We start from the raw sequence: 46,952 nt of genomic DNA, 5'->3' as shown, positions 1-46,952 counted from the left end.
GGGGTCTGGGGGCGGCAGCCCCCAGCGACGGCCACCACGGCTCCAGCCACCGATTTTCGGCGCCGCGCCGCAGGCAATTGGCACTCCGCTTGACCGAGTGCTAATCGCGGTCATAGTCTCGGCTCTGGCACTCGGCAGATGAGAGTGCCAACAACGCGACGGGCAGATCCGGCACCCGCGACGACGGATCGACCTGGTCGCCACCTCAGACAGTTAACCCCGTGAGATCTCCGAAGGGGGAGGTCGGATCGTGACGACCGCCAGCTCCAAGGTTGCCATCAAGCCGCTTGAGGACCGCATCGTGGTCCAGCCGCTCGACGCCGAGCAGACCACGGCCTCCGGCCTGGTCATCCCGGACACCGCGAAGGAGAAGCCCCAGGAGGGCGCCGTCCTCGCCGTGGGTCCGGGCCGTTTCGAGAACGGCGAGCGCCTGCCGCTCGACGTGAAGGTCGGCGATGTCGTGCTGTACAGCAAGTACGGCGGCACCGAGGTGAAGTACAACGGCGACGAGTACCTCGTCCTCTCGGCTCGCGACGTGCTCGCGATCATCGAGAAGTAATTCACCTCAAGCACATTCTGCTGTGAGCTGCGCCCCTGGCCCCCGCGATCTCATGAAGCCGGGCGTCGGGGGCGCGGTTCGTTTCACCCACGCTTTCCGAGAGGGCTGAACCGCTCCCATGGCGAAGATCCTGAAGTTCGACGAGGACGCCCGTCGCGCCCTTGAGCGCGGCGTCAACAAGCTTGCCGACACGGTGAAGGTGACGATCGGCCCCAAGGGCCGCAACGTCGTCATCGACAAGAAGTTCGGCGCCCCCACCATCACCAACGACGGTGTCACCATCGCCCGCGAGGTCGAGCTCGACGACCCGTACGAGAACCTCGGCGCCCAGCTGGTGAAGGAGGTGGCGACCAAGACCAACGACATCGCGGGTGACGGTACGACCACCGCCACCGTGCTGGCCCAGGCGCTCGTCCGCGAGGGCCTGAGGAACGTCGCCGCCGGTGCCTCCCCGGCCGCCCTGAAGAAGGGCATCGACGCCGCCGTGGCCGCCGTCTCCGACGAGCTGCTCGCTTCGGCCCGCCCGATCGACGAGAAGTCCGACATCGCCGCCGTCGCCGGGCTGTCCGCCCAGGACACGCAGGTCGGCGAGCTCATCGCCGAGGCGATGGACAAGGTCGGCAAGGACGGTGTCATCACCGTCGAGGAGTCCAACACCTTCGGCCTGGAGCTGGACTTCACCGAGGGCATGGCCTTCGACAAGGGCTACCTGTCGCCGTACTTCGTGACGGACCAGGAGCGCATGGAGGCCGTCCTGGAGGACTCCTACATCCTCATCAACCAGGGCAAGATCTCCTCCATCGCCGACCTGCTCCCGCTGCTGGAGAAGGTCATCCAGGCGGGTGCCTCCAAGCCGCTGCTGATCATCGCCGAGGACGTCGAGGGTGAGGCCCTCTCCACCCTGGTCGTCAACAAGATCCGCGGCACCTTCAACGCGGTCGCGGTCAAGGCCCCCGGCTTCGGCGACCGCCGCAAGGCGATGCTGGAGGACCTGGCGATCCTCACCGGCGGCACGGTCATCTCCGAGGAGGTCGGCCTCAAGCTCGACCAGGTCGGCCTGGACGTGCTGGGCTCCGCCCGCCGGGTCACGGTCACCAAGGACGACACCACGGTCGTCGACGGTGCCGGCGACTCCTCGGCCGTCACCGGCCGCGTCGCCCAGATCAAGGCCGAGATCGAGAACACCGACTCCGACTGGGACCGCGAGAAGCTCCAGGAGCGCCTCGCCAAGCTGGCCGGCGGCGTGTGCGTGATCAAGGTCGGCGCCGCCACCGAGGTGGAGCTGAAGGAGAAGAAGCACCGTCTGGAGGACGCCATCTCCGCGACCCGCGCCGCGGTCGAGGAGGGCATCGTCTCCGGTGGTGGCTCCGCGCTGGTCCACGCCGCGAAGGTCCTGGAGGACGGCCTCGGCAAGACGGGCGATGAGGCGACCGGTGTGGCCGTCGTCCGCCGCGCCGTCGTCGAGCCGCTGCGCTGGATCGCCGAGAACGCCGGCCTGGAGGGTTACGTCATCACCTCCAAGGTCGCCGAGCTCGAGAAGGGCCAGGGCTTCAACGCCGCCACCGGCGAGTACGGCGACCTGGTCAAGGCCGGCGTCATCGACCCGGTCAAGGTCACCCGCTCCGCCCTGGAGAACGCCGCCTCCATCGCCTCCCTGCTGCTGACGACCGAGACCCTGGTCGTCGAGAAGAAGGAAGAGGAGGAGGCCGCCGCCGCGGGCCACTCCCACGGCCACTCCCACTGAGGCAACAGTCTCTGAGGAAGCCCCCGTCCCCGGTCGTCCGCCGGGAACGGGGGCTTCGCCCCTCGCGGGCTTTCACTGTGGTCTCACTTCTCCAGCTCGTCCAGTGCTCCGAGCTGACTCATCAGCCCCAGCCGGTCGTACTGCCACCAGCCCTCGGCGATCTTCCCGCCGGTGTCGAAGCGGTGGACGGTGGTGCCGGTCATGCTGACCTGCCGTCCGGTGTTCGGCAGCCCCAGGAACTCATCCTTCTGCACGCCCGTCCAGAGCCACCGGGTGCACACCCGGTCCTCCTGGGCGATCTGGTCCTCGACGAGGAACGTGAAGTCGAAGGCGGCCCGCCACATCTCCGCCTCGCGCCGTATCGCGTCCATGCCGATGGTGTCCCGCTCATTGGCCGGATCGTGGTTGTGGCAGTCCTCCGCGAGCAGACCGTCCAGCGGAGCGAGCGGCCCGGCCGCGCCGAGCGTCTCGAAGAGCCGCCGCGCGGTGTCGGGGAACAGCCGCTCGTCGCGCACCACGTCCAGATCGGTGAACGTCGGCGTCCCCTCGCAGAGCGCCAGCAGTTCGTGGAACACCTTGTCGGTCTCCGGGAGACGCGAGGTGCGCATCGCCTCCTCGTACGACGGGAACTCCACGATCTCCACGACGTGCTCCGCGTCGGTGCGGTCCTTGCCGACCAGCGTGTGCGTCGCAGTCCGCTTCCCCTTGGTCTGCTCGACCCACCTGTCCATCAGCCGGTCCATCTCGTCGAACCGCCTGGTCCTGCACTCGATGAGCTGCACGAACGTCATGAAACCGCCTCCGGCCCCCCTGCGGGCGCGACCGATCGACACCATCGTCTCACCGGCCCGGTCCGCCCCGCGCGCGGTGCCGGCCGGGACTTACTGCGGCCCGTACTTGCGCCCCGTCTTCGAGCTGATCCCGCCCACCAGGCCGCGCGGGGCCATCTTCGCGAGGCCCGTGAGCACCTTGTAGCGGGGATCCGGGATCGACAGGGTCTTGCCGCGCGCGAGGTCGGCCAGCGCCGCCGCGACCAGCTTGTCGGCGTCCAGCCACATCCAGCCCGGGATGTTGTCCGTGCCCATTCCGGCCCGCTGGTGGAACTCCGTACGCACGAAACCCGGCGCCAGCGCCATCAGCCGGACCCCGCTGCCCGCGAGATCGCGCGCCGCACCCTGGGTGAACTGCACGACCCACGCCTTGGAGGCGCCGTACGTCCCGCGCGGCACGAAGGCCGCCACCGACGCCACGTTGACCACCCCGCCGCGGCCGCGCTCCCGCATCGCCTCGGCCGCCGCCGAGGTCAGCCGCAGCACCGCCTCGCAGTGCACCTTGAGCATGCGCAGCTCGTCGGCCATCGAGACGTCCAGGTAGCGGCCCTTGTTGCCGAAGCCGGCGTTGTTGATCAGCAGGTCGACGGGGTTCCTGCGGTCGCCGAGCCGGGCGGCGACCGACTCGATGCCGGCCTCCTCGGCCAGGTCGGCGGTGAGCACCTCCGCCTCGATGCCGTGCCGGTCGTGCAGTTCGGTGGCCTGCTCGCGCAGCCGTTTGGTGTCCCGCGCCACCAGGACGAGGTTGTGCCCGTCAGCCGCCAGCCGCCGCGCGAACGCGGCACCGATTCCCGCGGTCGATCCCGTAATCAGAGCCGTTGTCATGGGCCAAGGGTAGTTACCCGGACTGACGGCGTCCGCTGTGCGCACCGGCTCTCCCGAAGGATGAAGCACCGGTGAACGCCGTGCGCGTGACGGCCGTTCAGCCGCTCTGCGCCGCCACGTACCTCCGCGCCTGCGCCAGCGCCTCCGGGTGCAGCGCCGCGCCCGCCGCGAGCAACCGGGGCAGCAGCTCCCGCTCGGTGGTGGTGGCACGGAACTCCATCGCCGCCGTCACCCCGTGCTCCGGCCGGTGGATGATCTCGATCGGGTCCCCGGCCCGGATCTCACCCGGTTCGATCACCCGGAGGTAGGCACCGGTCGCACCCTTCCGTGTGAACCTCCTCACCCATCCCCGCTCGCCCAGATGGCCCTGAAAAGTGCGGCACGGGATGCGCCCGGAGGTGACCTCCAGCAGGAGCCCGGAGCCGATCCGCCAGCGCTCGCCGATCAGCGCGTCCGACACGTTCAGCCCGTTTGTCGTGAGGTTCTCACCGAAACAGCCGTTCGCCAGTCGCCGGCCGAGCTCCTTCTCCCAGACGTCGAGGTCCTCGCGCGCGTAGGCGTACACGGCCTGGTCGTCGCCGCCGTGATGACGCAGGTCGCACACCGCGTCCCCGGCCAGACCGCTGCCCGCGACGCCCTTGGGGCCCGGGGCCGCCACCCGCACCGGCCCGGCCACCGGCCGCTTGTCGATGCCGGTCACGCCGTCCACCTGGTCCGTGTACGGCACGGCACGCGCGTGCCCCAGATTCACCGAGAGGATCTCCACGCTCCGACGGTAGGGGACCCATCTCAAAGCGTCGACCCATTATCGAGTGCCGCATCCAAGGTCGGCTTATGCTCGAAGGGTGATCGAGGCACGTCATCTCCGCGTCCTGCGCGCCGTCGCCGCCACCGGGTCCTTCTCGGCGGCGGGGCGCGAACTGGGCTGCACCCAGCCCGCCGTCAGCCAGCAGATGAAGGCCCTGGAGACCTCCGTCGGGACCCCGCTGCTGGTCCGCACCGGCCGCGAGATGCGCCTGACCCAGGCCGGCGAGGCGCTGGTCCGGCACGCCTCCGGGATTCTCGCCGGGCTCACCGCCGCTGAGGAGGAGGTCGCCGCGATCGCCGGGCTGCGCGCCGGCCGGGTGCGCCTGGTCTCCTTCCCGAGCGGCAGCTCCACCCTGGTCCCGACGGCCCTCGCCGCGCTGCGCGCCGCTCATCCCGGCACCCGCGTCTCCCTGGAGGAGGCCGAGCCGCCCAAGTCCGTGGAGCTGCTGCGCGACGGCGACTGCGACATCGCGCTGGCCTTCCGCTACGAGGGGGCGGCGGACGTGGGGGAATGGGACGACCTGGTGGTACGGCCGCTGCTCACCGACCGGCTCGTCGGCCTGGTGCCCGAACGGCACCGGCTCGCCCGCGCGGACTCCGTCGCCCTCGGCGAACTCGCCGACGAACCCTGGATCGCGGGCTGCCCGCGCTGCCGGGGACAGCTCGTCCAGGCGTGCGAGAGTGCGGGCTTCACACCCCGCATCGACTTCGCCACCGACGACTACCCGGCCGTGGTCGGCCTGGTCGGCGCGGGCCTCGGCGTCGCCGTCCTGCCCCAGCTGGCGATCGAGTCGGTACGGCCCAGAGGCGCGCGCACGGTGGCGCTGGAGCCCGCGGTACGGCGGGAGATCGTCGCCCTCACCCTGCCCGACCTGGCACAGGTGCCGGCCGTGGCGGCGACGCTGGAACAACTGGGCCGGGCGGCCCGGCGGGCATGACAAAGGACCGGGCACGCATCTGCCCGGGCGTCCGGCCACGCGCGCGTGCCCGGTCATCACAGACTGTCAGCGGAATGTCAACGTATGTGCCAACGTGTATGTCAACGAATTTGTCAACGGGATGAAGAAACGTTCCTTCATGTGTCGGAGGCGGAGCCGCCGCTGGTGGTCGACGCCGACACCAGCCTGTTGCGCGCCCGCCCCATGAGCTCTTCGCGCTCGTCCTCGGTCAGTCCGCCCCACACGCCGTACGGCTCGCGGACCGCCAGCGCGTGCGCTGCGCATTCCGCGCGGACCGGGCATCTCATGCAGACCTCCTTGGCCGAGTTCTCACGGGCACTCCGAGCCGCCCCGCGCTCGCCCTCGGGATGGAAGAAGAGCGAGCTGTCGACCCCGCGGCAGGCGGCCAGGAGCTGCCAGTCCCACAGGTCCGCGTTCGGTCCGGGAAGGCGGGAGAAATCTGCCATTACGTGACCCCTTGTAGCCGTTCTGGGCGGATACGGTGCCAACGACCGTACATCTCCGGTCTAGAGAGATGAAAATATGACTCATTGGCAATCTAGCTCCAGACACTGTGAAACGGGAAGAAAAAGGTCTAAATGGGGCATTGGATTCGGTGAAAAGTTGAGGGTCTGACGTCCATGTCTGCACCGTGTCCGCACCCTCACGTAGAGTGCCGAAGACGGCATGCAGCCCCGTAACTCTTTCGAGTGACCGTCGTTGAGAGTGCGGTGGCGGTTGAAGCAACAAGCGCTCGGGCAGGCGTCCGAGACGTTCGACCGCACAGGTGACGATTCCGTACCAGCCTGGAGGCTCAAGGTGACGCGCATCAGCTGCGGAGGGCGGTCATGACATCCGTCCTCGTCTGCGACGACTCCCCGCTTGCCCGAGAGGCGCTGCGCCGCGCGGTGGCGACCGTGCCCGGTGTCGAGCGCGTGACCACGGCGGCCAACGGCGAGGAAGTCCTCCGCCGCTGGGGCGCCGACCGATCCGACCTGATCCTGATGGACGTGCGCATGCCCGGACTGGGCGGCGTCGAGACCGTGCGCCGGCTGCTGTCCGCCGACCCCGGCGCGCGCATCATCATGCTCACGGTCGCCGAGGACCTGGACGGCGTGGCTCTCGCCGTGGCCGCCGGCGCCCGCGGCTACCTGCACAAGGACGCCTCGCGCGCCGAACTGCGGGCCACCGTGACCCAGGCGCTCGCCGACCCGACCTGGCGGCTCGCCCCGCGCCGCCTGCGCTCGGCCGAGATGGGCGCCGCGCCCACCCTCACCGCGCGCGAGATCCAGGTCCTGGAGGGCATGAGCCACGGCCGCTCCAACGCCGAGATCGGCCGCGAGCTGTTCCTCTCCGAGGACACCGTGAAGACCCACGCCCGGCGCCTGTTCAAGAAGCTCGGAGCCTCCGACCGCGCCCACGCGGTGGCCCTCGGTTTCCGCTGGGGACTGGTCCGTTAGCAGGGCGGTGAGCTGCGCCGCAGCGCGGAAGCGGACCGACCGGACGCCCCCGCCCGCCCCACGGTGGGCGGGGTCCGCGAGGTGAAGCGCCCGGGCAGGCCCAAGGGCCCGCTGCTCGTTTCGGCGCGGATGCCGCATCCTTGAGGTGTGGAGTCTCTCGGGGACGAGTCGTTCGAGCGGAAGGGGAGGGCGCAGGAGATGAGTTCCGGCGCACCTGCTCATAACGCTTCGGTGCACAACGACGGACGCGATGCCACGCCGCCGACGGCAGCAGGGCACCATGGACCGATGCGCGACGACGAGGCGGTCACTGCCGTAGGGACGATCGGCGCTCTCGTCCATCGCGCCGTGGACGGGGACGAGCAGGCCACGCACGACCTGCTCGCCCATGTCCACCCCCTCGCGCTGCGCTACTGCCGTACCCGCCTGTCCCGCCTCCCGGGCGATGCCCGGCACTTCGTCGAGGACCTCGCCCAGGAGGTCTGCGTGGCGGTCCTGCTGGCCCTGCCCCGCTACCGCGACACCGGCCGCCCCTTCGAGGCCTTCGTCTTCGCGATCGCCTCCCACAAGGTCGCCGACCTGCAGCGCGCCGCGATGCGTCACCCCGGCTCCACGGCCGTCCCCTCGGACGAGATGCCCGAACGCCCCGACGACTCCCTCGGCCCCGAAGAGCGCGCGCTGCTCAGCAGCGACGCCGAATGGGCCAAGAAACTCCTGGCCAACCTCCCGGAGAACCAGCGCGAGCTGCTGCTGCTCCGCATCGCGGTGGGCCTCACGGCCGAGGAGACCGGCCAGATGTTGGGAATGTCACCGGGCGCGGTGCGCGTCGCCCAGCACCGGGCCCTGAGCCGGCTGCGGGCGCTGGCGGAACAGTAGGACGGCAGTAGCCGAACGGGTCAAGCCACCCCCGATGAACAGGTGCGCACCCATTTCCGTACGAACATACGAAGCCCGGAGCTGAGTCGTACCGTGGAATTCGGGGCGCGTGCTTCCCGTTAGCATGGGCATCCGCACCGTTCAAGGCCATTTGGGGAAGGTGTCATGACTGCCAACGTCGACGGAGTGCCCGGAAAATTCGCGACACTCGGGCTCACCTACGACGACGTGCTGCTGCTGCCGGGCGCATCCGAGGTGCTCCCCAACGCGGTCGACACCTCGTCCCGTATCTCGCGCAACGTCCGGGTCAACATCCCGCTGCTCTCCGCCGCGATGGACAAGGTGACCGAGTCCCGCATGGCCATCGCGATGGCCCGCCTCGGCGGTGTCGGCGTGCTGCACCGCAACCTCTCCGTCGAGGACCAGGTCAACCAGGTCGACCTGGTCAAGCGGTCCGAGTCCGGCATGGTCACCGACCCCATCACGGTGCACCCGGAGGCGACCCTCGCCGAGGCCGACGCGCTGTGCGCCAAGTTCCGCATCAGCGGCGTGCCCGTCACCGACCCGGCCGGCAAGCTGCTCGGTATCGTCACCAACCGCGACATGGCCTTCGAGTCCGACCGCAGCCGCCAGGTGCGCGAGGTCATGACCCCGATGCCGCTGATCACCGGCAAGGTCGGCACCTCCGGCGTCGAGGCCATGGAGCTGCTGCGCAGGCACAAGATCGAGAAGCTGCCGCTCGTCGACGACGAGGGCATCCTCCGGGGTCTGATCACCGTCAAGGACTTCGTCAAGGCCGAGAAGTACCCGAACGCCGCCAAGGACACCGAGGGCCGCCTCCTCGTCGGTGCCGCCGTGGGCGCCAGCCCCGAGGCCCTGGAGCGGGCCCAGGCGCTCGCCGAGGCCGGTGTGGACTTCCTGGTCGTCGACACCTCGCACGGCCACAACAGCAACGCCCTCAGCTGGATGGCGAAGATCAAGTCGAGCGTGGACGTCGACGTGATCGGCGGCAACGTCGCCACCCGTGACGGCGCGCAGGCGCTGATCGACGCCGGTGTCGACGGCATCAAGGTCGGCGTGGGCCCCGGCTCGATCTGTACCACCCGGGTGGTCGCCGGCATCGGCGTTCCGCAGGTCACCGCCATCTACGAGGCCTCCCTCGCCGCCCGTCCCGCCGGCATCCCGCTCATCGGCGACGGCGGTCTGCAGTACTCCGGCGACATCGGCAAGGCCCTCGCGGCCGGCGCCGACACCGTGATGCTCGGCAGCCTGCTCGCCGGCTGCGAGGAGTCCCCCGGCGAGCTGCTCTTCATCAACGGCAAGCAGTTCAAGTCCTACCGCGGCATGGGCTCGCTCGGTGCCATGCAGTCGCGCGGCCAGGGCCGGTCGTACTCGAAGGACCGCTACTTCCAGGCCGACGTCTCCTCCGACGACAAGCTCGTTCCCGAGGGCGTCGAGGGCCAGGTGCCCTACCGCGGCCCGCTGGCCAACGTGCTGCACCAGCTCGTCGGCGGTCTGCGCCAGACCATGGGCTACGTGGGCGCGGCCACGGTCGACGAGATGGAGTCCAAGGGCCGTTTCGTCCGCATCACCTCCGCGGGCCTCAAGGAGAGCCACCCGCACGACATCCAGATGACGGTCGAGGCGCCGAACTACAGCAACAAGTGACGCGTACGCGCGAGCGTGGAGTGACCCGCACGCGCGCGTGGAGCTCTTCCAGGGCGGTCCCGGAAGCACCGGGGCCGCCCTTGCCGTGCCCGTCGGCGATACTGGAAGACGCTGAAACGCAGAGGGAAAGGCCACAGACGTGACTGAGATCGAGATCGGGCGCGGCAAGCGCGGCCGCCGGGCGTACGCCTTCGACGACATCGCCGTCGTCCCCAGCCGCCGTACGCGGGACCCGAAGGAGGTCTCGATCGCCTGGCAGATCGACGCCTACCGCTTCGAGCTGCCGTTCCTGGCCGCCCCCATGGACTCGGTCGTCTCCCCGGCCACCGCGATCCGCATCGGCGAGCTCGGCGGCCTGGGCGTGCTCAACCTGGAAGGCCTCTGGACCCGGCACGAGGACCCGCAGCCGCTCCTCGACGAGATCATCGGGCTGGACGCCGACACCGCCACCCGCCGCCTCCAGGAGATCTACGCGGCCCCCATCAAGGAGGAACTGATCGGCGCGCGCATCAAGGAGGTGCGCGACTCCGGCGTGGTCACGGCGGCCGCGCTCTCCCCGCAGCGCACCGCGCAGTTCTCCAAGGCGGTCGTGGACGCGGGCGTGGACATCTTCGTCATCCGCGGTACGACGGTCTCCGCGGAACACGTGTCGTCCTCGCACGAGCCGCTGAACCTGAAGCAGTTCATCTACGAGCTCGACGTCCCGGTGATCGTCGGCGGCTGCGCCACCTACACCGCGGCCCTGCACCTGATGCGCACGGGCGCGGCGGGCGTGCTCGTCGGCTTCGGCGGCGGTGCCGCCCACACCACGCGCAACGTGCTCGGCATCCAGGTCCCCATGGCCACCGCGGTCGCGGACGTCGCCGCCGCCCGCCGCGACTACATGGACGAGTCCGGCGGCCGCTACGTCCACGTGATCGCCGACGGCGGTGTCGGCTGGTCCGGCGACCTTCCCAAGGCGATCGCCTGCGGCGCCGACTCCGTGATGATGGGCTCCCCGCTGGCCCGCGCGACCGACGCGCCCGGCAAGGGCCACCACTGGGGCATGGAGGCCGTCAACGAGGAGCTCCCGCGCGGCAAGAAGGTCGACCTCGGCACGGTCGGCACCATCGAGGAGATCCTCACCGGCCCGTCCCACACCCCCGACGGCTCGATGAACCTCTTCGGCGCCCTGCGCCGCGCCATGGCCACGACCGGCTACAGCGAGCTGAAGGAGTTCCAGCGCGTCGAGGTGACGGTGGCGGACTCGCAGCACAAGCGGTAGCCGCCGTACGGCGGACGGACGGAGGGCCGGTCACCCCGGGTGGGTGACCGGCCCTTTCGCATGCCCGAGTGCGCTGGTGGGGGCGCGTTCGGCGGGGGAGGGGCGTGCGGTTGCGTTCGGGGCAAATGTGGGCTGGAAGGGGGCGTCCATGGGACGTCACCGCAAGCCCACCCGCTGGGACCGGATCCGTCTGTGGATGGTCAAGTGCCGGAGGAGGTGGATCTTGCGGATTTGCGGGCGATGAGCGGCCACCCTCAGGAAAGCTAGGGGTGGACACTCCGTGATTCGCCCAGGAGCCTGCCGCAGTGGCCGCTGCGGTGGGCTCCACCTTTTTGTACGGTGCCGGATCCGCCGTCCGGCGGCCCGGCACTGGAGAGCGGCCGCCCCCATGAGAGGCGGGAGCGGACACCCGCCACCAGCTCACGAGCTACAGCCACCCACGCGCCCCCCTGCACCCCCGCGCGCCGGTCAGCGAGCCGCCTTCCGCGCCCCCGGGAACGCCGCCCAGCCCGGAGGGCTCCGGGGCCAACCCGCTCAGCCCGCTCAGAGCCGGTGCGCGGCCCCCGTCGGGGTCGCCCCGCGCGTGTCCAGCAGCAACTGGGCCTTCACGGACAGGCCCTGGAGGTCGTACGTGCGGTGCTGCTGGACCAGGATCGTCAGGTCGGCGTCGGCGGCCGCCTCGTAGAGGGAGTCCGCGCGGGGCACCGGACGGTCCAGGACGCTCCACGACGCGATGTGCGGGTCGTGGTAGCTGACCGTGGCGCCGAGCTCCATGAGGCGGATCGCGATCTCCTGGGCGGGGCTGCTCTGCTGGTCGGCGAGGTCCGCCTTGTAGGTGACCCCGAGCAGCAGCACGCGCGCGCCGCGCGCCGACTTGCCGTGCTCGTTGAGGAGGGCGGCGGCGCGCTGGACGACGTACGCCGGCATCCGGCTGTTGACCTGCTGGGCCAGTTCCACCATGCGCAGGCCGCGGCTCGCGCGGCCGGACAGGTCCTGGGCGACGCCGTGGCCGCCGACACCGGGGCCGGGGCGGAAGGCATGGAAGCCGAACGGCTTGGTCTCCGCGCAGCGGATGACGTCCCACAGGTCGACCCCCAGGTCATGGCAGAGGACGGCCATCTCGTTGACGAGGGCGATGTTGACGTGCCGGAAGTTGGTCTCCAGGAGCTGCACGGTCTCGGCCTCACGGGGGCCACGCGCGCGTACCACCTTGTCGGTGAGCCGCCCGTAGAACGTGGCGGCCGACTCCGTGCACGCGGGTGTGAGGCCGCCGATGACCTTCGGGGTGTTGGCCGGCGTGAAGTCGCGGTTGCCGGGGTCCACCCTGCTGGGCGAATAGGCGAGGTGGAAGTCGCGGCCCGCGCGCAGGCCCGAGCCCTTCTCCAGCAGGGGCCGCAGGAAGTCCTCCGTCGTCCCTGGATGGACCGGGGACTCCAGGATCACCGTCGTGTGCGGACGCAGCCGCTCGGCCAGGGTGCGCGCGGCGGCCTCCACCTGGCTCAGATCGAGCCCGCCGTCGGCGCCGCGCGGAGTCGGCGCGCAGATCACGGCGGTACGCACCCGCCCCAGCTGGACCGGGTCCTCGGCCACCCGGAAGCCCCTCGCGAGCATCCGGCGCAGCTCGGCGGGGCTCAGTGAGCCCGCCTCGGGGCCGGTGGCGTAGCCGATCGTGGAAACGCCGGCGGCCACGGCGGCCTGGGCGAGGGGCAGGCCGTAGGGACCGAGTCCGATGACGGCGAGGTCTGCGGGCATGGCGTGGGCCGTCCTTCCCAGTAACCGAAGCGGGACAGGTGCGCAAGCCCTGTGGACAGGATGAGCGAGGCGCACTGTCAGACTAGGAGTAAATATGACCGTTATGCGGGATTGTGTTCATGTGTCTTCCGTGGGTTCGGTGACCGTTGTCCACAGGCTGGGGGTGAGTGGTGGCTGAAGTCGGGCAAGCCGGTCAGAATTTGGGCAGGGGCCACGCCTGCCGGGGGCGCGGCCGACGCGACCGATGACCTACGAGGCGATCGGCGGCGGACGACGCGACCGATGACGCGATCGGCGGCCGACGGTGACCAGTGACCGACATCGACCCATGACCGACATCGACCCATGACCGACGGGTACCAGTGACCGGCGGGTACCAGTGACCGACGGCGATTGATGGCTGAGGCGTCCGATGACCCCCGGCGACCGATGGCCGGGGCGGACGACGAACTACGGCGAGCGATGGCCGATGGCGGACGACGACCTACGGCGAGTGGCCGATGGCGGCAGAGCGGGAGGCAGCGGTGAGGACAGCGACACTGGGGCCGGAGCAGCGTGCGGAGTCCCTGGCGGCCATGGCCGAGCGCGAGTTGGACGTGCTGGTGGTGGGTGGCGGAGTGGTCGGCACGGGCACCGCGCTGGACGCGGTCACCCGGGGACTGAACACCGGCATCGTGGAGGCCCGCGACTGGGCCTCCGGCACCTCCAGCAGGTCCAGCAAGCTGATCCACGGCGGCCTGCGCTATCTGGAGATGCTCGACTTCACCCTGGTGCGCGAGGCCCTCAAGGAGCGCGGCCTGCTCCTGGAGCGCCTCGCCCCGCACCTGGTCAAGCCGGTGCCCTTCCTCTACCCGCTCCAGCACCAGGGCTGGGAGCGCCTGTACGCCGGTTCGGGCGTCGCGCTCTACGACACGATGTCGATGGCCCGCGGCCACGGCCGGGGCCTGCCCGCCCACCGCCACCTGAGCCGCCGTCACGCCCTGCGGGTCGCGCCCGCGCTGCGCAAGGACGCCCTGGTCGGCGCCATCCAGTACTACGACGCCCAGGTGGACGACGCCCGCTACGTGGCGACCCTGGTGCGCACGGCGGTGTCGTACGGCGCGAAGGCGGCCAACCGCGCGCGGGTGACCGGGTTCCTGCGCGAGGGCGAGCGGGTCGTCGGGGCCCGGGTGCAGGACGTGGAGGGCGGCGGAGAGTACGAGATCCGCGCCCAGCAGGTCGTCAACGCGACCGGGGTGTGGACCGACGACACGCAGGCGCTGGTCGGCGAGCGGGGCCAGTTCCACGTCCGCGCGTCCAAGGGCATCCACCTGGTCGTCCCCAGGGACCGCATCCACTCCACGACCGGTCTGATCCTGCGCACCGAGAAGTCGGTCCTGTTCGTCATCCCCTGGGGCCGGCACTGGATCGTCGGCACCACCGACACCGACTGGGACCTGGACAAGGCCCACCCGGCCGCCTCCAGCGCCGACATCGACTACCTCCTCAACCACGTGAACTCGGTGCTCGCGGTGCCGCTGTCGCGCGACGACGTGCAGGGGGTCTACGCCGGTCTGCGTCCGCTGCTGGCCGGCGAGTCCGACGCCACCAGCAAGCTGTCGCGCGAGCACACGGTCGCGCATCCGGTGCCGGGGCTCGTGGTCGTCGCCGGCGGCAAGTACACGACCTACCGGGTGATGGCCAAGGACGCCGTCGACGAGACGGTGCACGGGCTCGACATGCGGGTCGCGGAGTGCGTCACCGAGGACACCCCGCTGCTCGGCGCGGAGGGCTACCGGGCGATGTGGAACGCGCGGGCCCGGATCGCCGCCCGCACCGGCCTGCACGTGGTGCGCGTCGAGCACCTGCTGAACCGGTACGGCTCGATGGCGGAGGAGGTCCTCGACCTCATCGCCGCCGACCCCGGCCTGGCCGAACCGCTCTCCGCCGCCGACGACTATCTGCGTGCCGAGGTCGTCTACGCAGCCTCCCACGAGGGCGCCCGCCACCTCGACGACGTCCTCACCCGCCGCACCCGCATCTCCATCGAGACCTTCGACCGCGGCACCCGCAGCGCCCGCGAGGCCGCCGAACTGATGGCCCCGGTCCTCGGCTGGGACAAGGACCAGACCGAGCGGGAGGTCGAGCACTACGAGAAGCGCGTCGAGGCGGAGCGCGAATCCCAGCTCCAGCCCGACGACCAGACAGCCGACGCGGCAAGGCTGGGAGCCCCGGACATCGTCCCGCGGTAGATCCCGGAGAGGCGGGGCCGCGGCACGGGGCCCTGACGGGTACAGCCTGCGGGCTCCGGGCTTACGTGTCTGTCGGCCGCCGGGAAACCTTCTCCGCCGCAGCGGTGCTGAGCCAAGGCCGGCGGTTTCCCGCGGTGCCGGACGACCTCCGCCGCTCGCCCCCCGAACATCACCCGATCGAGCGACCCGGTGTCAGGATCTCCCTCCGCCCCCCGGCCGTTCTACCTGTCGCGAGGGCAGAACTCGGCCGCGAGCAGTGCGGGTTCGAGGGCCGGGTCTGCGATCGCCGTCGTGTTCACACGGAACGTGAGGACATGCCGGCCGCCGATCGAGACAGCGCTCCGCACATAGCTGCCCGCGATCCGGCCGTTGTGCCCCCACACCGTGATCCCGCACGGCAGCTTCACAGGAAAGATCCCCAGGCCGTACGCGCCATGTGCGGCACGGGTGTCGAGCATCTCGCGCAGCCGGCGCGGGGGCAGCAGCTCGCCGTCCAGCAGCGCCGCGTAGAAGCGGTCCAGGTCGTCGAGCGTGGTCACCAGCTCACCCGCCGCGCCGGCCACGCGCGGGTCGAGTTCGGTGACGTCGGAGCCGTCGGCCGCGTAGGCGCGACCGTGCGGGGAGGGCAGCGTGGTGCGGGCACCCGGGAAGGACGTGCCCGTCAGACGGAGGGGAGTGATGACGCGGCGCCGGACCTCGGTGGCGTACGAGTGGCCGGTGACCTGACGGATGACCATGCCGAGCACGACGTAGTCGGTGCTGGAGTACGCGAAGTGCCCCAGCCGGTTCGAAGGGAGGGAGAGCGAGATGCGTACGGCCTGAAGCGGGGTCAGGGGGACTTCCCCCCGGGTGACCGTGGCGAAGTCGGCGAGCCCGCCGGTGTGACTGAGCAGGGCCCGCAGGGTGATCCTCCGCCCGTCGACGCCGCGTCCGCGCAGCAGTCCCGGCAGATACCGCTCCACGGTGTCGGAGAGGGAGAGCCGGTGTTCCGCGGCCAGTTGCAGGACGACGGTGGCGATGAAGGTCTTCGTGATGCTGCCGGCGCGGAAGCGGTCGGCACGGGCGATACCCTGGCCGGCGGCCGCGTAGCGGACGTCGTCGCCGTCGCGGTCGAGGAGAGCGGCGGCGGGTGCTCCGCCTTTGGTGACGAACTGTGACAGGAGCGGGTCCCTGGCCTCCGCCGAGGACGCGGAACCGGTCGTCAGCGGGGCGAACAGCAGGGCAAGAGAGACCGGTATCGCCACCAGTGTCCGAAGCGACGGCATCCGGGATCCCTCCTTCTCGCCGTCCATCATCCCGGCCCGGGTGACCCCCTCGTCACCGGGGGTTCCCATCGGCCGGCCCGATACGCGGTCAGGGGGCCCCTGGGCGTTGGGTACTTGTCGGGTGAGGGACAATGAAGGCTCTGTCAGGGCGGGTTGCATGAGGGGACGCATGTCGGAGGCGGAGCGGGCGGGCACTTCTCGTCAGGAGACTCGTCAGGACAACAGCGAGCGTCTTCTCGCCGGGCGGTACCGGCTGGGAGGAGTGCTCGGCCGCGGCGGCATGGGCACGGTGTGGCGGGCCGAGGACGAGACCCTCGACCGGACGGTGGCCGTCAAGGAACTGCGGTTCCCGTCGAACATCGACGAGGAGGAGAAGCGGCGCCTGATCACGCGCACCCTGCGCGAGGCCAAGGCGATCGCCCGGATCCGCAACAACAGCGCGGTGACGGTCTTCGACGTGGTCGACGAGGACGACCGGCCCTGGATCGTGATGGAGCTGGTCGAGGGCAAGTCGCTGGCCGAGGTCATCCGGGAGGACGGCCTGCTGACACCGAAGCGGGCGGCCGAGGTCGGGCTGGCGGTTCTGGACGTGCTGCGGTCGGCGCACCGCGAGGGCATCCTGCACCGGGACGTGAAGCCGTCCAACGTGCTGATCTCCGAGAGCGACGGCCGGGTCGTACTCACCGACTTCGGTATCGCCCAGGTGGAGGGCGACCCGTCCATCACCTCCACCGGCATGCTCGTCGGCGCCCCGTCCTACATCTCCCCCGAGCGGGCCCGCGGTCACAAGCCCGGCCCGGCGGCGGACCTGTGGTCGCTCGGCGGCCTGCTGTACGCGGCGGTCGAGGGCGCACCGCCGTACGACAAGGGGTCGGCGATCGCCACGCTGACGGCGGTGATGACCGAGCAGTTGGAGGAGCCCAAGAACGCGGGCCCGCTGAAGGACGTCATCTACGGGCTGCTCACGAAGGACCCGGCCAAGCGGCTGGACGACGCGGGTGCGCGGGCGATGCTCAACGCGGTGATCAACGCACCGGAGGAGGCGCCCGCGGACGCCACCCGGGTCGTGCCGCTGCCTCCGCAGCCCGACGCGCCGAAGGAGGAGAAGGGCGCCGGGGCCAAGCGGGGCGAGGAGGCCGGGGAGAAGCTGCGCGGGGCCCTGCGGTCGGTGCGGAAGGCCGCCGGTGCGGCGAGTGCCGTGGCCGCGACCCGGACGAAGAGCACCGGTGCGGGCACCAGCGAGGGCGTGGGCGGCGAGGCGGCCACGGCCGTGGCCCCGGTCGCTTCCGCTTCGGCCTCGGTGCCGGTCGGGGGCGCGCGTCCGGCGAGCGCCGGCACCGGGTCCGGTGCCGCCGGCGCCTCGGCGGGGGCCAAGCCCGGCGCCGGCATGGCCAGTTCAGGGTGGCCCGTGATGCCGCCGCCGGATCTGGACCTGGCGCCCCGGCCCGTGCCCAAGGCGCCGCTCACCGACGTGGTGCCCAAGCGCACCCTGGTGATCATCGCCGTGGTGGTGGTGCTCGCGGTGCTCGGCACCGTGCTCGCCCTCACGCTGAACGGCGACGACGGGAACAGCAAGGGGAGCGGAAAGAGCGGCGGTTCCAAGGCGGTGGCGACCTCGGGGGCGAGCACGAGCACCGGTTCCGGTTCCGGCTCGAAGTCCGGTTCCGGGGCCACCACCAAGGAGGACACGAGCGGTGGCACGCGGGCGGACGGGGGCACGTCGGCGGCCGACGCCTCCGGAAGCGACGGCTCGCCCTCGGCATCGAACTCCAGTGGCAGTGGCGGTGGGAGCGGCAGCGGCAGCGCGCCGGTGGTGTCGACACACAAGGGCGGACAGGGCTACTCGATCGGGCTGCCCAAGGGCTGGAAGTTCCAGACCAGCAGTTCCGCGGGGGACCGGTTCACCGGGCCCGGCGGGCAGAAGCTGCTGGTCGCCTGGACGAGCACGCCGAAGAACGACCCGGTGGCGGACTGGGAGAACCAGGAGCGTTACATGGTCCGCTCCCAGTACCAGAAGATCCGCATAGCCGAGGTGAGCTACCGCGGGTGGAACACGGCCGACTGGGAGTTCACGTACGTGGAGAGCGGCACCGAGTACCGGACCATCGACCGGGGGTTCGTCGTCAACTCCAAGCAGGGGTACGCGCTGATGTACACCGCGAAGGCCGCCGACTGGAGCAGTGAGCTGCGCAAGGACACCTGGAAGACGCTGACCGCGTCCTTCGAGCCGAAGTGACAAATTCGCATCCCCACAATGCGAATTGCCTCCGGCACGTATCGTGAGTGGTTGCGGACCGTACGCATCCAGGTATGCATACAGAACGGGCCGCGAAACGAACGGATTTGACCAACCGGACGGCCGGGGGAGGCAACGTGGACGACTACGCGGGTCGGGTGCTCGCCGACCGCTACCGCCTGCCGCTTCCCCCCTCCGACGAGTACGAACACACCGAGACGCGGGCCTTCGACACCTACAGCGGGCAGGAGGTGTTCGTCCGTCAGGTGCCCCTGCCGGAGGTCGTCGAGGCGGAGGTGCTGGACGCCGAGGGGTTGCCGGAGGGTTTCACGGCGCGTGACCGCGGCGGGCGTCGGCCGTCGACGGCGCGGACCGCGACACGCCGGCCCAGCGACCCGGTGGTGCGGCGCGCGGTGGAGGCCGCGCAGGCCGCCGCCCGGATCCCCGACCACCCCCGGCTCGACCAGGTCTTCGACGTGTTCGCCGAGGGCGGTTCGCTGTGGATCGTCAGCGAGTCGGTCGCCGCGCGGTCGCTGGCGGCGGTGCTCGCCGAGCAGCCGCTGAGCCCGTACCGGGCGGCGGAGGTCGCCTCCGACGTGCTGATGGCGCTCCGCGTGCTGCACGCCCACGGCTGGGTGCACCGCAACATCACCGCCCGCACGGTTCTCGTCTGCGACGACGGCCGGGTGATGCTGACCGGCCTCGCGGTCGGCGCCGCGGAGGAGGCGCTGTGCGGGTACGACCCGGTACCGGCGCAGGAGGATGAGTTCGGCGGGGGCGGTGAGGCGGTCGTCGGCCGCGGGCGGATCGGGGAGGCGGAAGGTTCCGCCACACCCGCTGACCCGCCGGGGCACGCACCCGGCAACCCGCCCGGTTTGCCTGTTTCGGGTGGTTCTGTCGGATCGGGTGTCGTCGCCGTCGGAAGCATCGGGAGCACCGGTGGTGTGCCCGGTGGTACAGCCGGCGCGCAGGGAGCGCCCGGCGCTCCGGAGGCCGATCCCGAAGCCGCTCGGCGTGCCGCGATTCAGGCCCGGGCTGCCGGCGGGCTGCCGGGCGCCGGTCCGGAGGAAAGCCCCGGCGGCACCGGTTCGGGTGCCGTGGAGCGGCGGGCGCTGGAGACCGGCGCGGACATCCGGGCCGCCCGGGCCGGCGCGATCGCCGCGTACCGGGCGGGAGCCAGGGCCGCCGCCCGGGTCCAGGAGGCCCAGCAGAGCGGGCGGGCCGCGCTGCCCGGCGCCCGGCCGCCCGCCGAGGACGGCACCGCGGCGCCCGCACCACAGCCGCCGTACGGCCCTGGACACACGGGCGGGGCGGCCCAGCAGCCGCATGCCAACGGCGTGGCGCAGGCACCGTACGCGCATGGGCAGGCGCCGGCGCCGGGCGGGGAGCAGCGGGCCGCCGGTGGTGTGCCGCCCGGCCAGATAGCCGACCCGTACGGGGTGCGCGGCGCGCCGTCGCCCTGGCACGGCGCCGCCCCCCGTCCCCGCCCCGGCACACCCCCCACGGCGGCCCCCGGCCAGGAACGCGCCGCGCTCCCGTCCACCGGACCCGGCGCGGTCGTGCCCCCGGCCGGTACCGGCACGGCCGGCCCGCGGACCGGCGCCGGACTTCAGGGCGGCCAGGGACAGCCGCACGCCGTCGTGCCCGCTCAGGGCGCCGGGCCCGCCGCCCACTGGGGCGAGCCCGCCGCCGTACCCGGGCGGCGTGGGCCCGCCACCGCGCTGGCCGCCGAGCGGGCGCGGCAGGTGCGGATGACCGTGGTGGGGCCGGTGACCGAGCGCTGGGCGCCGGAGCAGGCCGTTCCCGTGCACGAGAACTGGCAGCTGGCGGCGCCCATCGGCCCGGCCACCGACCTGTGGGCGCTCGGGGCGCTGCTGTTCCGGTCGGTGCAGGGGCACGCGCCGTATCCGGAGGAGTCGACGGCCGAGCTGGTGCAGCTGGTGTGCTCGGAGCCGCCCGCGTTCGCGGAGGAGTGCGGGTCGCTCAGGCCGGTCGTGGAGTCGCTGCTGCGTCAGGACCCCACCGAGCGGCTGGACTTCGAGGAGCTGCGCGGCTGGCTGCGCTCGCTGGTGCGGTCGGCGCCCGAGCCGGACGCGGGTACGTATGTCGTCGCCGCCCCACCCGCCGACCCCCGGCGGCTGCCGATCGTCCGGCGCCGCGGTGAGCTGGTGCGCAGGCGCCGGGCCGGGCTGCCGGCGCCGCACGGCCGGCACAAGCGGGCCCGGCAGGAGGCCGGGTCCCCGCGTCGGCTGGGCCGTACGCTGCTTCTGCTGGTCCTGCTCCTGCTGGCCGCGGCGGTCGCGTACGCCATGCTGTTCCTGCCGAAGAAGGGCAGCGCGGACGACGGCGGCGCGGCGACCGGCGACCGGACGGGCGCGGTCGGCGAGGCGAGCTCCGCACCGAGCCAGAGTCCGACGCCCAGGCCGACACCGACGCCCACCGCCACCTCGACTCCGTCCACGGAGACGCAGACCACCGCCGGTTCCACCGTCGCCGACGGGTTCACCCTGCGCAAGGACCCGAACGGCTTCCAGGTCGCCGTGGCCAAGGGCTGGACCCGTACCCCGAAGAACGGCAGCGGCCAGGTGATCTACTCGCACGGGAAGTTCGAGCTGATCGTCGTGGCCGGGCGGGACAGCGCGGCGTCCTACGGCAGCGACCCGATGGCCTACCAGCGGGACAAGGAACCGGAGCTGCAGCCGTACCGGGACTCCAGCTGGGCCACCGCCGGCGGGCTGCGGACCATCACGGTGGGCCAGCAGGTGTCGGCCGAGGGGCAGTTCACCTGGACGGACAGCCAGAAGGGCGACCTGTTCGTGCGCAACATGGTCTTCCTGATCAACGGCAGGTACCACATCGTGCAGGTGCGCGGCCCGGAGTCGGAACGGGACCAGGTCACCACGCTGTACGAGCAGGCGTCGTCGACGTACAAGTACACGGGCTGAGCCGTACGCGCAGCCGGGTCGGGCCGGGCGGGCGCAAATGGACGCGTCCGCAGGGTGGTTGGTTCCCGTTTCGGCACGGGGATTTCGTTCGCATCCGGTCACGGAAGCGAGAACCGTCACAGTGCTGTCTCCGTGGGACCCCGCTTGTTCCCTGACCACGGGGCGGTCCTTAGTCTGAGCCTGACAAGAGCATTGCGGGGCAACGTGAATCAGATGCAGGGCCTGCTCATCGCGGGCCGCTACCGGCTGGCCGACATCATCGGCAGCGGCGGCATGGGCCGGGTGTGGCGCGCTCATGACGAAGTGCTGCACCGCGCGGTCGCGATCAAGGAGTTGACGGCCGCGCTCTACGTCTCCGAGAGTGACCAGCCCATCCTGCTCGCCCGCACCCGGGCGGAGGCCCGGGCCGCGGCGCGCATCAACCACTCCGCCGTCGTCACCGTCCATGACGTACTCGAACACGACGGCCGCCCGTGGATCGTCATGGAACTGGTCGAGGGGCGCTCGCTGGCCGACGAGGTCAAGGAGCGTGGACGCGTCGAGCCGCGAGAGGCCGCCCGGATCGGGCTGTGGGTGCTGCGCGCGCTGCGCGCCGCACACAGCGCCGGGGTGCTGCACCGGGACGTCAAGCCGGGCAACGTGCTGCTCGGCCAGGACGGCCGGGTCCTGCTCACCGACTTCGGTATCGCGCAGATCGATGGCGACACGACGATCACCCGTACCGGGGAAGTCGTCGGATCCGTCGACTACCTCGCGCCGGAGCGCGTGCGCGGGCACGATCCGGGGCCGTCCTCCGACCTGTGGGCGCTGGGCGCGACGCTTTACACGGCGGTGGAGGGGCGCTCGCCGTTCCGCCGGACCTCGCCGCTGACCACCATGCAGGCGGTCGTCGAGGACGAGGCCGGCGAGCCGCTCAGCGCGGGCCCGCTGGAGCCGGTCATCACGGCCCTGCTGCGCAAGGAACCGGCGCATCGGCCGAGCCCCGAAGAGGCCGAGCAGATGCTCGCCGAGGCGGCGGAGGGACGACGGCCGAGCACGGCACAGGCGTACATACCCACGCGGTCGCAGATCGCCGGTGGCGGTGGCGGTGGCGGGGCGACGCGGCCGGCCGCCGGCGGTTCGTACCAGACCCACCAGGAGGGAGCGGCGTACGGGGGCGCGCGCGGCAGCGACGCGTACGGCGGTGACCCCTACGGCGCCAGCTCCTACGGCGGCACCTCCCGCGGGGGTTCCCACAGCGATTCGCACAGCGGTTCGCACAGCGGTTCTCCCGGCGGTTCCATGAACTCGCCGACCGCCGTCGCTTCCCCCTCCGCGGCCGTCTCCGCGCAGCCCGGGCGGCGTCGGCTGCGGACGCTCGCACTCGTCGTGGTCCTGGCCGCGCTGGTCGGCGGTGGCGCGGCCGTGGCCCTGCAGAAGTGGGACTCCAGGCAGCGGGACGACAGCGGCAGCGTGGCCTCCCCGGTCACCTCCGGTCCGTCCGCCTCGGACAGCGCGACCACGGCCTCGGGCGGCACGATTCCCGCGGGCTGGCGCAGGTACGACGACCCCGCGGGCTTCACGCTGTACCTGCCCGCGGGCTGGAGGCGCTCGGTGTCCATCAAGAAGACGGACGGCCTGGAGCAGATCGACTACTCGCCCGACGGCGGCACACACCTCGTACGCGTCGCCGTCGACACCTCGCCCGACTACAACAACGCCTACGACCACATGCGCAACCTCGAGTGGCAGCTCGGGCAGAGGCTGGTGGACTACAAGACGGTGAGCCTGAAGAAGGGCGTGTACCGGGATCTGCCGAGCTCCCGCTGGGAGTACACGTGGACCGCGCTGCCGAAGGACGCGAAGGAACCGGGGCCGTACCGGGCCGTCGACGTCGGTTATTTCAACCGCGACGGTGTCGAGTACGCGATCTACACGGCCTCACCGGTCGAAGACTGGGCCACCACCAGAAAGCAGTTCACCTCCGTCCTCCAGGGCTGGCGAGAGGGCGAAGTCAAGTGATGAGAGTATCGACCGGCGCTCGGCATTCCGGTCGGCCTTTCTGCCGGTGCGCCGTGTCCGAGGGTTTTTGAAAGGAGAGCACCCGCGAGAGAACGATCGCTTTGCTCTGCTCCGGGGGTGTTGCACGGGCCCAGCGGGCGTGAGGGGACCGAGGCCCAATCCGAGCAGGTGAGCCCGCCGACTATCTTGTCCCCTTCCCGGACCGCCACGTGCACACCGACATAGCGGAGGAAATTGTCGGTGGTCGACGCGTGAGTACCGATGGGGAGAGTCGATCCTTTTCCGTCGTATTCGTGGTGCCAGGGCCAGTCCCTGAGGGAGTCACTGCCTGGCCGACCAGTCGGTGAACGTGAGACTCCCCGTGGCGCCGGTCGTGGAGCACGAGGCGCCGCCGCTCGCCGCGCTGGCATTGGTCACCCTGGTCGCGGCGAATATCGCCACTGCCGCGACACTCGTGACGGAAAGACGTTTCAAGATTTTTGCCATAAAGAAACGACAAGACTTCCGTGGATCACGTGACAGCGGCCATCCAGTCAGCTGTTTTGTCTTGCATGGAGCGCATGTCAGGGCGACTTGCCATGTTTTGAATCTGTTTCAAAATCGGGGTATGGCTGAAAATGATCGCCCATGAAGTTGTCGCAACGGAGAGCCACCGAACTCCCCGGCTGCGCTCGCTCCGTTGTCGGCCCGGTGACGACTGCGGCTGGGACGTCAGACATGGGAGGTGTGTCACCGGCCGTCCTGGGGCGGCGGCACCTTCGGCCGGTCACCGCCCCGGAGGGGGCCGTGCCCGGCGCGGCATGATGGGGCCCATGGCGACCGATGGGGATCAGAGGGACGGCCTCCGTGTCATTGCCGGGCGATACCGGCTCGAGAAACGGCTCGGGCGGGGCGGAATGGGTGTCGTATGGCGCGCGGCCGACCAGCTACTGGGGCGGCAGGTCGCCGTCAAGGAGCTCACCGTCGACGACTCCCTCTCGGACGACGACGCCCGGCTGCGCCGCGAACGCACCCTGCGTGAGGCACAGGCCGTCGCCCAGTTGCACCACCCGCACATCATCGTCGTGCACGACGTGGTCGAGGACGGCGGACGGCCGTACATCGTCATGGAGTTGATCGACGGCGGTTCGCTCGCCGACCGGATCTCGCGGCGCGGGCCGGTGGACGTCGGCGAGGCCGCGCGGATCGGGATCGCTCTGCTGAGCGCGCTGCGGACGGCCCACGAGGCCGGGGTGCTGCACCGGGACATCAAACCGGCGAACGTGCTCGTCGAGGCCGGCACCGGGCGTGTCGTCCTCACCGACTTCGGCATCGCCCAGGTCGCGGGCGCCACCACGCTCACCGAGACCGGCTCCTTCGTCGGCTCACCCGAGTACACCGCGCCCGAGCGGATGTCCGGGGCCCGGTCCGGCCCGCCGTCCGACCTGTGGTCGCTGGGGGCGCTGCTATGCGCGGCGCTCAGCGGCGAGTCGCCGTTCCGGCGCGACTCGTTCGGCGGAATCCTGCACGCCGTGGTCTCCGACGAGATCCGGCCACCGGTCCAGGCCGAGCCGCTGCTGCCGGTCGTACGGGGGCTGCTGGAGCGGGATCCCGAGCGGCGCCTGGGCGCGGCGGAGGCCGAACTGATGCTGCGCGGGTTCCTGGAGACGGGAGCCGTGACGGGCGGCGCCGGTACGGCGCGGAACGCGGCCGCCGCGTCGTACACACCGACCGAGCGGGACGTCCCGTTGCCGCCGCCCCCGGAGCCGGCCGCGCCGCCCCGGCCCTCCTCCCCCCGGGGGGTGCTGGTCGCCGCGCTGCTGGTCGCCGCGGTGGCCGGGGCGGGCGTGTCGGCGGCCATGCTGCTGTTCCACGGGGGCGGGGGCGCCGCGCCGGGCCCCGCGGGTACGACGGCCGTCTCCGCGTCGCACCCGTCGGACTCCTCGGCCACCGCTCCGCCGCCCTCGGCCACCACTCCGTCGGACTCCTCGGGCACCCCGCCGTCCGCCACCACCCGTCCCCGCACCGCACCCTCCGGCTACCGCCTCGCGCGGGACCCGGCCGGCTTCGCTCTCGCCGTCCCGGAGGGCTTCACCCGCGACCCGCAGGGCGAGCGCGTCTTCTACATGTCACGGGGGCAGACCTTCCGGCTCGGCATCAAGGTCTCCGAGCCGCAGACGGGCGGACCGGGCGGGGTGATGCGGCGGGCGGCGGCCGAGGGGCCGAGCACCAACCCCGGGTACCACGACGGCCGGGTCACGGACACCACCCATGCCGGACACCCCGCCGCGTTCTGGGAGTTCACCTGGAAGGGCTTCAGCGCGACGGAGGGACCGCGGCACACCTACGACCTCTGCTGGGAGGAGAGCGGACAGCTGTACGACGTGTGGGTGTCGGCGCCGGTCGGGAAGGTGCGGGAGGCGCGGGAGTACTTCGACGTCGCGGTGGACACGTTCACGGCCAACTCGGCCTGACCCCCGTCGACATGGGGCGGTCCGGGCACGCACACAGGAAGCGGGCCGCGGTCGGCGGCCCGCTGACCGCGCCGCTTCGACAAGGGCATGGTGCGCAGGGTACTGATGTGACATGAGCGAAGACGGCGAACGGCCGGTCGAGGGACGTCTGATCGGTGGGCGCTATCGACTGGCCGAACGCATCGGCTCCGGGCCGGTCGGCACGGTGTGGCGCGCCCGCGACGAGCACGACGAGCACGACGAGCACGACGGGCGGGACCCGGCGGAGAACCGGGCTTCGGCGGACAACAGGGCTTCGGCGGACAACAGGGCGACGGCGGACGACCGGGCGCCGTCGGACCGCGGGGACGCTCGCATCGAGCGGTACGTCGCCCTTAAGGAACTGCGCCTGACCGGTGGGCCGGCGGACGAGGAGCGGCAACGGGCCGCGCACCGGCTGCTGCACGAGGCCCGTGCCGCCGCCCGCGTCGACCACCCGGCCGCCGTCGCCATCCACGACGTCCTCCTCGACGGCGAACTCCCCTGGATCGTCATGGAGTTGGTGACGGGGGAGTCCCTGCACGCCGCGCTCGCCGCGCGTGGGCCGCTGCCGCCCGCCGAGGCCGCCCGGGTCGGGCTCGCCGTCCTCGGCGCGCTGCACGCCGCCCACAGCGTCGGCATCGTCCACCGTGACCTCAAGCCTTCCAACGTCCTGCTCGAAGCCGGCGGCGAGCGCGTCGTCGTCACTGACTTCGGCATCGGCGCGGCCCAGCCGGAGCCGTGCGGCGGTGACTTCGTGGCCCCTGAGTGCGGGGAGGGGCGCGGCGCCGGGCCCGCCTCCGACCTGTGGTCCCTGGGCGCCCTGCTCCGTACGGCCGTGGCGAGCGCGGAGGGACCCCTCGCGCCGTTGCTCGCACAGCTGCGCGCCACCGAACCGGAGGCCCGGCCGGCCGCCGCCGACGTCGCCGAGGCACTCGCCGAGGCCGCCGGCGCGAGCCTTCCGGAATGGGTGACCGCACCCCCGGCCCCCGCCCCGCCCGCCCCCACCCCTGCTCCCACCTCGGTTCCCCCCTCCGGGACGGCCCCCGAACCCCGCCGTCTCACCCCGCTCACCGCCCTCGGCCTGCTCCTCGCCAAAAAACCGGAACGCGGCTGACCGGCGCTGATCATCCCTGTCAAGCCCCTGATCAGCGCATTCCCTGCCAGTGATCACTGGCAATATGTGTGCGGTCGGTGAATCCGAGTTACCCACGGGTACCCAAAGGCCCCGCTCCCGAATACCCTGCGGCTCATGACGGACTCGCAGGCCCCCGCCCACGCATCGGCCACCACCGGCACGAACCCGCTCGCCCCCGCCCCCGCGGGGGCCCGAACCGCCGCCGACGTGGTCACGCCCGAGCTGGTCGCCCAGCTCACCAAGGGCGTCGTCGGCTCCGGACGCACGGCCAACCACACGCCCTTCACCGGCGAGAAGCTGGCCGACCTGCCCGAGTCCACCCCCGAGGACGTGGCGAAGGCCTTCGACGCGGCCCGCGCCGCGCAGGCCGTGTGGGCGAAGGTGCCGGTACGGCAGCGTGCCGCCGTTCTGCTCCGCTTCCACGACCTGATCCTGGCCCGCCAGGCCGAGGTCCTCGACCTCATCCAGCTGGAGACCGGCAAGGCCCGCCTGCACGCCCACGAAGAGGTCCAGGCCGTCGCGGTCGCCTCCCGGCACTACGGTCGCAAGGCCCCCGCCTATCTGCGCCCCAAGCGGCACGCGGGCGCCATGCCCACCCTCACCCGGGTGACCGAACTGCGCCACCCGCGGGGTGTGGTGGGCCAGATCGCCCCCTGGAACTACCCCCTCGAACTCTCCGTCGGTGACGCGCTCCCCGCCTTCGCCGCGGGCAACGCGGTCGTCATGAAGCCGGACACCGAGACCTGCCTGACCGCGCTGTGGGCCCGCGACCTCCTCATCGAGGCGGGGCTGCCCGCCGACGTCTTCCAGGTCGTCCTCGGTGAGGGCCCGGTCGTCGGTCCCGAGGTCGTCCGGCACGCCGACTACGTCTCCTTCACCGGCTCCACCCGCACCGGGCGCGAGGTGGCGCAGGGCGCGGCGGCCCGCCTGGTCGGCGTCTCCCTCGAACTCGGCGGCAAGAACGCCATGCTGGTCCTCGACGACGCCGACATCGAGAAGGCCGCCGCGGGCGCGGTCCGCGCCTGCTTCTCCTCGGCCGGCCAGCTCTGCATCTCCATCGAGCGGCTGTACGTCCACGAGTCGATCGCCGACGCCTTCGTCGAGCGCTTCGCCGCCCGCACCAAGGCCATGCGCCTCGGCACGTCCCTCGCCTACGGCGCCGACATGGGGTCCCTGGTCGGCGAACGGCAGCTGGAGACCGTCAAGCGGCATGTCGAAGAGGCCGTCGAGAAGGGCGCCACCGTCGTCGCCGGCGGCACCGCCCGCCCGGACATCGGCCCCTACTTCTACGAGCCCACCATCCTCGACGGCGTCGAGGACGCGATGGCCGTCTGCACGGAGGAGACCTTCGGCCCGGTCGTCTCGATCTACCGCTTCAAGACGGAGGAGGAGGCCATCGAACACGCCAACGGCACCCCGTACGGCCTCAACTCCTCCGTCTGGACGAAGAACGGCAGCCGAGGCCGCGAGGTCGCCGCCCGCCTGCGCGCCGGCACGGTCAACGTCAACGAGGGCTACGCCGCCGCCTACGGCAGTGTCCAGTCCCCGATGGGCGGCATGAAGGACTCGGGCCTGGGCCGGCGCCACGGCTCCGAGGGCATCCTCAAGTACACGGAGGCGCAGACGGTCGCCCAGCAGCGGCTCCTTCCCATGGCGCCCTCGCTGGGCATGGACGACGAGAAGTACGCCCAGTTCATGAGCACCAGTCTCCGGGTGATGAAGGCGCTGAGGCTGCGATAGGCGCCCCGCCACAGGCGCGGGCCGTATCGATATGCGGCTCCGCCGCGTGGGCGCGATCAACCACGTAACACCCGCACGCGAAACTCAACGAGGAGCACCCGTGCCCCAGGACACCTACGACTACGACGTCATCGTCGTCGGCTCAGGCTTCGGCGGCTCGGTGACCGCCCTGCGTCTCACCGAGAAGGGCTACCGCGTAGGCGTCCTGGAAGCCGGCCGCCGCTTCACCCGCGACACCCTCCCCAAGAACTCCTGGGACATCAGGAACTACCTCTGGGCCCCCAAGCTCGGCTGCTACGGCATCCAGCGCATCCACCTGCTCGGCAACGTGATGGTGCTGGCCGGAGCAGGCGTCGGCGGCGGCTCGCTCAACTACGCCAACACCCTGTACATCCCGCCGAAGCCCTTCTTCGACGACCCCCAGTGGCGTGACATCACCGACTGGCAGGAGGAGCTGAAGCCGTACTACGACCAGGCGCAGCGCATGCTCGGTGTACGGCTCAACCCGACGATGACCCCGTCCGACGTCCACCTGAAGGCGGCGGCGGAGAAGCTGGGCGTCGGCGACACCTTCCACCTCGCCCCGGTCGGCGTCTTCTTCGGCGACGGCAAGGACGCCGACGGCGAGGCGAAGGCGGCCCCCGGCGACCAGGTCGCCGACCCCTACTTCGGCGGCGCGGGCCCCGCCCGCAACGCCTGCACCGAGTGCGGCGAGTGCATGACCGGCTGCCGGCACGGCGCGAAGAACACCCTCAACGAGAACTACCTCCACCTCGCCGAGCAGGCCGGCGCGGTGGTGCACCCGATGACGACGGTGGTCTCCGTCACCGACGACTCCCAGGGCGGCTACGCGGTCGCGACCCTGCCCACCGACGACCGCCGCAGGGCCAAGGGCCGGACCTTCAAGGCCCGGCGGGTCGTCATCGCCGCCGGCACCTACGGCACCCAGACCCTCCTGCACCGTATGAAGGCCGGCGGCCAGCTGCCGTATCTCTCCGACCGCCTGGGCGACCTCACCCGCACCAACTCCGAGGCCCTGGTCGGCGCGCAGACCGACAACCGCCGTTACCGCAAGGCGCACGGCACCCCCAGGGCCGACTTCACCCGGGGCGTGGCGATCACGTCCTCCGTCCATCCGGACGAGAACACGCACATCGAGCCGGTCCGCTACGGCAAGGGGTCGAACGCGATGGGCGGGCTGTCGATCCTCCAGGTGCCGTACGCGGAGGGCTCCTCCCGTGTCCTCGGCTGGCTGGCGAACGCGGCCCGCCACCCCCTCCTGGTGCTGCGCTCGCTCTCCAACCGGCGCTGGTCGGAGCGGACCATCATCGGCCTGGTGATGCAGTCGCTGGACAACTCCCTGACGACGTACCTGAAACCGGACGGCGTCGGCAAGGGCCTGCTCACCGCCCGGCAGGGCCACGGCGCCCCCAACCCCAAGCAGATCAGGGCTGCTTCGGAGGCGGCCACCGCGCTCGCCGCCGAGATCAACGGCTTCGCCGGCAGCAACGTCGGCGAGCTGATGGGCACCCCGCTCACCGCGCACTTCCTCGGCGGCTGCCCCATCGGCGACTCCCGCGAGACGGGGGTCATCGACCCGTACCACCGGCTGTACGGCCACCCCGGCATCTCGGTCGTGGACGGCGCCGCCGTCTCCGCGAACCTGGGCGTGAACCCGTCCCTCACCATCACGGCGCAGGCCGAGCGCGCGATGTCGTACTGGCCCAACAAGGGCGAGGCGGACCCGCGTCCGCGGCAGGGCGAGCCCTACCAGCGCCTCCAGCCGGTCGAGCCGCGCCGTCCGGCGGTCCCGGCCGAGGCCTTCGGAGCGCTGCGGCTGCCGTTCCTCGGGATTCCGGCCGTACCGCCGAAGAAGTAGGCCGAAGGAGCAGGCCGAACAAGCAGGCCGAAGAACCGGCTGAACACCGAAGAGGGACCTGTGCCCCCCTCCGAGCCCAGGTCCCTCTTCGATCGGTGCGCGGCCGTCGCCGTACGACGGTCCGCGCGACCTTGCCTATGAGTCCGCGCCGGCCTTCCGCCGCCGTACCAGGACCACCGCACCCGCGCCGACCACCACGGCGACTCCGCCGACCAGGCCGATGACCGGGAGCGCCGAGCTGGAGCCGGTGTCGGCGAGGTTGCCGGTCGGCAGGTCGGAGATGTCGCCCTGCGGCTTCTTCACGGAGTCCTTGCCGCCGTCGTCGCCCGGCGTGGCGGTACCCGGGTCCGGGTTGGACGAGCCGGCCTTGAGGACCGTGAAGTCGTACTGGGCCTAGCCCTCGGCGATGCAGTCCTGGCCGTCGACCTTGTCGAGGTAGGCGCCGGAGCCGAAGGAGTAGGCGTCACCGGCCGGCGCCTTGGCGTCGATGGAGACGCGCAGGTCGATCGACCTGCTCGCCCCGGACTTGAGCTCGGCCACGTAGAAGAAGTAGTCGCCGGCCCAGTCGTCGCTGCCGATCCGGTCCCAGGAGCCGTTCTCGGGGTTCTTGAACTCCAGGTCGACGTACGGGCTGAGGTACTTCGACTCGTCGAGCTCGTAGTTCTCGATCTCGGCGTAGAAGGCGACGCCCTCGACATCCGTCTTGGAGTCGTTCGTCACGACCAGCTGGAAGCCGTGGAAGCCGTCGCCCGCGACGATCTTGCCGGGCAGGCCCTTGATGTCGGCGGACACCTTGGCGTCGCCGAAGTTCTCGTCGAGGTCCTCGCAGTACGGGACGTCCGGGTCGGACGGGTCCTCGCTGGGCTCGGCCGACTCGGACGGCTCGGCGGAGGCGGACGCACTCGCACTCGCGCTCGCGCTGTCGCTGGGCGAGGCGGAGGCCGACGCCGACTCGGACGCCGACGCGCTGTCGCTGGGGGAGACGGAGGCGGACGGCGAGGCGGACGCCGTGTCGCTGGGGATCTCGCTCGGCGCGCTCTCGGACGCCGACGCGCCCGGCGCGTCCTCCGCGAACGCGGCGACCGGCGCGGACAGCAGGGCGACCGGCGCGATCGCGGCCGTGACGGCCGCCGCGGTGATGACCCGGCGAAGTTTCATGAGGACCCCCGTCAATCAGCAATCAGACGCGGTGGATGGATGTCACCGCTGGTACCGCTGGTGTGACCGGTGAGTCCTGTGAATGGTTGCCTCCGTATTCACAGGATTCTTATGTGACGTGAGTCACTTGCCCTGGGGGGTTACCGGGTGGCATGGACACAGCCGTTTCCAAGGTTATTCTCGGCCCCGTCGAACGGCCGAGCGAGAGAGTGTCATGTCTGACAGACGGTCCGAAGAATCGTCGGGGGACGAGCCGTCGTCCTCCTCCATATCCGACGAGGTATGGGCACAGTTCCTCCGCGACTCCGAACGGGACATCCGCACGTCCGCCCCCAAGGAGCCCTCCGCCCGGGCCCGGGAGGTGACCGCGCGGCTCAAGCGGCAGAAGGGGGAGCCCGAGGGGTGGCGGACCGGGCCCGCCTGGCAGGAGATGAACGGCCGGGCCGCCCGCCGCCGCAGGACCTGGGCGGTCGTCGGCGTTCCGCTGGCGATCGCCGTGGCCGTCGTGGCGATGCGGCCCTCCCTGATCCCGGGCGATCCCTTCGGCTCGTCCGCCGGCACGGACACCGCCACCGCGCCCCTGCCCGACGAGACCACCACCCCGACCGCCCCGCCCTCCGCGGTCGCCCCCGACACCCCCACGCTCGCCCACCCGTTCGCCGGCTCCCCGGCGCTGCGCTGGGCCGACGGCGCGGCCGGCATCGTGCTGCCGAAGGCCACCGCGCTCGGCGCGATCCCGAAGGACCGTGTCGAACTGGCCCTCCAGCAGACCAAGAGGCTGCTGGTCGACGCCAACCTGAACCCCGACGTGGTGGCCGGCGGCCGTCCCCGGGCCGCCCTCTCGGTGCTCGACCCCAAGCAGCCGGACGTGCTCGACAACCTCACCACCTCGCTGCGCAGCCCCAGCAAGACCCATGACCCGCTGTTCCTCTTCAGCCGCTTCGACCCGAAGGACGTGAAGCAGGCCGGGAAGATCGTCAAGGTGCGCGGCCGGATCACCTTCACGAAGGGCAAGTTCGAGGGCGTGGCCGTGCACGCCGACTACACCTTCGTCTACCCGGTGGTCCGTGCCGACGGCTCCACCGAGGTCACCCGCACGATCGTGCGCCGCGTCATCGACGCCGAACTCCCCGACCCGGTGCGGTACCGGGTCACCCCCGGCCGCCTGAGCCTCCTGCGCTACGACGAGGACGCCGGCAACTCGGCCTGCGACATCAACGACGGCTATCTGCACCCGCAGTTCCCGTCCCAGGCCCCGACCGCCGGGGCCGCCCCCAGCGGTCCGTCCGTCGACCCGTACGACCGCAGCCGCGACATCGGCGCGGAGCAGGCCTGCGGCACGGCGAGCCGTACATAGGAGAAGGGCCCCGCGAGACGGAGCCGCGGGGCCCTTCTTTCGTCAGCACCGACGTCAGGGCAGCGTCGGTGCCTGGAAGCGGCGCCGGGGGGTTGCGCCGCTGGTCTCTGTGCCCTGTGTCACCGTCCGTACCCCGGGTCGGCGCCCCGGCGCGCTCGGGGCGTACGGCAGGTCTCGACCTTTGGCGGACGGTCGGCACACGGCAAAACCGTTGCCTGAACTGGGACTTGGGAACTCCGAAGGCCTTGCGGGCCTTCTACGCATCGTGCTGGATGCACGCGGCCTCCGCAACCGTTTGACCCAGCCCTTGTGCATTTCTGCGATTTTCCGCCGGTCGGCCCCGGGCGTCCCCGGAGCCGGCCGTCTCTTGGGTGACCGGGCTGCTGTCCCCTGCCGTCCGGTCACTTGACTGGAGCGAGGTCCCACGACGCACGGCACGTTCCGTACGTCTCATCGCCCCAGTGAGCCACGCGTGGTTCTTCGGGCCCGCCCCTGGCTGGCACGGACACCCCACCCAACGAAACGGCCCGCGGGCCGGTCACGCGCCGTACGGGTGAGAAAGGCCCGAACTCAGGTCCGCCCGACTCAGATGCGACCCCGGCACAGCTCCAGGAGCGTCATGGCGAGGGCGGTGCCGGGCTTGCCGAGCGCCGTGCTGTAGTGGCCGAGGATCTCCATCTCCCGGGAGAGGTTCACCCGGCGGCCGCCGGAGGTGATCCGGGCCTCCTGGACGACGGCGGAGACGGCCATCCGTTCCTGGATCAGACCGATGATCCGGTCGTCGAGCGCGTCGATGCGCTCCCGCGCACCGGCGATCACCTCGGCGGCCTCGGGGGTACGGGCGCCGGTCACATCGAGCGTGGTCATGTCGGGGCTCCTCGTCTGAAGGGCTGCGGTGCCCCGGAGCGACAGGATCCGGAGAAAACACCAGGCGCCCCGGACCTTGTCGGCCCGGGGCGCCTGGGGAAGTCGCTTGTCAGTGTCTCAAGCAGCACGACCATGGCAGCCGGTGGGCCGGTCGCCATAGGTAAAGAGGAAGGTCGTGTGGGTGAGCATGGGGCCGAGTATGCCACAGAACCCCGTCGCCGGACGGGGGCGGGCCTGCTGCTGGGTGGGCAGGGGTTTCCGGGCGTCCGGGGGCGGAGCCTCCGGGGACGGGAGCCGCCCCGGCGCACCCCGTTAGAATCGGTAGTCCCAGACCCCGCCCCCACCGCCGGAAGGCACCTCGTGTCATCAGCCACTCCCGACACCGTCCTGGTCGTCGACTTCGGCGCGCAGTACGCCCAGCTCATCGCCCGCCGCGTCCGTGAGGCCCGGGTCTACAGCGAGATCGTGCCCAGCACCATGCCGGTCGCCGAGATGCTCGCCAAGAACCCGGCGGCGATCATCCTCTCCGGCGGCCCCTCGTCCGTGTACGAGGAGGGCGCCCCCCGCCTGGACCGCGAGCTCTTCGAGGCCGGCGTCCCGGTCTTCGGCATGTGCTACGGCTTCCAGCTGATGGCCCAGGCCCTCGGCGGCACGGTCGACAACACCGGCGCCCGCGAGTACGGCCGTACCGACCTGCACGTCTCCAAGGCGGCCTCCACCCTCTTCGAGGGCACCCCCGCCGAGCAGCACGTGTGGATGTCGCACGGCGACGCCTGCTCCGCCGCCCCCGAGGGCTTCACCGTGACCGCGTCCACGGACGTCGTCCCGGTCGCCGCCTTCGAGAACGACGAGAAGAAGCTCTACGGCGTCCAGTACCACCCCGAGGTCATGCACTCCACGCACGGCCAGCAGGTCCTGGAGCACTTCCTGTACCGGGGCGCCGGCCTCAAGCCGACCTGGACCACCGGCAACGTCATCGACGAGCAGGTCGCCGCGATCCGCGAACTGGTCGGCGACCGGCGTGCCATCTGCGGTCTGTCCGGCGGCGTCGACTCCGCGGTGGCCGCCGCCCTCGTGCAGAAGGCCATCGGCTCCCAGCTGACCTGCGTGTACGTCGACCACGGACTGATGCGCAAGGGCGAGACCGAGCAGGTCGAGAAGGACTTCGTGGCCGCGACCGGCGTCCAGCTGAAGGTCGTCGACGCCGAGGCCCGCTTCCTCGACGCCCTCGCCGGGGTCTCCGACCCGGAGCAGAAGCGGAAGATCATCGGCCGCGAGTTCATCCGGGTCTTCGAGCAGGCCCAGGCGGAGATCATCGCCGACGCGGGCCCGGCCGTGGAGTTCCTGGTGCAGGGCACCCTCTACCCGGACGTGGTGGAGTCCGGCGGCGGCACCGGCACCGCGAACATCAAGTCGCACCACAACGTCGGCGGTCTGCCGGAAGACCTCGAATTCAAGCTGGTCGAACCGCTGCGCAAGCTCTTCAAGGACGAGGTCCGGATGGTCGGCCAGGAGCTCGGCCTGCCGGAGGAGATCGTCCAGCGCCAGCCGTTCCCGGGTCCGGGTCTCGGCATCCGGATCGTCGGCGAGGTCACCAAGGAGCGCCTGGACCTGCTCCGCGAGGCCGACGCGATCGCCCGCGAGGAGCTGACCGCGGCCGGCCTGGACCGTGACATCTGGCAGTGCCCCGTGGTCCTGCTCGCGGACGTCCGCAGCGTCGGCGTCCAGGGCGACGGCCGCACCTACGGCCACCCGATCGTGCTGCGCCCGGTCTCCTCCGAGGACGCCATGACGGCCGACTGGTCCCGCCTGCCGTACGACGTCCTCGCGAAGATCTCCACCCGGATCACCAACGAGGTCCGTGACGTCAACCGGGTCGTCCTCGACGTCACCTCGAAGCCGCCGGGCACCATCGAGTGGGAGTAGTCCCGGGCGTGTCCGGTCGCTCTCGGTGCGCACGAAGCTGAAGGAAGCTGAAGAAGGTGCTGAAGACGAGGTGGCCCGGCTCCGGCCGGCGCCACCTCGTCGACGTGCGCCGTACGAGCCACTTCGCTGTCGATTCCCGACATCTTCTGTCGCGATCTGCTCGCGTGCGTCATCTTTACAGAACAGCTCTGTTTTCCTGCGCTGACCGGCGGTAACTTCCGGCCGTAACAAAAACCCAGTGCTGGAGGACCTATGCACGGGCCGACTCCGCCCCTGCCGCTGCCCACCGATCAGCTCCAGTTCGCGATGCCGCCGATGTACGACTCGCTCGACGACGAGCGCCGGCATCGCAAGGAGCGGCTCGCCGGCGCGCTGCGGATCTTCGGCCGGTCCGGACTGGAGGACGGGGTGTCCGGGCACATCACCGCCCGCGACCCCGAGTACTCGAACTGTTTCTGGGTCAACCCGTTCGGCATGCCGTTCAAGCACGTCACCGTGAGCGACCTCGTCCTCGCCAACCAGGACGGCCAGGTGATCGAGGGCGGCTACCACGTCAACCAGGCCGCCTTCACCGTTCACGCGCAGGTGCACGCGGCCCGCCCGGACGTCGTCGCCGTCGCCCACTGCCACTCCGTGTACGGCCGCGCCCTGTCCGCCCTCGGCGACCTGCTCGACCCGATCAGCCAGGAGAGCTGCGCCTTCTACGAGGACCACGCCCTCTACGACGCCTACACCGGCGTCGCCGTCGACGCCGAGGAGGGCCGCCGGATCGCCGCCGCCCTCGGCTCCCGCAAGGCGCTGGTGCTGCGCAACCACGGGCTGCTGACCGTCGGCGACTCGGTGGACGCGGCGGCCTGGTGGTTCCTGTCGATGGAGAAGTCCGCGCAGGTCCAGCTGACCGCCAAGGCGGCCGGCCGTCCGCTGCTCATCGACCACAAACTCGCCGTCGCCACCCGGGAACAGCTCGGCGGCGACCTGGTGGCCTGGATCAACTACCAGCCCCTGTGGCAGGACATCAGCCGCAGCGAACCGGACCTGCTGAGTTAGCCCCCGGTTCAGAAACTCCGCAACACGGCCGCCTTCGTCAGCGCGAACTCCTCGTCCGTGAGCACCCCGTCCCGGTGCAGCTCGCCCAGCTCCCGCAGTCTGCGCAGCAGGACGTCGTGAAGGTCGGCCGACTGGCGCGGCACGGTCACCGGGGCGCGGTCCCGGCCGGCGTACTCCGCGCCCGGCCGGGTCGACGGATGCGGCAGCCGGGCCGTGGCCGCCGCCGCGACCAGCGCCGTCAGCAGGTCGCGGCGGACACTGCCCCACAGGTCGAGGGCGTACGGGTCGCGCTCGGCCGGCAGCTTCGAGAACGCTGTCTCCCGGGTCACGAACCGCAGGAAGCCGTCCCCGCGGCCCGAGTTGGGCAGCCACTCCACCTGCACCAGATCGCCCACGCCGATGATCCGGGGCCCGGTGGCCCGCTTGACCCGGTCGGAGGTGTCGGCCCAGTCGATGCGCACCTGCGTACCGTCGAACGACACCGTGCCGTCCGAGGACCGCACCGACACCGGAACCGGCGGCCCCGGCAGCAGATACGTCTTCGTCGGCTCCTTCGGGACCTGGTCCAGCAGCAGCGACTGCCGGATCTCCGCCACGACGTACTCGGCCACCCCGGACCGGTCCGCGTCCACCGTCAGCCGATACGGATCCGCCGCCTCCGGCAACCGGCCGCCCGTCGCCTGCAACAACGGGTCCGCACCCTCGCGCAGCCGCATCCTCAGCCGCCCCCGCCTGCGCTCCGGCTCGTACGCCACCCCCGCCACCGCCTCCAGGGGCACGGCGATCTCCCCGTAGGTCTGCCGGAACAGCGGTACGCAACGGTGGCGTCCCGGTGTGATCCGGACGGTGCTGCCGTCGAAGGCCCAGGTCCCGTCCCGCTGGATGATCTCGGCCATGGGGAAATTCTCGCAGCCAGGTCAACATGTCCGCCGTACCTTCACTCGTCGTGACCGGCCCACTGAACGAGAACGGCCTGGCGTAGGGCACAATTCGCTCTCGACACAAGGGAGTTGCACGACGCCGTCCGGCCCCGGGAAGGGCCCTGCGGGTCGTGCCCCGGGCGTGGGGAAGGCGGGCGTCGGGCGTGGCGGTGCAGGAGGCGGGGCGGGGCGCCGGTTCGGGTGTCCACGGGGGCGGCTGCGCGTGCGGGGACTGCCCGCACGGGGCACGCGAGGGGCACCGGCGGGCGGTGGCCGAATTCCTCCTCAAACGCGATGAGTTCGCGGCCGGACAGGGGCTGCCCGCGGCGGTGGCCCACTCGGTCTCCGCCTCCCGCCAGTGGGTCTCCGAGGAACTCACCCAGTCCGCCGACGTGGTCGCCGAACGCGGCCGCGCCGAGGGCCAGGCCTGGCTCGCCCGCCTCTGGCTGCGCACCGCGTGCACCGTCTGGGCAGCCGTCGTGATCATGCTCCTCACCCAGTCCCTCACCGCCGTCGGCGCGGGCTGGACCAGCGCCCGCACCGCCGGCCTGCTCGCCGCCCTGATCACGGCCCTGGCCCTCACCGCCGCCTCCTGGTTCCACCGCTCGCGCGGCGGGGTGCTCGCCCCCGTCATCGGCGAGGACAACCGCATGTCCACCTCCCGCACCGTCGCCGCCTCCTGGGTCCTCTTCGTCGCCTATTCCGTCCTCGTCCTGGCCGGCCGTCTGGCCGCCGCCTCCTCCTCCGCCGAACGCGACGCCCTCATCTCGGGCCTCGACCTCGCGCGCGGCGCCGGTGTGGTGACCGTGCTCGCCGTGGTCTGCGGCATCGCCGTCCTGGTGCGCCGGGTGGTCGGCCTGCGCATCGCAGGCCAGCGCCTGCAGAAGGTGCGCGCCCCCCGCCCCCGGGCCGCCGACCTGCTCACCGACGACGCCGGCCGCGGCACCTTCGCCGACATCCAGTACGTCGCCATCAGCGCCGTCGCCCTGATCTTCGCCGCCGTACGGCTCGCCCGCCGCCCCGATCAGCTCCCCGACCTGCCCTGGGGCCTCGCGACGGTGGTCCTGATCTCCGCCGCGACCTACCTGGCCGGCAAGTACGCCGAGGGCGGCCGCCCGGTGATCCTCTCCGTCGTGCGCGCCCGCGAGGCCGGTGACCTGGACGCCCCGATCCGCACGGGCGACGACATCGAGATCCGCGGCACCGGCTTCGTGCCGCCCGGCGCCCAGAGCGCCGACCGGCTCTCCCGCATGGTCGTCCGCATCGGCGCCGTCAACGTCCACGTCCCCCTGGTCCCCGTCATCGGCGGCTTCAGCAACCCCACGGACCAGGTTCTCACCGTCCCCGTCCCGGCCGACGTGGAGCCCGGCTCGGTCGAGGTCCAGGTGGTGACGGCGGCCGGAGTGGCGACCAACCGGTGCGTGGTCGAGGTGACCGACTGAACGGCCCGGGCGGGTCCCTTCCGGCCTTCCTTGCCCTCGTTTCTCCACCCTCACGGGTGGCTGAGCCCGGCCGAAATTCGGAAAAACGTCCCGGAGAGGGTTGAGCCGGTCGCCGTTGTCGTACGTATGGTCTGTTGAGGGGCATGGGTACAGCGGCGAGAGGCGGCTACTGACGATGACTCACAGCATTCGTTCGGACACGCACACCCCCTATCTCGACGGCGATCGCGGACTGCGCGAAACCGCCACCCGGTACGCCCTCCTTCCTCTGCGGATCTTCCTGGGCGTCACCTTCATCTACGCCGGCCTGGACAAGCTGACCGACAGCGCCTTCCTGAAGTCCGGCGGGTCCGGATCCATCGGCGACACCATGCGAGGGGTCCGTGACTCCGCCGCGATCCCAGCCCTGGTCGACCTGGCCCTGAAGAACCCCGTCGGCTTCGGCACCGCGATCGCCATCGGCGAGCTCGCCGTGGGCCTCGGCACCCTCTTCGGCCTGCTGGCCCGCCTGGCCGCGCTCGGCGGCGCGCTGATCTCGCTCAGCCTCTGGCTGACCGTGAGCTGGGCCAATTCCCCGTACTACTACGGCAACGACCTCGCCTACCTGATGGCCTGGCTGCCCCTGGTCCTCGCCGGCGCCCCCTATCTCTCCCTGGACGCGATGCTCCGCGCCCGACGCCGACACCGCTCCGCACGGGCTTCGCTGGGGCTCTAGCGGGCTCCAGGCCCTCTTGGAGCCCGCTCTGGCCTCCTAGCGCCCTCCGGTGTGCCGCGGCTAGCCCTCCGGTGTGCCGCGGCGCCTGCGTATCGCCCGGCTCAGGGCCGCGGTCATCCCTGCCAGGAAGAGGCCGACCACCATCACGGGGATGACCGCGAACCACTCGGTGTCCCACCAGCCGCCCGCGTCCCCGGCGTAGGCGACCCCCGCCCCCGTCAGGAAGACACCGACGACCAGCCGCCCGGGCTGGAACTCATGCCGCAGCACGGGTCACCTCCACCTGTCCCGCGCCGACCTGGAGATCCAGGTCGAGCGTCCCCGTGTGCTTCGCGCCGCTCGTCGGCGGCAGCGTCACGTTCTTGTGCCTGCCCGGCTCCACGTTCACGTCCTTCTTGTCGTCACCGGGCAACTGGATGTCGCCCACCCCCACGTCGATGCTCAACGCCACGGTCACGTCCGCCGGCAGGACGATCTTCAGCTGGCCGGCGCCCACCTCCGCCGACGTCGCCACCGTCTGTCCCCCGGCGACGCGTATGTGCGTCAGGTCCAGCGTGGCCACGCCCGTCCCGAGGTCGTACTTCGGCGACACCTCCGCCGCCGTGGCCGGGGTCCAGGACGCCCGCGTCCAGTGGGTGCTGATGTCGGACGGCAGGGCCGTCGCGCCCGCCAGCAGCGCCGCTGTGACCAGCGCCAGGAACAGCGAGCCGGCCCCGGTGCGTCCGAGGAACGAGCTGAGCGCCGTGCCCAGCCCGAACACGATCAGCGCGCAGGCCAGACCGGTCTGCAGGCTGATGCCCAGCGGGTGCCCGTCCCAGGTCAGGCCGGCGCCCAGACCGCCCGCCAGCAGGGCGAACAGGAAGATCCAGCCGCTGATCCAGCGCGGCCCGCGCGGCTTCGGGGGCGGGCTCTGCCGGGCGCGGACGTCCTGACCGTGGACCCATGGGGTGCTCAGCCGGATGTCGAGCCCCGGGGCGGCCCGGCCGCGTGCGTCGGCCGGGCCCCAGAGATAGCCGGTGCCGCCGACATGCGTGCCGTCCTTGACGATCGGGTCGCGCCACCACGACGGGTAGGAGATCGGGATCGGCGGCGCCTGGGCCTCCGGCGGGGCGTCGGCGACGGCCTGCGCGGACAGCGGGTCGGGGTCGGGGGCGCCGCGGCGCCGCGACCAGTACCCGGCGCCGGCCAGCAGCAGGGAGAGGACGACGGCGAACGCCAGCACCTGGCCGTTCCTGATCATCGTCAGCAGCACTCCGCAGCCGACCAGCGCGAACAGCACGGCCGCCAGGGCCTGCCCGTCGACCCGGCCGGTCAGCAGCTTGCGGACCTCGTTCTCCTCGTCGTCCTCGTAGGGCACGAAGAGCCAGGCGAAGCCGTAGAAGAGGAGGCCGATGCCGCCGGTCGCGGCCAGCACGGCCAACGTGATGCGGAAGATCACCGGGTCCAGGTCGGTGTGGCGCCCGAGCCCCGCGCACACGCCCGCGATCATCTTGTGCCCGCGGTCCCGCCGGAACCGGACGGGAGCCGCGTCGACGGCTTCCGCGCCGGCGCCGGTGGCGTCGGCCCCCGTCGCGGCCGTCTCCGCCGCGGCGGGCGCGGCATCCGACGGCCCGGTGCCCGCTGCGGGCCGCGGGCCGGGGCCGGGTCCCGGACCCGTCGCGGCGTGCTCGTGCTCAGTCATGAGTCAATGGTGACGGCCGTGCCGCCGCAACGGCAGTCGGGATGACCCTGGCCGAACCCTGAAATCGGCCCCGAGACCGGACCGGGAAGCGTTCGAAGGGGGCCGCGGCGCCCGGAGCCGGGGGAAATCCGAAGATCAGGGGAGTCTCGGGGGTCGACCCTGATGCTCCGCAACTCCGGGCGTGTGAACATCGATGGCATGCCGGAAGCCGCAGCAGTGCCCCTCGACGACCCGCGGCCGCCGCGCAAGCTCTACCGCAGCAGCGACGGCCGCTGGCTCGGCGGAGTGGCGCGAGGCCTCGCCGGGCACCTCGGGCTGCCCGTGGTCTGGGTGCGGCTGGTCTTCGTCGGCCTGTTCATGGCCAACGGTCTCGGTGCGCTGCTGTACGCCGCGTTCTGGTTCTTCGTACCCCTCGGTGTCGGCGGTGTCGGCGGCCAGAAACCGCCGTCCCTGGTCGCCACCGAGACCCTGGCCGACGGCCGCCGCAGACTCGTCGCCCGCAAACCGGACCGGGGCCAGATCGTCGCCCTGCTCCTCATGGTCGTCGTGTCCATGGTGTTCGTGGGCAGCGTCAACCTGACCAGCGGCGCCAAGGCCTATCTCCTGCCCGCGGTCCTGGTCGCCGCCGGTGTCGCCCTCGTCTGGCGCCAGGCGGACAACGCCCGCCGGGCCCGCTGGGTCGAGGTCGGCAGCCGGCGCCGTACGCTCACCCTGCTGCGCGCGGGCGTCGGCGTGCTGCTCGTCACCGCGGGCGTCTCGGGCGTCTTCGTCATGCAGGGCTCCGCCGCGCACATCGGCGCGGTGCTCCAGGCGGCCCTCGCCGTGCTCGTCGGCATCACGCTGCTCGCCGGTCCGTATCTCGTGCGCATGACCCAGGACCTCTCCGAGGAGCGGCTGATGCGCATCCGCGCCCAGGAGCGCGCCGAGGTCGCCGCCCACGTCCACGACTCCGTGCTGCACACCCTCACCCTGATCCAGCGCAACGCGGAGAACGCGGGCGAGGTGCGCCGCCTCGCCCGCGCCCAGGAGCGCGACCTGCGCACCTGGCTCTACAAGCCCGAGGGCACCGGCAAGGACGAGGCCGACGAACCCGCCACCCTCGCCGACGCGGTCCGGCGCAACGCGGCGGAGGTGGAGGACAAGCACGGCGTTCCCATCGAGGTCGTGGTGGTCGGCGACTGCCCGCTCGACGAGCGGACGGGCGCGCAGATGCAGGCCGCGCGCGAGGCGATGGTCAACGCGGCCAAGTACGGTGGCGAGGGCGGCGCCGTCCAGGTCTACGCCGAAGTCGAGGGCAGGACGGTCTTCGTGTCCGTCCGCGACCGCGGTCCCGGCTTCGACCTCGACTCGATACCCGCCGACCGCATGGGTGTCAGAGAATCGGTCATCGGCCGCATGGAGCGCCACGGCGGCACCGCACGGCTGCGGTCCGTGCCGGGCGGCGGCACGGAGGTCGAGCTGGAGATGGAGAGGGCGGAGAAGACGTCATGAGCGACGCGACCGAGGCGAACGGCCCGGCGGAAGGCGCGGAGAAGGCCGGGCGCCGGGTGCGCGTGGTCCTCGTCGACGACCACCGGATGTTCCGGACCGGCGTCCAGGCCGAGATCGGGCAGACCGAGCAGACCGGCGTCGAGGTGATCGGCGAGGCCGCCGACGTCGACCAGGCGGTCTCGGTGATCACCGCGACCCGGCCCGAGGTGGTCCTCCTGGACGTGCACCTGCCAGGCGGCGGCGGGGTCGAAGTGCTGCGCCGTTGCGCCCCGTTGATGGCGGACGCCGAGCAGCCGGTGCGCTTCCTGGCGCTGTCCGTGTCGGACGCGGCCGAGGACGTGATCGGCGTGATCCGCGGCGGCGCCCGCGGCTACGTCACCAAGACCATCACCGGCACCGACCTGGTCGACTCGATCTTCCGGGTCCAGGAGGGCGACGCCGTCTTCTCCCCGCGGCTCGCCGGGTTCGTCCTGGACGCGTTCGCCTCCACCGACGCCCCGCCGGTCGACGAGGACCTCGACCGCCTCACCCAGCGCGAGCGCGAGGTGCTGCGCCTGATCGCCCGCGGCTACGCCTACAAGGAGATCGCCAAGCAGCTGTTCATCTCCGTCAAGACGGTCGAGTCCCATGTCTCGGCGGTGCTGCGGAAGTTGCAGCTGTCGAACCGGCACGAGCTGACCCGCTGGGCGACGGCGCGCCGGCTGGTCTGAGACGGCGCCGCGCGGACTCGGCGCCGCGCGGCCGACCGGAGGCCGGCGGCTCACACGACCCGTGTGGCCCCCGCGAACGGCATCTCGTCGATCGGGGCGATCCGTACCGGCGCCGACGGGTTGGGCGCGTGGATCATCTCGCCGTCGCCGATGTAGATGCCTACGTGACTGATGCCCGAGTAGAAGAACACCAGGTCACCAGGCTGGAGTTCGGAGCGGGCGACGCGGCGGCCGGCGTTGATCTGGGCGTATGTGGTGCGGGGGATGGAGACGCCGGCGGAGCGGTAGGCGGCCTGGGCGAGGCCCGAGCAGTCGAAGGCGTCGGGGCCGGTCGCGCCCCAGATGTAGGGGCTGCCGAGCTTCGTGTAGGCGTAGGCGACGGCGGCCGCGGCCCGGGAGTCGGCGGCGGCGACGCTGCCGGCGGTCAGCGGGGCGCGGGCGTCCGTCGCGGAGCGGGAGGCGCGCCCGGTGCCGTCGTCCGCCGTGACCGCCGCCCGCTGCCCCGGCGACAGCCGCTCCAGGAGCCGCCGGGCCTCGCCGAGCTTGCCGTTGATGGCGGTCTTCTGCCGTTTCAACTCGGCCTGCCGGGACCGCAGCGAGGCCAGCTCCACGTGCGCGGCGCCGCGCAGTTGCTCGATCTCCCGCAGCCGGCCGCGCACCCGCGCCACCGCACCGGCCTGCCGGTCGCCGGCCCGCTCGGCCCACGCCGCGTCGTCCAGGTACCGGTCGGGGTCGCTGGACAGCGCCAGCTGCCAGGACGGATCGATGCCGCCGTCGCGGTACTGCGCGGCCGCTATCGAACCGAGCGCGTCCCGGGCGGAGTTGAGCTTCTCCTGCGCGCGGGCGGTCTCGTCCTGCAGCGACGTCAGCCGCCGCTGGGCGGTGTCGGCCTTGTCCTTCGCTCCGTCGTACTTCTGGGTGGCCGCCTCGGCCTCCTGGTACAGCTGGTCCACCTTGGCCTTCACCTGCGCCGGTGTCAGTGGCGGCTCGGCGTTTCCGGTCCCGTCGAAAGCCGTCGCGGTGGCCGCGCCCGCCAGGGCGAGGGTGACGGCCGCGCGGGCCGTGTTGCCGCTGAGCGAGTGCTGTCGGGGCTTGCGGTGCGCTGCCACCTGGACTGTCCCGTCCTTTCGTACGAACGCCGTCTCGTCCGTGCGAACGCCAGGGGAGCGTCCGTACGGCCGCGGGGGAGTGCGGAGTGTGCGTCCGGCGGCGGCCCGCGCAGGGGTAGCGGACCGTCGCCGGACTTTCTCGGCGGTGGTGTCCGACTGCCGCCCCTGGCCCGGGCGGCGGTGGGGAGTCGGTCACCTGGGGGAGGACGGTAGGCCCGAGTGTGTCGGCCTGGTGACGCGATGCACGGAATTGGCGTGACCGGATCGTTACCCGACGGTATGTGAACGGCATTCCGGTCCGGAGCCGTCGGCTTCTCGGGGTGGGATGACCGAAGCGGCGGTTCCGGGACTGGCGGGGGACGCGGAGTGCTATGGGGTGCATATATGCGGGGCGGCGGGCGTTGAGGGAGGGGCCGGTGCCCGGTGCCCCGTAGGGCCCTGGTTAGGCTCCGGGGCCATGGACGTACTCATCCATCTCTTCGTCGGCCTGCACATCATCGGCATCGCCGCGCTTCTCGGCGGCTTCCTCACCCAGATGAAGGCGATGGGCCAGGGCACGGCCCGGTTCGTGCCCGGGATGCTGCACGGCGCGTTCACCATGCTCGCGACCGGCGTGATCCTGGTCGGCCTCAACGAGGCCGACGGCCACCACGTCAACACCATCAAGATCGGCGTGAAACTCGCCCTGCTGATCGTGATCCTCGGGCTCGTCTACGTGAAACGGGACGACGAGAAGGTGGAGAAGGGTGCCTTCGGCCTGGTGGGCCTGCTCACCATGGTGAACATCTTCATCGCCGTCCTGTGGACCTGAGCCCCACCACGGGCGCGGTCCTCAGCGGGCCTTCCTGAGTCCGGCACGGGCGGCCGCCGCCGCGCCGGCCGCCACCGTCAGCCAGGCCGCCACCGCGACCCACGCCAGCACCCGCCCGGGCCACTTCAGCCACGCGCCGCCGACGGCGGCCGCGACCGACAGCGTCGCCGTGGCCGTCATTCCCATCGGGAACACCGTCGCCCAGCGGCGCACGTCGTGGCGCGGCCGGGGCCACGCCACCTCCGCGGCCAGCAGGACGGCGTACCAGGCCAGGGCCAGGACCAGCAGCGCCACCGTCACTGTGCGCAGGACGCCGCGGTCGTCGTCGTTCCACAGGTACAGCCGCGCACTGTCGGCGGCCAGCAGGCTCGCCCCGGCCAGCGCGGAGATCGCGAGCGCGCCGCCCGCCACCCACTGGTCACCGGGCCCCTCGGCGATCTGCCGCCATACGAACCGGGGCGCGGCGAGCCCGTACATCGCCAGCCCCAGCCAGAAGAGGACCAGCGAGAGGTGCGCGAGCCACGCCGTCGTCACGGCCGCCGCCAGCGTCGCTCCCAGCACGGCCGGCCCCTGGGTGGCCACGCAGACCAGGAAGACGGCACCGGGCATGCGCGGCTTCCAGTGCTTCACGACCAGGATCAGCAACGGCAGCCACAGCACCACCGCCAGCGCGAGCAGGGCCTCGGCGAGGGTCTGCCACCCGAGCGCCGAGAACCGCGTCCCCAGCACCGTCGTCGCGGCCACCGCGCTGAGCGTGCCCGGCGTCCGGGCCTGAGCCACCCGCCGCCGACGGTCCAGGACCAGCCGTACGGCGACGTCCGCGGCCAGCGCCACCCACATCACGCAGGCCGCCACCAGCGCCACCCGGGACAGGGCCTCCGCGCCCGCCAGGTGCAGCCCCGTCGACATGATGCCGGTGGCCATCACGGCGGCCCCGGTCGCCGGTGGATGCTGCGCCCACCAGGCGCGCAGGGGTGAGATGCCGGACATGTCCCTGATGCTAGGGAGAGCCGGCCACGGCCCGAACGGGCCACGCGCGCGTGCGGCCCGGAAACCGCGCGGCCGCGTGACAGGGGCGCGAGCGCGCGG

General features: G+C 71.8%; 38 protein-coding genes. 24 read left to right on the top strand and 14 right to left on the bottom strand.

Annotated elements, in window-relative coordinates:
* Positions 1-250 precede the first annotated feature (250 nt).
* Entirely contained in the window at positions 251-559 is a 309-nt protein-coding gene (groES, locus tag AB0P24_RS39920) for a co-chaperone GroES (protein ID WP_004955293.1), read from the top strand.
* Between the two features lie 118 nt (positions 560-677).
* On the top strand, positions 678-2,303 hold the full coding sequence (gene groL, locus AB0P24_RS39915) for a chaperonin GroEL (protein WP_365802915.1): 1,626 nt from the start codon (positions 678-680) through the stop codon (positions 2,301-2,303).
* Positions 2,304-2,386: 83 nt separating this feature from the next.
* On the opposite strand, the gene AB0P24_RS39910 is transcribed toward groL, so the two are convergent.
* From AB0P24_RS39910 to AB0P24_RS39900, 3 genes are all read right to left on the bottom strand, one after another.
* The gene (locus AB0P24_RS39910) at positions 2,387-3,094 is read right to left on the bottom strand and encodes an ester cyclase (RefSeq protein WP_365802913.1); all 708 of its coding nucleotides are present in this window, start codon (positions 3,092-3,094) and stop codon (positions 2,387-2,389) included.
* Between the two features lie 90 nt (positions 3,095-3,184).
* Positions 3,185-3,958 carry an SDR family oxidoreductase gene (locus AB0P24_RS39905; protein ID WP_365802911.1) on the bottom strand — a complete coding sequence of 258 codons (774 nt, stop codon included), beginning with the start codon at positions 3,956-3,958 and terminating at the stop codon, positions 3,185-3,187.
* A 97-nt stretch (positions 3,959-4,055) separates the two neighbouring features.
* Positions 4,056-4,724, bottom strand: coding sequence for an MOSC domain-containing protein (locus tag AB0P24_RS39900; protein ID WP_365802909.1), 669 nt, complete (start codon positions 4,722-4,724; stop codon positions 4,056-4,058).
* A gap of 79 nt (positions 4,725-4,803) precedes the next feature.
* Here AB0P24_RS39900 and AB0P24_RS39895 point away from each other — a divergent pair, with 79 nt between their 5' ends.
* Positions 4,804-5,703, top strand: coding sequence for a LysR family transcriptional regulator (locus AB0P24_RS39895; RefSeq protein WP_365802907.1), 900 nt, complete (start codon positions 4,804-4,806; stop codon positions 5,701-5,703).
* 137 nt (positions 5,704-5,840) lie between these two features.
* Here AB0P24_RS39895 and AB0P24_RS39890 read toward each other — a convergent pair whose 3' ends face one another.
* Entirely contained in the window at positions 5,841-6,170 is a 330-nt protein-coding gene (locus AB0P24_RS39890; RefSeq protein ID WP_123974752.1) for a WhiB family transcriptional regulator, read from the bottom strand.
* Positions 6,171-6,551: 381 nt separating this feature from the next.
* Between AB0P24_RS39890 and AB0P24_RS39885 the strand changes: the two genes are divergently transcribed.
* The 4 genes from AB0P24_RS39885 to AB0P24_RS39870 all read left to right on the top strand — a co-directional run bounded on the left by AB0P24_RS39885 (position 6,552) and on the right by AB0P24_RS39870 (position 10,971).
* Entirely contained in the window at positions 6,552-7,163 is a 612-nt protein-coding gene (locus tag AB0P24_RS39885; RefSeq protein ID WP_003948568.1) for a response regulator transcription factor, read from the top strand.
* Between the two features lie 288 nt (positions 7,164-7,451).
* On the top strand, positions 7,452-8,039 hold the full coding sequence (locus tag AB0P24_RS39880; protein WP_089099378.1) for a sigma-70 family RNA polymerase sigma factor: 588 nt from the start codon (positions 7,452-7,454) through the stop codon (positions 8,037-8,039).
* A 165-nt stretch (positions 8,040-8,204) separates the two neighbouring features.
* On the top strand, positions 8,205-9,707 hold the full coding sequence (gene guaB / locus AB0P24_RS39875) for an IMP dehydrogenase (RefSeq protein ID WP_365802904.1): 1,503 nt from the start codon (positions 8,205-8,207) through the stop codon (positions 9,705-9,707).
* Between the two features lie 139 nt (positions 9,708-9,846).
* The gene (locus AB0P24_RS39870) at positions 9,847-10,971 is read left to right on the top strand and encodes a GuaB3 family IMP dehydrogenase-related protein (RefSeq protein ID WP_365802902.1); all 1,125 of its coding nucleotides are present in this window, start codon (positions 9,847-9,849) and stop codon (positions 10,969-10,971) included.
* A gap of 543 nt (positions 10,972-11,514) precedes the next feature.
* Here AB0P24_RS39870 and AB0P24_RS39865 read toward each other — a convergent pair.
* Positions 11,515-12,723, bottom strand: coding sequence for a nucleotide sugar dehydrogenase (locus tag AB0P24_RS39865; protein ID WP_365802900.1), 1,209 nt, complete (start codon positions 12,721-12,723; stop codon positions 11,515-11,517).
* A gap of 524 nt (positions 12,724-13,247) precedes the next feature.
* On the opposite strand from AB0P24_RS39865, the gene AB0P24_RS39860 reads away from it, so the two are divergent.
* On the top strand, positions 13,248-14,954 hold the full coding sequence (locus AB0P24_RS39860; protein ID WP_365802898.1) for a glycerol-3-phosphate dehydrogenase/oxidase: 1,707 nt from the start codon (positions 13,248-13,250) through the stop codon (positions 14,952-14,954).
* Positions 14,955-15,175: 221 nt separating this feature from the next.
* Here the strand turns inward: AB0P24_RS39860 and AB0P24_RS39855 are convergent, their stop codons facing one another.
* Entirely contained in the window at positions 15,176-16,219 is a 1,044-nt protein-coding gene (locus AB0P24_RS39855) for a serine hydrolase domain-containing protein (RefSeq protein ID WP_365802920.1), read from the bottom strand.
* Between the two features lie 169 nt (positions 16,220-16,388).
* On the opposite strand from AB0P24_RS39855, the gene AB0P24_RS39850 reads away from it, so the two are divergent.
* The 8 genes from AB0P24_RS39850 (at position 16,389) to AB0P24_RS39815 (ending at position 30,629) form a co-directional block, all read left to right on the top strand.
* Complete coding sequence (locus AB0P24_RS39850; protein ID WP_365802918.1) at positions 16,389-18,455, top strand: serine/threonine-protein kinase; 2,067 nt, start codon at positions 16,389-16,391, stop codon at positions 18,453-18,455.
* Between the two features lie 137 nt (positions 18,456-18,592).
* Positions 18,593-21,400 (top strand): protein kinase, encoded by a 2,808-nt coding sequence (locus tag AB0P24_RS39845; RefSeq protein WP_365802896.1) that lies wholly within the window; start codon positions 18,593-18,595, stop codon positions 21,398-21,400.
* A 213-nt stretch (positions 21,401-21,613) separates the two neighbouring features.
* Positions 21,614-23,401: a serine/threonine-protein kinase gene (locus AB0P24_RS39840; protein ID WP_365802894.1), complete on the top strand. Its 1,788-nt coding sequence runs from the start codon at positions 21,614-21,616 to the stop codon at positions 23,399-23,401.
* Positions 23,402-23,762: 361 nt separating this feature from the next.
* Positions 23,763-24,032, top strand: coding sequence for a hypothetical protein (locus tag AB0P24_RS39835; protein WP_365802892.1), 270 nt, complete (start codon positions 23,763-23,765; stop codon positions 24,030-24,032).
* Between the two features lie 181 nt (positions 24,033-24,213).
* On the top strand, positions 24,214-25,854 hold the full coding sequence (locus tag AB0P24_RS39830; protein ID WP_365802890.1) for a serine/threonine-protein kinase: 1,641 nt from the start codon (positions 24,214-24,216) through the stop codon (positions 25,852-25,854).
* A 112-nt stretch (positions 25,855-25,966) separates the two neighbouring features.
* A complete protein-coding gene (locus AB0P24_RS39825) occupies positions 25,967-26,989 on the top strand; it encodes a serine/threonine-protein kinase (RefSeq protein WP_365802888.1) in 1,023 nt (340 codons plus the stop codon).
* 135 nt (positions 26,990-27,124) lie between these two features.
* The gene (locus tag AB0P24_RS39820; protein ID WP_365802886.1) at positions 27,125-28,750 is read left to right on the top strand and encodes a succinic semialdehyde dehydrogenase; all 1,626 of its coding nucleotides are present in this window, start codon (positions 27,125-27,127) and stop codon (positions 28,748-28,750) included.
* Positions 28,751-28,850: 100 nt separating this feature from the next.
* A complete protein-coding gene (locus tag AB0P24_RS39815) occupies positions 28,851-30,629 on the top strand; it encodes a GMC family oxidoreductase (RefSeq protein ID WP_365802884.1) in 1,779 nt (592 codons plus the stop codon).
* 135 nt (positions 30,630-30,764) lie between these two features.
* Here AB0P24_RS39815 and AB0P24_RS39810 read toward each other — a convergent pair whose 3' ends face one another.
* Positions 30,765-30,932: an LAETG motif-containing sortase-dependent surface protein gene (locus AB0P24_RS39810; protein ID WP_365802882.1), complete on the bottom strand. Its 168-nt coding sequence runs from the start codon at positions 30,930-30,932 to the stop codon at positions 30,765-30,767.
* 90 nt (positions 30,933-31,022) lie between these two features.
* Positions 31,023-31,787 carry a cell wall protein gene (locus tag AB0P24_RS39805; RefSeq protein WP_365802880.1) on the bottom strand — a complete coding sequence of 255 codons (765 nt, stop codon included), beginning with the start codon at positions 31,785-31,787 and terminating at the stop codon, positions 31,023-31,025.
* Between the two features lie 214 nt (positions 31,788-32,001).
* On the opposite strand from AB0P24_RS39805, the gene AB0P24_RS39800 reads away from it, so the two are divergent.
* Positions 32,002-33,144: a hypothetical protein gene (locus tag AB0P24_RS39800; RefSeq protein WP_365802878.1), complete on the top strand. Its 1,143-nt coding sequence runs from the start codon at positions 32,002-32,004 to the stop codon at positions 33,142-33,144.
* A gap of 585 nt (positions 33,145-33,729) precedes the next feature.
* Here the strand turns inward: AB0P24_RS39800 and AB0P24_RS39795 are convergent.
* Positions 33,730-34,011: a chorismate mutase gene (locus tag AB0P24_RS39795; RefSeq protein WP_181805191.1), complete on the bottom strand. Its 282-nt coding sequence runs from the start codon at positions 34,009-34,011 to the stop codon at positions 33,730-33,732.
* Positions 34,012-34,371: 360 nt separating this feature from the next.
* On the opposite strand from AB0P24_RS39795, the gene guaA reads away from it, so the two are divergent.
* Both guaA and AB0P24_RS39785 read left to right on the top strand, forming a co-directional pair.
* Positions 34,372-35,937: a glutamine-hydrolyzing GMP synthase gene (guaA, locus tag AB0P24_RS39790; RefSeq protein ID WP_365802876.1), complete on the top strand. Its 1,566-nt coding sequence runs from the start codon at positions 34,372-34,374 to the stop codon at positions 35,935-35,937.
* Positions 35,938-36,189: 252 nt separating this feature from the next.
* Positions 36,190-36,984 (top strand): class II aldolase/adducin family protein, encoded by a 795-nt coding sequence (locus tag AB0P24_RS39785; protein ID WP_365802875.1) that lies wholly within the window; start codon positions 36,190-36,192, stop codon positions 36,982-36,984.
* A gap of 8 nt (positions 36,985-36,992) precedes the next feature.
* On the opposite strand, the gene AB0P24_RS39780 is transcribed toward AB0P24_RS39785, so the two are convergent.
* Positions 36,993-37,880 carry a DUF4429 domain-containing protein gene (locus AB0P24_RS39780; RefSeq protein WP_365802873.1) on the bottom strand — a complete coding sequence of 296 codons (888 nt, stop codon included), beginning with the start codon at positions 37,878-37,880 and terminating at the stop codon, positions 36,993-36,995.
* A gap of 188 nt (positions 37,881-38,068) precedes the next feature.
* Between AB0P24_RS39780 and AB0P24_RS39775 the strand changes: the two genes are divergently transcribed.
* On the top strand, positions 38,069-39,346 hold the full coding sequence (locus AB0P24_RS39775; RefSeq protein ID WP_365802871.1) for a hypothetical protein: 1,278 nt from the start codon (positions 38,069-38,071) through the stop codon (positions 39,344-39,346).
* A 175-nt stretch (positions 39,347-39,521) separates the two neighbouring features.
* Positions 39,522-40,061: a DoxX family protein gene (locus AB0P24_RS39770; protein WP_365802869.1), complete on the top strand. Its 540-nt coding sequence runs from the start codon at positions 39,522-39,524 to the stop codon at positions 40,059-40,061.
* A 60-nt stretch (positions 40,062-40,121) separates the two neighbouring features.
* Here the strand turns inward: AB0P24_RS39770 and AB0P24_RS39765 are convergent, their stop codons facing one another.
* Positions 40,122-40,331: a hypothetical protein gene (locus AB0P24_RS39765; protein WP_365802867.1), complete on the bottom strand. Its 210-nt coding sequence runs from the start codon at positions 40,329-40,331 to the stop codon at positions 40,122-40,124.
* Positions 40,318-41,742 (bottom strand): PspC domain-containing protein, encoded by a 1,425-nt coding sequence (locus AB0P24_RS39760; RefSeq protein WP_365802865.1) that lies wholly within the window; start codon positions 41,740-41,742, stop codon positions 40,318-40,320. Before AB0P24_RS39760 ends, AB0P24_RS39765 begins: the two co-directional genes overlap by 14 nt.
* A gap of 198 nt (positions 41,743-41,940) precedes the next feature.
* Between AB0P24_RS39760 and AB0P24_RS39755 the strand changes: the two genes are divergently transcribed.
* Positions 41,941-43,233, top strand: a complete 1,293-nt coding sequence (locus AB0P24_RS39755) for a PspC domain-containing protein (RefSeq protein ID WP_365802863.1) — start codon at positions 41,941-41,943, stop codon at positions 43,231-43,233.
* Entirely contained in the window at positions 43,230-43,943 is a 714-nt protein-coding gene (locus AB0P24_RS39750) for a response regulator transcription factor (protein ID WP_234534206.1), read from the top strand. The genes AB0P24_RS39755 and AB0P24_RS39750 overlap by 4 nt, the downstream gene beginning before the upstream one ends.
* 50 nt (positions 43,944-43,993) lie before the next feature.
* Here the strand turns inward: AB0P24_RS39750 and AB0P24_RS39745 are convergent, their stop codons facing one another.
* On the bottom strand, positions 43,994-45,052 hold the full coding sequence (locus tag AB0P24_RS39745; RefSeq protein ID WP_365802861.1) for an NlpC/P60 family protein: 1,059 nt from the start codon (positions 45,050-45,052) through the stop codon (positions 43,994-43,996).
* Positions 45,053-45,509: 457 nt separating this feature from the next.
* On the opposite strand from AB0P24_RS39745, the gene AB0P24_RS39740 reads away from it, so the two are divergent.
* Positions 45,510-45,863, top strand: a complete 354-nt coding sequence (locus AB0P24_RS39740) for a hypothetical protein (protein ID WP_365802859.1) — start codon at positions 45,510-45,512, stop codon at positions 45,861-45,863.
* A 21-nt stretch (positions 45,864-45,884) separates the two neighbouring features.
* On the opposite strand, the gene AB0P24_RS39735 is transcribed toward AB0P24_RS39740, so the two are convergent.
* A complete protein-coding gene (locus AB0P24_RS39735; RefSeq protein WP_365802857.1) occupies positions 45,885-46,853 on the bottom strand; it encodes a tellurite resistance/C4-dicarboxylate transporter family protein in 969 nt (322 codons plus the stop codon).
* Positions 46,854-46,952 lie beyond the last annotated feature (99 nt).

The sequence above is a fragment of the Streptomyces sp. NPDC086519 genome, assembly GCF_040686075.1.
GTDB classification, from domain to species: domain Bacteria; phylum Actinomycetota; class Actinomycetes; order Streptomycetales; family Streptomycetaceae; genus Streptomyces; species Streptomyces shenzhenensis.
Note: the sequence above shows the minus strand (reverse complement) of the source record. Positions and strands in the feature narration are given on the sequence as shown.

Bases quoted from the DNA above. Each gene is read 5' to 3' on its own strand.
- AB0P24_RS39840 (WP_365802894.1), top strand. From the start codon at position 21,614: ATGCAGGGCCTGCTCATCGCGGGCCGCTACCGGCTGGCCGACATCATC.
- AB0P24_RS39735 (WP_365802857.1), bottom strand. From the start codon at position 46,853: ATGTCCGGCATCTCACCCCTGCGCGCCTGGTGGGCGCAGCATCCACCG.
- AB0P24_RS39855 (WP_365802920.1), bottom strand. From the start codon at position 16,219: ATGCCGTCGCTTCGGACACTGGTGGCGATACCGGTCTCTCTTGCCCTG.
- AB0P24_RS39785 (WP_365802875.1), top strand. From the start codon at position 36,190: ATGCACGGGCCGACTCCGCCCCTGCCGCTGCCCACCGATCAGCTCCAG.
- AB0P24_RS39885 (WP_003948568.1), top strand. From the start codon at position 6,552: ATGACATCCGTCCTCGTCTGCGACGACTCCCCGCTTGCCCGAGAGGCG.
- AB0P24_RS39850 (WP_365802918.1), top strand. From the start codon at position 16,389: ATGTCGGAGGCGGAGCGGGCGGGCACTTCTCGTCAGGAGACTCGTCAG.
- AB0P24_RS39910 (WP_365802913.1), bottom strand. From the start codon at position 3,094: ATGACGTTCGTGCAGCTCATCGAGTGCAGGACCAGGCGGTTCGACGAG.
- groL (WP_365802915.1), top strand. From the start codon at position 678: ATGGCGAAGATCCTGAAGTTCGACGAGGACGCCCGTCGCGCCCTTGAG.
- AB0P24_RS39825 (WP_365802888.1), top strand. From the start codon at position 25,967: ATGAGCGAAGACGGCGAACGGCCGGTCGAGGGACGTCTGATCGGTGGG.
- AB0P24_RS39820 (WP_365802886.1), top strand. From the start codon at position 27,125: ATGACGGACTCGCAGGCCCCCGCCCACGCATCGGCCACCACCGGCACG.
- AB0P24_RS39750 (WP_234534206.1), top strand. From the start codon at position 43,230: ATGAGCGACGCGACCGAGGCGAACGGCCCGGCGGAAGGCGCGGAGAAG.
- AB0P24_RS39755 (WP_365802863.1), top strand. From the start codon at position 41,941: ATGCCGGAAGCCGCAGCAGTGCCCCTCGACGACCCGCGGCCGCCGCGC.
- AB0P24_RS39865 (WP_365802900.1), bottom strand. From the start codon at position 12,723: ATGCCCGCAGACCTCGCCGTCATCGGACTCGGTCCCTACGGCCTGCCC.
- AB0P24_RS39740 (WP_365802859.1), top strand. From the start codon at position 45,510: ATGGACGTACTCATCCATCTCTTCGTCGGCCTGCACATCATCGGCATC.
- AB0P24_RS39760 (WP_365802865.1), bottom strand. From the start codon at position 41,742: ATGACTGAGCACGAGCACGCCGCGACGGGTCCGGGACCCGGCCCCGGC.
- AB0P24_RS39780 (WP_365802873.1), bottom strand. From the start codon at position 37,880: ATGGCCGAGATCATCCAGCGGGACGGGACCTGGGCCTTCGACGGCAGC.
- AB0P24_RS39770 (WP_365802869.1), top strand. From the start codon at position 39,522: ATGACTCACAGCATTCGTTCGGACACGCACACCCCCTATCTCGACGGC.
- AB0P24_RS39805 (WP_365802880.1), bottom strand. From the start codon at position 31,787: ATGAAACTTCGCCGGGTCATCACCGCGGCGGCCGTCACGGCCGCGATC.
- AB0P24_RS39890 (WP_123974752.1), bottom strand. From the start codon at position 6,170: ATGGCAGATTTCTCCCGCCTTCCCGGACCGAACGCGGACCTGTGGGAC.
- AB0P24_RS39905 (WP_365802911.1), bottom strand. From the start codon at position 3,958: ATGACAACGGCTCTGATTACGGGATCGACCGCGGGAATCGGTGCCGCG.
- AB0P24_RS39800 (WP_365802878.1), top strand. From the start codon at position 32,002: ATGTCTGACAGACGGTCCGAAGAATCGTCGGGGGACGAGCCGTCGTCC.
- AB0P24_RS39880 (WP_089099378.1), top strand. From the start codon at position 7,452: ATGCGCGACGACGAGGCGGTCACTGCCGTAGGGACGATCGGCGCTCTC.
- AB0P24_RS39830 (WP_365802890.1), top strand. From the start codon at position 24,214: ATGGCGACCGATGGGGATCAGAGGGACGGCCTCCGTGTCATTGCCGGG.
- guaB (WP_365802904.1), top strand. From the start codon at position 8,205: ATGACTGCCAACGTCGACGGAGTGCCCGGAAAATTCGCGACACTCGGG.
- AB0P24_RS39795 (WP_181805191.1), bottom strand. From the start codon at position 34,011: ATGACCACGCTCGATGTGACCGGCGCCCGTACCCCCGAGGCCGCCGAG.